At 75.6% G+C, this 57671-nt stretch carries 45 protein-coding genes and 3 tRNA genes (1 of these 48 cut by a window edge); 23 read left to right on the forward strand and 25 right to left on the reverse strand.

Going from position 1 to position 57671, the window contains the following annotated elements; translation table 11 throughout:
* Positions 1-210 carry the end of a DUF559 domain-containing protein gene (locus tag ACYVOF_RS08020; protein WP_460865396.1) on the forward strand. The gene continues 636 nt to the left of window position 1, outside the view, so the window shows 210 of its 846 coding nt (coding positions 637-846); its start codon lies beyond the left edge, outside the window; the stop codon is at positions 208-210.
* Between the two features lie 100 nt (positions 211-310).
* On the opposite strand, the gene ACYVOF_RS08025 is transcribed toward ACYVOF_RS08020, so the two are convergent.
* A complete protein-coding gene (locus tag ACYVOF_RS08025) occupies positions 311-1888 on the reverse strand; it encodes a Rieske 2Fe-2S domain-containing protein (protein ID WP_460865397.1) in 1578 nt (525 codons plus the stop codon).
* A 99-nt stretch (positions 1889-1987) separates the two neighbouring features.
* Here ACYVOF_RS08025 and ACYVOF_RS08030 point away from each other — a divergent pair, with 99 nt between their 5' ends.
* The gene (locus ACYVOF_RS08030) at positions 1988-2770 is read left to right on the forward strand and encodes a lysophospholipid acyltransferase family protein (RefSeq protein WP_460865399.1); all 783 of its coding nucleotides are present in this window, start codon (positions 1988-1990) and stop codon (positions 2768-2770) included.
* Here the strand turns inward: ACYVOF_RS08030 and ACYVOF_RS08035 are convergent.
* From ACYVOF_RS08035 to ACYVOF_RS08060, 6 genes are all read right to left on the reverse strand, one after another.
* Positions 2767-3879 carry a fatty acid desaturase family protein gene (locus ACYVOF_RS08035; protein ID WP_460865401.1) on the reverse strand — a complete coding sequence of 371 codons (1113 nt, stop codon included), beginning with the start codon at positions 3877-3879 and terminating at the stop codon, positions 2767-2769. The genes ACYVOF_RS08030 and ACYVOF_RS08035 overlap by 4 nt on opposite strands.
* Before the next feature lie 211 nt (positions 3880-4090).
* The gene (locus ACYVOF_RS08040; protein ID WP_460865402.1) at positions 4091-4273 is read right to left on the reverse strand and encodes a hypothetical protein; all 183 of its coding nucleotides are present in this window, start codon (positions 4271-4273) and stop codon (positions 4091-4093) included.
* A gap of 62 nt (positions 4274-4335) precedes the next feature.
* Complete coding sequence (locus tag ACYVOF_RS08045) at positions 4336-5202, reverse strand: LLM class flavin-dependent oxidoreductase (protein WP_460865404.1); 867 nt, start codon at positions 5200-5202, stop codon at positions 4336-4338.
* A gap of 53 nt (positions 5203-5255) precedes the next feature.
* Positions 5256-5690 carry a PRC-barrel domain-containing protein gene (locus ACYVOF_RS08050; RefSeq protein WP_460865405.1) on the reverse strand — a complete coding sequence of 145 codons (435 nt, stop codon included), beginning with the start codon at positions 5688-5690 and terminating at the stop codon, positions 5256-5258.
* Entirely contained in the window at positions 5690-6277 is a 588-nt protein-coding gene (locus ACYVOF_RS08055) for a PRC-barrel domain-containing protein (RefSeq protein WP_460865407.1), read from the reverse strand. The genes ACYVOF_RS08050 and ACYVOF_RS08055 overlap by 1 nt, the downstream gene beginning before the upstream one ends.
* Complete coding sequence (locus tag ACYVOF_RS08060; RefSeq protein ID WP_460865409.1) at positions 6274-6423, reverse strand: hypothetical protein; 150 nt, start codon at positions 6421-6423, stop codon at positions 6274-6276. Before ACYVOF_RS08060 ends, ACYVOF_RS08055 begins: the two co-directional genes overlap by 4 nt.
* 156 nt (positions 6424-6579) lie before the next feature.
* On the opposite strand from ACYVOF_RS08060, the gene ACYVOF_RS08065 reads away from it, so the two are divergent.
* From ACYVOF_RS08065 to ACYVOF_RS08105, 9 genes are all read left to right on the forward strand, one after another.
* The gene (locus tag ACYVOF_RS08065) at positions 6580-7404 is read left to right on the forward strand and encodes an HAD family hydrolase (RefSeq protein ID WP_460865411.1); all 825 of its coding nucleotides are present in this window, start codon (positions 6580-6582) and stop codon (positions 7402-7404) included.
* Positions 7405-7440: 36 nt separating this feature from the next.
* Entirely contained in the window at positions 7441-8661 is a 1221-nt protein-coding gene (gene glf, locus ACYVOF_RS08070; RefSeq protein ID WP_460865412.1) for a UDP-galactopyranose mutase, read from the forward strand.
* A gap of 12 nt (positions 8662-8673) precedes the next feature.
* Positions 8674-10593, forward strand: a complete 1920-nt coding sequence (locus ACYVOF_RS08075; RefSeq protein ID WP_460865414.1) for a glycosyltransferase — start codon at positions 8674-8676, stop codon at positions 10591-10593.
* Positions 10594-10652: 59 nt separating this feature from the next.
* Positions 10653-11243, forward strand: a complete 591-nt coding sequence (locus tag ACYVOF_RS08080; RefSeq protein ID WP_460865417.1) for a phosphatase PAP2 family protein — start codon at positions 10653-10655, stop codon at positions 11241-11243.
* Positions 11240-12163, forward strand: coding sequence for a decaprenyl-phosphate phosphoribosyltransferase (locus ACYVOF_RS08085; protein WP_460865418.1), 924 nt, complete (start codon positions 11240-11242; stop codon positions 12161-12163). Before ACYVOF_RS08080 ends, ACYVOF_RS08085 begins: the two co-directional genes overlap by 4 nt.
* A 172-nt stretch (positions 12164-12335) precedes the next feature.
* A complete protein-coding gene (locus tag ACYVOF_RS08090) occupies positions 12336-13229 on the forward strand; it encodes a cutinase family protein (protein WP_460865420.1) in 894 nt (297 codons plus the stop codon).
* 222 nt (positions 13230-13451) lie between these two features.
* Positions 13452-15296, forward strand: a complete 1845-nt coding sequence (locus ACYVOF_RS08095) for an AMP-binding protein (protein ID WP_460865422.1) — start codon at positions 13452-13454, stop codon at positions 15294-15296.
* Complete coding sequence (locus ACYVOF_RS08100; RefSeq protein WP_460865423.1) at positions 15293-20086, forward strand: beta-ketoacyl synthase N-terminal-like domain-containing protein; 4794 nt, start codon at positions 15293-15295, stop codon at positions 20084-20086. Before ACYVOF_RS08095 ends, ACYVOF_RS08100 begins: the two co-directional genes overlap by 4 nt.
* A gap of 327 nt (positions 20087-20413) precedes the next feature.
* Positions 20414-22240: an alpha/beta hydrolase-fold protein gene (locus ACYVOF_RS08105; RefSeq protein ID WP_460865425.1), complete on the forward strand. Its 1827-nt coding sequence runs from the start codon at positions 20414-20416 to the stop codon at positions 22238-22240.
* A gap of 215 nt (positions 22241-22455) precedes the next feature.
* Here ACYVOF_RS08105 and ACYVOF_RS08110 read toward each other — a convergent pair whose 3' ends face one another.
* The 7 genes from ACYVOF_RS08110 to ACYVOF_RS08140 form a co-directional block, all read right to left on the reverse strand.
* Positions 22456-25629, reverse strand: a complete 3174-nt coding sequence (locus tag ACYVOF_RS08110) for an arabinosyltransferase domain-containing protein (protein WP_460865427.1) — start codon at positions 25627-25629, stop codon at positions 22456-22458.
* Positions 25630-25663: 34 nt separating this feature from the next.
* On the reverse strand, positions 25664-26944 hold the full coding sequence (locus ACYVOF_RS08115; protein WP_460865429.1) for a glycosyltransferase family 87 protein: 1281 nt from the start codon (positions 26942-26944) through the stop codon (positions 25664-25666).
* 68 nt (positions 26945-27012) lie between these two features.
* Positions 27013-30318 carry an arabinosyltransferase domain-containing protein gene (locus tag ACYVOF_RS08120; RefSeq protein ID WP_460865431.1) on the reverse strand — a complete coding sequence of 1102 codons (3306 nt, stop codon included), beginning with the start codon at positions 30316-30318 and terminating at the stop codon, positions 27013-27015.
* A gap of 54 nt (positions 30319-30372) precedes the next feature.
* Complete coding sequence (locus ACYVOF_RS08125) at positions 30373-32307, reverse strand: arabinofuranosyltransferase (protein ID WP_460865432.1); 1935 nt, start codon at positions 32305-32307, stop codon at positions 30373-30375.
* Entirely contained in the window at positions 32304-33059 is a 756-nt protein-coding gene (locus ACYVOF_RS08130; RefSeq protein ID WP_460865434.1) for a decaprenylphospho-beta-D-erythro-pentofuranosid-2-ulose 2-reductase, read from the reverse strand. The genes ACYVOF_RS08125 and ACYVOF_RS08130 overlap by 4 nt, the downstream gene beginning before the upstream one ends.
* Positions 33056-34525, reverse strand: a complete 1470-nt coding sequence (locus ACYVOF_RS08135; protein WP_460865436.1) for an FAD-binding protein — start codon at positions 34523-34525, stop codon at positions 33056-33058. Before ACYVOF_RS08135 ends, ACYVOF_RS08130 begins: the two co-directional genes overlap by 4 nt.
* Positions 34526-34627: 102 nt before the next feature.
* The gene (locus ACYVOF_RS08140) at positions 34628-37297 is read right to left on the reverse strand and encodes an arabinosyltransferase domain-containing protein (RefSeq protein WP_460865438.1); all 2670 of its coding nucleotides are present in this window, start codon (positions 37295-37297) and stop codon (positions 34628-34630) included.
* Positions 37298-37380: 83 nt separating this feature from the next.
* Here ACYVOF_RS08140 and ACYVOF_RS08145 point away from each other — a divergent pair, with 83 nt between their 5' ends.
* On the forward strand, positions 37381-37818 hold the full coding sequence (locus ACYVOF_RS08145; RefSeq protein ID WP_460865441.1) for a GtrA family protein: 438 nt from the start codon (positions 37381-37383) through the stop codon (positions 37816-37818).
* A gap of 4 nt (positions 37819-37822) precedes the next feature.
* Here ACYVOF_RS08145 and glfT1 read toward each other — a convergent pair whose 3' ends face one another.
* Positions 37823-38707, reverse strand: a complete 885-nt coding sequence (glfT1, locus tag ACYVOF_RS08150) for a galactofuranosyltransferase GlfT1 (protein ID WP_460865525.1) — start codon at positions 38705-38707, stop codon at positions 37823-37825.
* Between the two features lie 62 nt (positions 38708-38769).
* Between glfT1 and ACYVOF_RS08155 the strand changes: the two genes are divergently transcribed.
* Positions 38770-40044, forward strand: a complete 1275-nt coding sequence (locus tag ACYVOF_RS08155) for a glycosyltransferase family 87 protein (RefSeq protein ID WP_460865442.1) — start codon at positions 38770-38772, stop codon at positions 40042-40044.
* Here ACYVOF_RS08155 and wzt read toward each other — a convergent pair.
* Both wzt and wzm read right to left on the reverse strand, forming a co-directional pair.
* Positions 39954-40778, reverse strand: coding sequence for a galactan export ABC transporter ATP-binding subunit Wzt/RfbE (wzt, locus tag ACYVOF_RS08160; protein ID WP_460865444.1), 825 nt, complete (start codon positions 40776-40778; stop codon positions 39954-39956). The genes ACYVOF_RS08155 and wzt overlap by 91 nt on opposite strands.
* Positions 40779-40785: 7 nt before the next feature.
* The gene (wzm, locus tag ACYVOF_RS08165; RefSeq protein WP_460865446.1) at positions 40786-41652 is read right to left on the reverse strand and encodes a galactan export ABC transporter permease subunit Wzm/RfbD; all 867 of its coding nucleotides are present in this window, start codon (positions 41650-41652) and stop codon (positions 40786-40788) included.
* A gap of 176 nt (positions 41653-41828) precedes the next feature.
* Here wzm and ACYVOF_RS08170 point away from each other — a divergent pair, with 176 nt between their 5' ends.
* Genes ACYVOF_RS08170 through ACYVOF_RS08180 form a run of 3 tightly spaced genes read left to right on the forward strand, consistent with a single transcriptional unit; the run spans position 41829 to position 43676 of the window.
* On the forward strand, positions 41829-42413 hold the full coding sequence (locus ACYVOF_RS08170) for a DUF732 domain-containing protein (RefSeq protein ID WP_460865448.1): 585 nt from the start codon (positions 41829-41831) through the stop codon (positions 42411-42413).
* A 25-nt stretch (positions 42414-42438) separates the two neighbouring features.
* Positions 42439-43206, forward strand: a complete 768-nt coding sequence (locus ACYVOF_RS08175; protein WP_460865450.1) for a glycosyltransferase family 2 protein — start codon at positions 42439-42441, stop codon at positions 43204-43206.
* A gap of 2 nt (positions 43207-43208) precedes the next feature.
* On the forward strand, positions 43209-43676 hold the full coding sequence (locus ACYVOF_RS08180) for a DUF2304 domain-containing protein (protein ID WP_460865451.1): 468 nt from the start codon (positions 43209-43211) through the stop codon (positions 43674-43676).
* Here the strand turns inward: ACYVOF_RS08180 and ACYVOF_RS08185 are convergent.
* The 4 genes from ACYVOF_RS08185 to ACYVOF_RS08200 all read right to left on the reverse strand — a co-directional run bounded on the left by ACYVOF_RS08185 (position 43596) and on the right by ACYVOF_RS08200 (position 48504).
* Positions 43596-44657 carry a glycosyltransferase family 2 protein gene (locus ACYVOF_RS08185; protein WP_460865453.1) on the reverse strand — a complete coding sequence of 354 codons (1062 nt, stop codon included), beginning with the start codon at positions 44655-44657 and terminating at the stop codon, positions 43596-43598. The genes ACYVOF_RS08180 and ACYVOF_RS08185 overlap by 81 nt on opposite strands.
* Complete coding sequence (locus tag ACYVOF_RS08190; protein WP_460865455.1) at positions 44654-45913, reverse strand: hypothetical protein; 1260 nt, start codon at positions 45911-45913, stop codon at positions 44654-44656. The genes ACYVOF_RS08185 and ACYVOF_RS08190 overlap by 4 nt, the downstream gene beginning before the upstream one ends.
* Complete coding sequence (locus tag ACYVOF_RS08195; protein ID WP_460865457.1) at positions 45910-47880, reverse strand: DUF6541 family protein; 1971 nt, start codon at positions 47878-47880, stop codon at positions 45910-45912. The genes ACYVOF_RS08190 and ACYVOF_RS08195 overlap by 4 nt, the downstream gene beginning before the upstream one ends.
* Before the next feature lie 84 nt (positions 47881-47964).
* Positions 47965-48504: a bacterial proteasome activator family protein gene (locus ACYVOF_RS08200; protein ID WP_460865459.1), complete on the reverse strand. Its 540-nt coding sequence runs from the start codon at positions 48502-48504 to the stop codon at positions 47965-47967.
* 81 nt (positions 48505-48585) lie between these two features.
* On the opposite strand from ACYVOF_RS08200, the gene ACYVOF_RS08205 reads away from it, so the two are divergent.
* Entirely contained in the window at positions 48586-49785 is a 1200-nt protein-coding gene (locus ACYVOF_RS08205; protein ID WP_460865461.1) for a cysteine desulfurase-like protein, read from the forward strand.
* 22 nt (positions 49786-49807) lie between these two features.
* Here ACYVOF_RS08205 and ACYVOF_RS08210 read toward each other — a convergent pair whose 3' ends face one another.
* Positions 49808-50797, reverse strand: a complete 990-nt coding sequence (locus ACYVOF_RS08210; RefSeq protein ID WP_460865463.1) for an NAD(P)H-quinone oxidoreductase — start codon at positions 50795-50797, stop codon at positions 49808-49810.
* A complete protein-coding gene (locus ACYVOF_RS08215; protein ID WP_460865464.1) occupies positions 50712-51380 on the reverse strand; it encodes a helix-turn-helix domain-containing protein in 669 nt (222 codons plus the stop codon). Before ACYVOF_RS08215 ends, ACYVOF_RS08210 begins: the two co-directional genes overlap by 86 nt.
* A 397-nt stretch (positions 51381-51777) precedes the next feature.
* Here ACYVOF_RS08215 and ACYVOF_RS08220 point away from each other — a divergent pair, with 397 nt between their 5' ends.
* From ACYVOF_RS08220 to ACYVOF_RS08230, 3 genes are all read left to right on the forward strand, one after another.
* Positions 51778-52956 carry an alpha-hydroxy-acid oxidizing protein gene (locus ACYVOF_RS08220; protein ID WP_460865466.1) on the forward strand — a complete coding sequence of 393 codons (1179 nt, stop codon included), beginning with the start codon at positions 51778-51780 and terminating at the stop codon, positions 52954-52956.
* Positions 52957-53012: 56 nt separating this feature from the next.
* Positions 53013-53504, forward strand: a complete 492-nt coding sequence (locus ACYVOF_RS08225; RefSeq protein WP_460865467.1) for a MarR family winged helix-turn-helix transcriptional regulator — start codon at positions 53013-53015, stop codon at positions 53502-53504.
* A 22-nt stretch (positions 53505-53526) separates the two neighbouring features.
* A tRNA-Ser gene (locus ACYVOF_RS08230) sits at positions 53527-53611 on the forward strand.
* Between the two features lie 79 nt (positions 53612-53690).
* On the opposite strand, the gene ACYVOF_RS08235 is transcribed toward ACYVOF_RS08230, so the two are convergent.
* A complete protein-coding gene (locus tag ACYVOF_RS08235; protein WP_460865469.1) occupies positions 53691-55427 on the reverse strand; it encodes a bifunctional metallophosphatase/5'-nucleotidase in 1737 nt (578 codons plus the stop codon).
* A 69-nt stretch (positions 55428-55496) separates the two neighbouring features.
* Complete coding sequence (locus ACYVOF_RS08240) at positions 55497-56567, reverse strand: histidinol-phosphate transaminase (RefSeq protein ID WP_460865471.1); 1071 nt, start codon at positions 56565-56567, stop codon at positions 55497-55499.
* 67 nt (positions 56568-56634) lie between these two features.
* On the opposite strand from ACYVOF_RS08240, the gene ACYVOF_RS08245 reads away from it, so the two are divergent.
* The 3 genes from ACYVOF_RS08245 (at position 56635) to ACYVOF_RS08255 (ending at position 57667) form a co-directional block, all read left to right on the forward strand.
* On the forward strand, positions 56635-57363 hold the full coding sequence (locus tag ACYVOF_RS08245; RefSeq protein ID WP_460865472.1) for a dienelactone hydrolase family protein: 729 nt from the start codon (positions 56635-56637) through the stop codon (positions 57361-57363).
* Between the two features lie 110 nt (positions 57364-57473).
* Positions 57474-57564, forward strand: a tRNA-Ser gene (locus ACYVOF_RS08250).
* Between the two features lie 30 nt (positions 57565-57594).
* A tRNA-Arg gene (locus ACYVOF_RS08255) sits at positions 57595-57667 on the forward strand.
* Positions 57668-57671 lie beyond the last annotated feature (4 nt).

Genomic DNA, 57671 nt, shown 5'->3' on the forward strand with positions numbered 1-57671 from the left:
CTCGACCCGGCGAGCCGCACGGTGGTCGAGGTCGACGGCCGTGCGTTCCACAGCGCGCCGGCGGTGTTCGCCGCGGACCGGCGGCGGCAGAACGCGCTGCTGCTGACCGGTCACCTGGTGCTGCGCTGGGCGGCGAGCGACGTCCTGGCCGACGTGGACGCGGTCGCCGACGAGGTGGCGCGCGTCGTGCGGCTGCGGCGCGGGGCCTGAGCGGGACGTCCGCGCCCACTCGATCCGCGCCCGGGGCCGCCTGCCCGGTCCAGGGGCGGAGGAGTGGGCCGGGACGTCCCGACGGCCGCGCCCCGGGGGCTCAGCCGGCGGGGGTGGCGGCGGCGGTGCGCAGCTCGTGGCCCTTCGAGGTGAGGCAGCGGCCGCTGCGCAGGTCCCAGGACCAGCCGTGCAGGTCGCAGGTCATGGTCGCGCCCTCGACGACCCCGAACTTGGACAGGTCGGCCTTGAGGTGCGGGCAGCGGCGCTGGATCTCGTAGGCCTGGCCGTCGTCGTCGCGCACGGTGATCGAGGCGGAGTCGTCGTGCGCCTCGGCGAACCAGCCGTCCGCGTAGGCCATCCGCTCGTCGGTCAGGCACTTGAAGAACGTGTAGACGTACTCGTTGTACCCACCGATGCGCCACGCCCGGAACCGGGTCGACAGGAAGATCGAGTTCACCCAGTCCGGCTCGCCGTCGCGCAGCACGGTGCGCACCAGGCCGGGGGCGATGGCGAAGCCGTAGCGGGGCTTGTCGTCCGCGGCGAGCGGCCGCACCACCCGGTTGGGGAAGTCGACGACGAGCTGCTCCTCGCCCAGGTCGAGCTGCAGCGGCCCGCCGATCCCCGCGCAGATCTGGTCGGCCACGGCCAGCACGGGCTCGAACAGGGCCTTGAGCGCAGGCAGCAGCGGCTCGCCCTCGTCGGGCGCCCAGGACGCCTTGGCCGCGGCCAGCACGGGGCGCTGCCGCTGGGCGAACGCCTCCAGGTAGGCGGCCTTGTCGGTGAACATGGCCTCGACCTGCGCCTCGGGCACCGGGTGGGTCAGCCTCGGCTGCTGCGCCCCGTGGAACTCGGCCTCGGTGCCCGGCACCATCAGCAGCCCGTTCTCGGCCCCGTTGCGGCGCAGCTGGTCGAGGAACACCCACTGGTCCGGGAAGATGTTCGCCGGGTCGCCGTGGTCGTCGTTCAGCGAGCGCAGCGCGTCGTCGAGGAACGCCGGCGGGCCCGCGCTGGGCACCACCCAGGAGGCGCCGACCTGCTCGACGTAGCGCCGGGCCCGGTCCATCTGCCGCTGCCGCTTCTGGGTGCCGAACGCGACCTTCGCCCGCTCGGGCATGTCGTAGACCATCGGGTACCAGATGGCCCCGGAGTACTGCAGCAGGTGCACGTCGACCCGGCCGAAGGCGTCGAACACCGGGTCGAGGTCCACCGGGCGGGAGTCGTTCATGTTGAACAGCACGGTCTCGCCGTCGTCGACGACCAGCCCGGAGTCCCCGATCGGGCCGTCGGCGGGCGCCCGCAGCGCGACGATCATCACGTCGATGCTCGCGCCGTCGCGGCCGGTGACGGTCTGCTTCACCGAGGTCTGCGTCTCGACGAAGTCGTGGAAGCCCAAGGCCTCCAGCTCGCGGCGCAGGTCCTCCACCGGGTAGTCCGGCAGCAGCACCCGGGCGTCCTTGCTGACGTGCTTCGCGAGCAGCTCGGGGTCGAAGTGGTCCTTGTGCAGGTGGGAGACGTAGAGGAAGTCGCACGCCCCCAGGGCGTCCCAGTCCAGGGCGGTGTTGTCGGGGAACGGGAACCACGAGGCGAAGTACGCCGGGTTCACCCACGGGTCGCAGAGGATCGTCCCGGCCGCGGTCTCGATGTGGAACCCCGCGTGACCGACCGCTGTGACCTGCACCCTGTGAGCTCCCTGCCGTGACGCCGCTGCTGGACCCTCCCAGGGTAGAGCGGCGACGCGGACCCGACCGCGCGGGCAGGGCGACTAGCGTCACCTCCCGTGGAGCCTGTCTACCGCTCGGTCATCGGTACCGCCCAGGTGCTGTTCGCGTTCCAGGGGCTGCGGTTCACCGTCACCGGGAGCGAGAACATCCCGCTCACGGGCGGGGCCGTGGTGGCGATGAACCACGTCGGGTACTTCGACTTCACCTACGCCGGCCTGGCGGCGCTGCCCCGCAAGCGGCTGGTGCGGTTCATGGCCAAGGCGGAGGTGTTCGACCACCCCGTCGCGGGCCCGCTGATGCGCGGCATGCACCACATCCCCGTCGACCGCAGCGCCGGGGCCGCGTCGTTCCGCGCCGCGGTGGAGGACCTGCGCGCCGGCGAGATCGTCGGGGTGTTCCCCGAGGCCACGATCAGCCGCAGCTTCGAGCTCAAGGAGTTCAAGACCGGTGCGGCGCGCATGGCGCTCGACGCCGACGTGCCCGTGCTGCCGATGATCATCTGGGGCTCGCAGCGGGTGTGGACCAAGGACCACCCCAAGCGGCTCGGCCGCACCCGCACCCCCATCCACGTCTCCGTCGGAGCCCCGGTCGCCCCCGAGGGCACGCCCGACGAGCTCATGGCGGTGGTGCGCGGACGCATGCAGAGCCAGCTCGAGGCGGTGCAGCAGGCCTACCCCGACGCCCCGGCCGGGGCGCACTGGCTGCCGGCCCGCCTGGGCGGCGGCGCGCCCACCCCCGAGCAGGCCGTCGTGCTCGAGCGGGAGGAGACCAAGGCCCGGGTGGCCCGGCGCCGGGAGAAGGTGGCCGAGCTCAAGCGCAAGGGCAAGCTGCCCGGCTAGCCCCGGGTGGCCTGGCGCAGCGGGCAGACGAACGGGTCCCGCTCGGAGAGGCCCACGCGGTTGAGGTAGGCCACCACCACGCCGTAGGACTGCCACAGCCCCATCTCCAGGTACGGCACACCGCGCTCGGCGCAGTGCGCCCGCACCAGCGGCTGCAGCGCCCGCAGGTTGGGCCGCGGCATCGACGGGAACAGGTGGTGCTCGACCTGGTAGTTCAGCCCGCCGAGGGCGAAGTCGGTGACGGCCCCGCCGCGCACGTTGCGGCTGGTGAGCACCTGGCGGCGCAGGAAGTCGATCCGGGCGTCGGGCGGGACGATGGGCATGCCCTTGTGGTTGGGCGCGAAGGAGCCGCCAAGCAGCACCCCGAACACGGCCAGCTGCAGCACGGTGAACGCGACGGCCTTGCCCGGGGGCAGCAGCCAGAACAGCACCCCGAGCCCACCCAGAAGCCGCACCGTGATCGCGCCCAGCTCGAGGCGCCACCACGTCCCGCGGGTGCGCAGCAGGCTGTCGATGCTGGCGTGGTGCAGGGCCAGGCCCTCCAGGGTGAGCAGCGGGAAGAAGAACCAGCCCTGCCGCAGCACCAGCCAGCGCGGCAGCCCGGTGCGGGCGCGGGCGTCGTCGGGGGTGAAGGCCAGCACGCCGTTCGCGATGTCCGGGTCCTTGCCCACCTGGTTGGGGGCGTTGTGGTGCTTGTTGTGCTTGCCCATCCACCAGCTGTAGCTCAGCCCGGCGAGGCCGCAGGACAGGGCCCGGGCGGTCCAGGCGTTGGCCCGCGGGGAGGTGAACATCTGCCGGTGGGCGCCGTCGTGGCCGAGGAAGCCGAGCTGGGAGCTGACCAGGGCGAGGACCGCGGCGGACACCAACACCCACCAGGTGTCGCCGAGCACGGCCACCGACGCCCACACCGCGACGAACGCGGCGACGGTGGCGGCGATGCGGCCGAGGTACCAGCCGCGGCGGCGCTCGAGCAGGCCGGAGGCGCGGACCAGCTTCGACAGGTCGGCGTAGTCGCTGACGTGGCGGTCCCGCACCCGGCCGGGGGCGGTCGGCGCGGCGGCCGGAGCAGCGGTCGGCGGGGAGGTCGGCACGGAGGTCGCAGAGGACATCGGGTGGGGCTCCCGTCGGAGGGCGGCGAGCACAGCACCGGGTTTCTGGCGACGCTGGGGTCTGGGTGGGTGGGGTGCCCAGTGTGCACGGTGGGCGACGACGGCGCGGGACGGCGGACGCTCCCAGCGTCGTCACAGGTCCGGCGGGCACAGTGGGGAGCAGAGCCGTCGGAGACCAGGAGGAGGTGGCCGTGCACCCGGTCCAGGGACGTCAGCGCGCCCGGTGGGTGACGCGCGCGCTGGTGGCCGCGTCGGTGGTCGGCGCGGGCGTCGCGTCGGTGGCGGCGTGGACGGGCACCGCGCCCACGGTCGCGGGGAACGCAGCCACGTCGGGGGCGGGCCAGGACGAGCAGACGCCGGGCACCCAGACGCCGAGCACCCAGGCACCCGGCACGCAGCTCTCCCCCGGCGGCGGGGGCCGCTCGCACTCCCACTCGTCGGGCTCCTGAGCGGGCCTCAGCGGGGCTCGGCCGCCACGGCCTCCAGCACGTCGACGGTGCCGGTGAACACCCCGTCGTCCCCGCCGCGGGGGTGGTGGACGACGACGTCGGTGAACCCGAGGTCACCCGCCCGGCCCACGGCGTCGCGGTAGGCCTCCAGCGAGCTCAGCGAGTACCGCGGCGCGGAGTCGAGGTTCAGGTGGCGGTCCAGCGCCCGGCCCCCGGCGAGGTCGTCGAACCGGGCCGCCAGCTCACCCACCCCGCGCCACCAGCCGTCGAGGTCGTCCGCCGCGGCGGGCCCGGTGGTGGCCCAGCCGGCGCCGTGCTCCAGCGCCACCCGCATGGCGCGGGGGCCGTTGGCGGCCAGAACGAACGGCACGCGGGGGGTCTGCACGCAGCCGGGGACCATCCGCGCGTCCACCGCGCTGAAGCGCTCGCCGCGACGGGTCGTCACCGGCTCGCGGAGCAGCTCGTCGAGCAGGTCGGTGAACTCGGCCAGCCGGTCCACCCGCTCCCGGGCGGGCAGCATCTCCCCGCCGAGCACCTCCGCGTCGAAGCCGGTGCCGCCCGCGCCGAGCCCGAGCGTCAGCCGGCCCCCGCTGAGGTCGTCGAGGGTCATGACCTCCTTGGCGAAGGTCACCGGGTGGCGGAAGTTCGGCGAGGCCACCCAGGTGCCGAGGCGTACCCGGGAGGTGACCAGTGCGGCGGCGGCCAGCACCGGGACGGTGCCGAACCACGGCTGCGCCGCGAGCGAGCGCCACGACAGGTGGTCGTAGGTCCAGGCGTGGTCGAAGCCCAGGTCCTCCACGCGGCGCCACTGCTGCGCCGCACCGCCCTCGCCGTGCCAGCGCGACTGCGGCAGGACGACGACCCCGACCCTCACCCGGCCTGCTGTGGACGGGACCTCGCGCCCTGGCGGCAGTGGTCACGCACGGTCTACTCCGCCCGGACGACCACCGCGTACGAGCCCACGCCGAGCAGCCGCGCACCGCCGATGCTCTGGTCGTCGAGCACGAGGTTCTCGATGGCGCCGGACTCGTGGTCGAACTCGACGTCCTTGACCTTGCCGAGGTCGGCGCCGCGGCTGGTGAGCACGCGCTTGCCGAGGACGTGGTGGTCCTTGCCGGTGAGCGCCCCCACCGTCTCGTCCGGGCTGCCGATCACGCCGGCGTTGGCGACGGTCACGGCGTCGTCACCGAAGGCGGTGATGTCCGACCAGCGCAGCGTGTCGCCGTCCTCGGTCTTCTTGCACAGCACGGCGACGACGGACCGCGAGGACGGGTCGACGACGAACTCGCTGATCTTGCCGACCGTGTCCGCGGTCGACGTGCTGACGACCTTGCGGCCCTTGGCGTCGGAGAACAGGGTCATCACTTGCCTCCCAGCTGCGCGCGGAACGCCTCGACCGAGGCGCCGAAGCCGGCGAGGTCGTGGCCGACGAAGTCCTTCGCGCTGGTGGGCACCATGAGGTGCTCCTTCGACGCGGAGAGGGTGTCCGGCAGCGGGATGAGCACCTTGGCGCCCTTGTTGCCCAGCGCCTCGGACGACTCGATCTCGTAGCCGACGACGTCGGCCCGCCCGCCGGGGGAGTCGGGCACCTCGACGATGACGTCGACGACCGTGCCCAGGTCCTGGCCGGAGTCGGTGAGCACCTGCGAGCCCAGCACGTCGCCCCCCGACCCGCCCGAGGACGCGGAGCGGTCGAACAGCTCCTGGTTGGCCACCAGGGCCTCCTCGGACTCGATCATCACCGCGTCGCCCCCGAGGCCGGCCACGTTCTGCCACGGCAGCGAGGACTTCAGCGGTCCGGCGAACAGGCCGCGGCCGGCGAGGGTGAACCCGCCGAGCTCGCCGCCGCCGGCGGAGTAGACGAGGTCCTTGACCTGGGCCACGTCCTCGCCCGCGAAGGTGACGACGGGACGCTTGGTGATCTCCGAGGAGCGCAGCAGGTAGCTCACGCGCCCGACCCCGTCCCGGGCTTCCCGCCACCGGACGGGTCGATGATGACCCCGCCGGAGCGCCGCTTGGCCTGCACGGCGAGGACGGCGCCGACGAGCACCGCGATCACCACCAGGACGACGATGAGCCAACCCCACCACTGCATCTGCGGACCCTCTCGGACGGCTCGGGACTGACGAGCGGGAGTCGGCAGCCGGAACCGTGACCCGCGGGGCCGAACCTACCGGCCCCGGGCCCCCCGGGGCACGGGGAGGACGGGCCGCGGACCTGGCCCGGACGCCGCGCGGGCGGGGCGGGCAGGATGACCGGCGTGGAGACCCCCGCCCTCGTGGCCAGCGACGTCGACGGCACCCTGCTCGACGCCCACGAGGCGGTGACGCCCCGCACCCGGGCGGCCGTGCACGCCGTGGTCGCGGCGGGGGTGCCGTTCGTGCTGGTCACGGGCCGCCCGCCGCGCTGGGTGCCGCCGGTGACCAGCCAGCTGGGCCTGTCCCCGTTGGCGGTGTGCGCGAACGGGGCGGTGCTCTACGACTCCGCGGCCGACGAGGTGCTGCACGCCGAGACCGTGGGGGTGGCGCTGCTGGCCGAGGTCGCCGCCGTCGCGCTGCGCGTGCTGCCCGGCGCCGGGCTCGCCGCGGAGCGCGTCGGGCGCAGCGCGCACGACTCCGCCACCCCGCAGTTCGTCTCGGCCCCCGGCTACGCCCACGCCTGGTTGAACCCCGACCACGTCGAGGTCGGGGCGGGCGAGCTGCTCGACGCGCCCGCCGTGAAGCTGCTGGTGCGGCTGCCGGGCACCACGTCGAGCGAGATGGCCGCACGGCTGGTTCCCGAGCTGGGCGGGGTGGTCGACCTGACCTACTCGACGGAGAACGGCCTGGTCGAGCTGGCCGCGCCCGGGGTGACCAAGGCCAGCGGGCTGGCCCGCGTCGCCGCCCGGCTCGGCGCGGCGCAGGCGGGCGTCATCGCGTTCGGCGACATGCCCAACGACGTGCCGATGCTGGGCTGGGCCGGGCACGGGGTGGCCATGGGCAACGCCCACCCGCGGGCCCTGGAGGTGGCCGACGAGGTCGCCCCGCCGCACACCGAGGACGGTGTCGCGACCGTCCTGGAGCGCTTCTGGGCCTGACGGCGCCGCAGGTCGGGTCCGTTACCCTCGGGCGTCGTGAGCTCCCCCCACGCCGACCCGTCCGCCAGCCCGAGCGTCGACCTCGTCGTCGTGGGCTCCGGGTTCTTCGGGCTCACCATCGCCGAGCGGGCCGCGGCCGAGGCGGGCAAGCGGGTGCTGGTGCTCGACCGCCGGCCCCACATCGGCGGCAACGCCTACTCCGAGCCGGAGCCCGAGACCGGCATCGAGATCCACAAGTACGGCGCGCACCTCTTCCACACCTCCAACGAGCGGGTGTGGGAGTACGTCAACCGGTTCACCGACTTCACCGGCTACACCCACCGGGTGTTCACGATCTTCGACGACCAGACGTACTCGATGCCGGTGAACCTGGCCACGATGTGCTCCTACTTCGGCCGGTCGCTGAGCCCGCAGGCCGCCCGCGAGCTCGTCGCGGAGCAGGCCGCCGAGGTCGACGGCGCCACGGCCGCGAACTTCGAGGAGAAGGCCGTCTCGCTCGTCGGCCGGCCGCTCTACGAGGCGTTCTTCAAGGGCTACACGGCCAAGCAGTGGCAGACCGACCCCACCGAGCTGCCCGCGGCCATCGTCACCCGGCTCCCGGTGCGCTACACGTTCGACAACCGCTACTTCAACGACACCCACGAGGGCCTGCCCGTCGACGGCTACACCGCGTGGCTGGAGAACATGGCCGCCCACGAGAACATCGAGGTGCGCCTGGGCACCGACTGGTTCGACGTGCGCGACGAGGTGCTCGCGGCGAACCCGGGCGTGCCCGTCGTCTACACCGGCCCGCTGGACGCCTACTTCGGCAACGTCGAGGGCGAGCTGGGCTGGCGCACCCTGGACTTCGAGCAGGAGGTGCTGCCCGTCGGGGACTACCAGGGCACGCCGGTGATGAACTACGCCGACACCGAGGTGCCGTTCACCCGCATCCACGAGTTCCGCCACTTCCACCCCGAGCGGGACTACCCGACGGACAAGACGGTGATCATGCGGGAGTACAGCCGCTTCGCCGAGTCGGGCGACGAGCCGTACTACCCCATCAACACCGCCGAGGACCGCGCCAAGGTGACCGTCTACCGGGCCCTGGCCAAGCGCGAGACCGCCGAGAAGGGCGTGCTCTTCGGCGGCCGCCTGGGCACCTACCAGTACCTGGACATGCACATGGCCATCGCCAGCGCGCTGTCGATGTGGGACAACACCCTCGCGCCGCACCTGACCACCGGGGCGCCGCTCGTCGGCGCCACCGACGACTGAAGGACCGACGCGATGACCGCCACCGCCCCCGCCCCCCTCGACGCCACCGACGCGACCGACGACGCCGCCCTGCTGCAGCGGGTGATCCTGCCCCGCGCCGGTGACCCGCTCGACCTGCGCTCGCTCTACCTCGACGAGGACACGACGAACCGGCGCCGCACCCGCGCCCGCAGCCGCACCACCCTGGAGCTGCCCGCGGAGTCCGAGGTCTCCTTCGCCACCTACTTCAACGCGTTCCCGGCCAGCTACTGGCGGCGCTGGTCGGTGCTCGACCACGTGGTGCTGCGGGTCGAGGTCGAGGGCCGCTGCCGCATCGACCTGTACCGCTCCAAGGCCGACGCCACCCAGATCCACGTGGCCGGCGAGGTCGTCGAGACCGACGAGCGCACCACGCGGGAGTACTCGGTCGACCTGGCCCCCTTCGAGGACGGCGGGTGGATCTGGTTCGACGTCACCACCGAGGACGCGCCCGTGGTGCTGCACGCCGCCGGCTGGCACGCCACGGCGCAGCCCGCGGGTCGCGCCGCCGTGGCCGTCGGCATCACCACCTTCAACCGGCCCGACGACTGCGCCGCCGCGCTCGCCGCGCTCGGGGAGGACCCGCTCGTCCGCGACGCTCTGACCGCCGTCATCGTCGCCGACCAGGGCAACCGCAAGGTCGCCGACGCCGCGGGCTTCGCCGAGGCCGCCGATTCGCTGGGCGACCGGCTGCGCATCCACGACCAGCCCAACCTGGGCGGCTCGGGCGGGTTCGCCCGCGGCATGCACGAGGCGCTGACCAGCACCGACTGCGAGCAGGTGCTGCTCATGGACGACGACATCGTCATCGAGCCGGACTCGGTGCTGCGGGCGGTGGCCTTCTCTCGGTACGCGGAGCGGCCGATGCTCGTCGGCGGGCAGATGCTCAACCTGCAGGCCCGCTCGCACCTGCACTCCATGGGCGAGGTCGTCGACCGGGACAAGTTCATGTGGCGCGCGGCGCCCAACGTCACCTACGACCACGACTTCGCCGAGGAGTCCCTGCGCGAGACCTCCTGGCTGCACCGGCGCATCGACGTGGACTACAACGGCTGGTGGATGTGCCTGATCCCCCGGGCGGTCGCCGAGGAGCTGGGCCTGCCGCTGCCGCTGTTCATCAAGTGGGACGACGCGGAGTACGGCCTGCGGGCCGGGCGCGCCGGCTTCCCCACCGCCACGCTGCCCGGGGTCGCGATCTGGCACATGCCGTGGTCGGACAAGGACGACGCGACGGACTGGCAGGCCTACTTCCACCTGCGCAACCGGCTCGTCGCGGCCGCGCTGCACAGCCCGCACCGCCGCGGCGGCGCGATGATCTCCCACAGCCTGAAAAGCACGCTCAAGCACCTGCTGTCGCTGGAGTACTCGACCGTGGCGCTGCAGACCCGGGCGGTGGCGGACTTCCTGGCCGGGCCGGACGCGCTGTTCGGCCAGCTGCCCACCGCCCTGGCCGAGGTGCGCGCCCGCCGCGGCGAGTTCGACGACGGCACCGTCCTCGCCTCGTCGCGCACGCTGCCGCTGCCGTCGATGGACGCGGTCAAGGCCGAGCGGTTCCTCAAGCCGCCCACCAACCCCGTCACCATCGGGGCCACCCTGGCCGCCGGTCTCGTGCACAACGTCATGCCGCCCAAGGACGAGCACCACGAGCGCCCGCAGCTCAACATCGCCGCGCAGGACGCCCGCTGGTTCCTGCTGTCGCGCCTCGACGGCGCCACCGTGGCCACGGCCGACGGGCGCGGCGTCGCCTTCCGCAAGCGCAACCCGAAGACGTTCTGGTCGCTGCTGCAGGCCTCCGTGCGGGCCCACGGCGAGCTCCGCCGCGAGTTCCCGCGGATGCGCAAGGAGTACCGCGCCGGGCTGCCCGCGCTGACCTCGGCGCAGGGGTGGCGCCGGGTCTTCGGCCTCGACGGCTGACCCGTCCCGGCCCGTCGGCGGGGTCGGCGGGGGTGGTGCGGGCGGTAGGCTGCGAGCCGATGTCCACCTCCCCGCCGCACGTCGTGACCCCCCGACCCGACCCGCTCGGCCCCGCCGCGCCCGGCCGCGAGCTGCGCGTCCTGGCCGCGGTCAGCGACCTCACGGCCGGCCGTCCCGGCGTCGTCCGCGGCGCCCGCGGGCTCTCCCACCTCGGGGAGCACGCGCTGGGCTGGATCGCCGCGGGCACCCTCGGCGCGGCCCTGGACGCCCGCCGCCGGCCGCTGTGGGGCCAGGCCGTGCTCGGGGCCGTCGGCGCGCACGGCGTGTCGATCGCGGTCAAGCGCGTGGTGCGCCGCCGCCGGCCCGACCACCCCGCGGTGGCCGTCCGGGTCGGCACCCCCAGCCGGCTGAGCTTCCCGTCCTCGCACGCCACGTCCACCACCGCGGCCGCGGCGCTGCTGGGCGACGCCCTCGGTGCGCCCCCCGGGCTGCTGCCCGCCGTGCTCGTGCCCCCGATGCTGGCCTCCCGGCTGGTGCTGGGCGTGCACTACCCGACCGACGTCCTCGCGGGCGCCGGCCTCGGCTGGGGCGCCGCCACCGCCGTGCGCGCGGCCCGCCGCCGCGGGCTGCTCGGAGGTGACCCGCGATGAGCATCCCCACCCCGGACGCCGTGTCGGAGGACCTCGACCCCGCGCGCGTGCCCCGCTCGCTGCCCGCCGGCCTGCTCAAGGCGGTCCGGCCCCGGCAGTGGGTCAAGAACGTCCTCGTCCTCGCCGCGCCCGTCGCGGCCGGCCAGGTGGGCGACGTCGACGTCCTGCTGGCCTCCCTGGTCGCGTTCGTCGTCTTCTCCATGGCGGCCTCGGGCATCTACCTGGTCAACGACGCGCTGGACGTCGAGGCCGACCGCGCCCACCCGGTGAAGCGCTACCGCCCCATCGCGGCGGGCGTGGTGCCCCGGGGCATGGCCTTCGGGCTGTCGGTCGTGCTGCTCGTCGCGGCCCTGGCGCTGTCGCTGCTGGCCAGCTGGCAGCTGCTCGTCGTCATCGCGGTCTATGAGGCGGTGCAGCTCGCCTACTGCTTCGGCCTCAAGCACCAGGCGGTCCTCGACATCTGCGTGGTGTCCTCGGGGTTCCTGCTGCGCGGCATGGCGGGCGGCGTGGCGGCCGGGATCGTGCTGTCGCAGTGGTTCCTGCTCGTCGCCGCCTTCGGCAGCCTGTTCATGGTCTCCGGCAAGCGCTACGCCGAGCTGCGGGTGGCCGAGGAGACCGGGGCCAAGATCCGCAAGTCCCTGGAGAACTACACGTCGACCTACCTGCGCTTCGTCTGGACGCTCTCGGCCACGACACTGGTGACCAGCTACGGGCTGTGGGCGTTCGAGCTCAACGCGGTCAGCGGCTCGGTGTGGTCGGTGATCTCCATCGTCCCGTTCGTCATCGCCGTGCTGCGCTACGCGGTCGACGTCGACGGCGGGGTGGCGGGCGAGCCGGAGGACATCGCGCTGGGGGACCGGGTGCTGCAGGTGCTGGCGCTCGCGTGGGTGCTGTCGATCGGCATCTCCGTCTACCTGTGAGCCGGGCCCGGCCCGGCGGCGGGGGCGGCACGCGCCGGCCCCGCTACGATCGTTTGGTTTGCGCACCGCAGGCAGATGATCACTCACGATCACTTCTGGCGACCACGGGTGGTCCGAGAGGTGGACCCCGGGTGACCGGGGTGCACCCAACCGAGGAACGGAGCTGGTCGGCGTGAGCAGTCCCGCACGGCGCACGGGCCGGTCGCGCACCTGGTTGTGGGTCGTCCTCGGGGTGCTGGTCCTCGTCGTGCTCGCGGCCGTGCTGCTGCGCCCGGGCACCTCGACCCCGCCCTCGGGCGCGCCCGGCACCAGCACGACCACCGGCGCCCCCGCGCCGACCACCACCACGCCCACCCAGCCGGCCGACTGCCCGGCCGTCGAGGTCCTGCTGGTGCCCGGCACCTACGAGACGTCCGCCACGGCCGACCCGGCGGTGCCCGTCGGCCTGCTCGCCGAGGTGGGCAACGGCCTCGCGGCGCGCTTCCCGGCCGCCCAGGTCACCGAGTACTACGTCCCCTACCCGGCGCAGTTCGGCAACCCCATGCCCTACGAGCAGAGCCGCGCGGCCGGGGTGACCGCGACCCGCACCGAGCTCGAGGCGACCGGGAACCGCTGCCCGCTGACCAAGTTCGCCCTCACCGGGTTCTCCCAGGGCGCCGCGGTCGCCGGCGACGTGGCCACCACCATCGGCAACGGCGGCGGACCCGTCGCGGCCGACCGCGTCGTCGGCGTGGGCCTGGTCGCCGACCCGTACCGCCAGCCCGGTCAGGTCGAGATGCCCGGCCCCGCCCTCGACGGCGTCGGCATCGGCGGGCCGCGGGCGCAGGGCTTCGGCGCGCTCACCGACCGCACGGCCACCCTGTGCGCCCCGGGCGACCTGGTGTGCGACACGCCGCGCGATGCGCTGGCCCCGCAGAACCTGGGTGCCACGCTGGCGCAGCTGGGGGCCTACCTCCGCACCGGCGTGCACTCGAGCTACGGCCGCTTCGACGTCGGCGGGGGCACCACCGGCACGCAGTGGCTGGTGGGCAGGCTCGGTGACGAGGTCGCCGGGGCGGTGTCGTGAGCAGGACCGCGGGACGCGGCGGTGGGCCGTGCTGAGGACAGGAGCGACGACGAGGAATCGGGGCCCCCGGGGGGCCGGTTGTAGCATCCCGCGAGGCCCGCACGCAGTCGTGCGGGGGGCGGGAGGTCCGGACGGGCAGGTCGGGGCGGACCGCCGCGCGCGACGGGGCGCAGCACGGACCGGGGACCACCCGGCCCGACCCACGCGGACACAGGAGGAACGATGACCGGGTTCGAGCAGGCGGACGCCGCAGCCGCCGCCATCGCCGTCGGCACGGTCGTCGACCAGATCGAGCGCACCACCAGCACCTGCGGGGACAAGCCCGCCTATGTGGCCCACGACTACTCCCGCGAGACGGCCGGCGAGACCACGACCGTCACCTTCGCCGAGTTGGGCACCCGGGTGCGCGCGGTCGCCGCGCGGCTGCAGCAGGTGACCACCCCCGGTGACCGGGTCGCGATCCTCGCCCCGCAGGGCGCGGAGTACATCATCGGCTTCTTCGCCGCCATCCACGCCGGCCTCGTCGCCGTCCCGCTGTTCGACCCGTCCGAGCCCGGCCACACCGACCGGCTCACCGCCGTGCTCGCCGACTGCACGCCCGCCGTGGTGCTGACCACCGCCTCGGCCTCACCCGGGGTGCGGGAGTTCTTCAAGGGCCGCCCCGCGGCGCAGCGCCCGCGCAGCATCGCCATCGAGGGCGTGCCGGACTCGCTGGCCGCCTCGTGGTCCGCGCCGGACGTCGCGCCCGACGACGTCGCCTACCTGCAGTACACCTCCGGCTCCACCCGAGTCCCGGCCGGCGTCGAGATCACCCACCGCGCCGTGCTCACCAACGTCGTGCAGATGATCACCTCCTACCGGATCCCGGTCGGCGAGGGGCGCGGCGTCAGCTGGCTGCCGCTGTTCCACGACATGGGCCTGCTCGTGGTCGTCATCGCCGGGGTCGGCGGCATGACCTGCCAGGTGCTCAGCCCGCGCGCCTTCGTGCAACGACCGCTCCGGTGGATCACGCTGCTCGGCGAGGGCAGCGGCGTGGTCGCCGCCGCGCCCGACTTCGGCTTCGACCACGCGGCCAAGCGGGGCCTGCCCAAGGAGGGGGACGACGTCGACCTCTCCGGGGTGCTCGCGCTGATCAACGGCAGCGAGCCCGTGCGCGCGGGCACGCTGGAGCGCTTCCACGCCGCCTTCGCGCCGTACGGCCTGCCCGAGTCCGCGGTGCGGCCGTCCTACGGGATGGCCGAGGCCACCCTGTTCGTCGCGGCCAGCCGGGCGGGCGAGCGCCCGACGGTGCGCACGTTCGACCGCGACGAGATGGCCGCCGGCCGCGTGGTGGCGCTGCCCGCCGACGACCCGCGCGCCACCACCCAGGTGGCCGTCGGGGACGTCTCGCTGGCCCAGCAGGTGCGGATCGTGCACACCGACGAGGCCACCGGGGCGCCGACCGTGCTGGGCGAGGACGCCGTCGGCGAGATCTGGATCGCCGGGGACAACCTGGGCCGCGGCTACTGGGGCCGGCCCGAGGAGACCGAGGAGACGTTCGGCGGGGTGCTGCCCGACGAGCCGGGCACCCGCTGGCTGCGGACCGGTGACCTCGGGGCCGTCGTCGAGGGCCAGCTCTACGTCACCGGCCGGGTCAAGGACCTCATCATCGTCGGCGGGCGCAACCACTACCCGCAGGACGTCGAGTTCTCCGCCGAGCAGGCCAGCGACGTGCTCCGCCCCGGTTTCGTGGCCGCCTTCTCGGTGCCGCCCGAGGCCATGCCCGCCGGGGACGGCGAGGGCGGTCCCGCCGACGACCCGGCCGAGCAGCTCGTCCTGGTGGCCGAGCGGGCCATGGGCAAGGGCAAGGCCGACCCCGAGCCCGTCGTCGCCGCCGTGCGCGCCGCCATCGCCTCCCGCCACGGCATCACCGCCCGCGAGGTCCTCCTCGTCCCGGGCGGGTCCATCCCGCGCACGTCGAGCGGCAAGATCGCCCGCCGCGCGTGCCGGCAGCGCTACCTCGACGGCACCCTCCGGGGCGCCGCGGGGCCGGTGCTGACGCCCCGAGAGCTGGGAGTCCCCACGTGAGCGAGCCGAGCACGTCCGCCGGGCGGTCACCGTCCCTGCCCGAGCCCGTGACCACCGAGGCGCTGTCGACCTGGCTCGGGGACTGGGTCGCGCGGGCCACCGGGGTGCCCCGCGGCGAGGTGACCCGCGACCGCCCGCTCGAGGAGTTCGGGCTGTCCTCCCGCGACACCGTCGGCCTCGCCGGCGAGCTCGAGGAGATGCTGGGGGTCACCCTCTCGGTCACCCTGCTCTGGGAGCACCCGACCATAGCCTCGCTCGCCCGCCGCCTCGTCGAGGGCGAGCCCGAGGTGCCCGCCGAGCGCGAGGCCGACGACGCCCGCGCCGTCGCGGCCCACGACCCCGGCGCCGAGATCGCGGTCGTCGGCGTCGGCACCCGGCTGCCCGGCGGCGTGAGCACCCCCGACGAGCTGTGGCAGCTGCTGGTCACGGGCACCGACGCCGTGGGGCCGATGCCCGAGGGCCGCTGGCAGGCCTTCACCGACGACCACGCCACCGCGGCGCTCGTCGGCCGGACCAACCAGCTCGGCGGGTTCCTCGACGAGGTGGCGGAGTTCGACGCCGAGTTCTTCGGCATCTCCCCGCGCGAGGCCGCCTCGATGGACCCGCAGCAGCGCCTCGTCATGGAGGTCACCTGGGAGGCCATGGAGCACGCCGGGGTCTCCCCGGAGTCGCTGCGCGGCTCGGCCACCGGCGTCTTCGTCGGCGTCTCGACCCACGACTACGGCCTGCTCACCTCCTCGGACCTGGAGAGCGCCGAGGCCTACACCACCACCGGGTCGGCGGGCAGCATCGTCGCCAACCGGCTCTCCTACACCTTCGACCTGCGCGGCCCGTCGATGGCGCTCGACGCGGCCTGCTCGTCGTCGCTGGTCGCCGTGCACCAGGCCATCCGCTCGCTGCGCGCGGGGGAGTGCGACGCCGCCCTCGCCGGCGGGGTGAACCTCATGCTCGCCCCCGCGGTGACGGTCAGCTTCGACCAGGCGGGCGCGCTGTCCACCGACGGGCGCTGCAAGGCCTTCGACGCCGCCGCCGACGGCATCAGCCGCGGCGAGGGCGCGGGCATGGTGGTGCTCAAGCGCCTGGCCGACGCCCAGCGCGACGGTGACCGGGTGCTCGCCGTGCTGGCCGGCTCCGCGGTCAACTCCGACGGGCGCTCCAACGGGCTCACCGCCCCCAACCCCGCCGCCCAGACCGACCTGCTGCGCGCCGCCTACCGCGACGCCGGGGTCCGGCCGTCCGAGGTGGACTACGTCGAGGCCCACGGCACCGGCACCCTGCTGGGCGACCCCATCGAGGCCCGCGCGCTGGGCGCCGTGCTCGGGGCCGGCCGTGAGGTCGACGCCCCGCTGCTGCTGGGCTCGGCCAAGACCAACTTCGGCCACCTCGAGGCCGCGGCGGGCATCGTCGCGCTGATCAAGGTGGTCCTGGCCATGGGCCACGACGCGCTGCCCCCGTCGCTGCACTTCCGCACGCCCAACCCGCACATCCCGTTCGAGGCCGCGCGGCTCGCCGTCGTCACGGAGCCGACCGCCTGGCCCCGGCGCAGCGGCGCCGCGACGGCCGGTGTCTCCGGCTTCGGCTTCGGCGGCACCAACGCCCACCTGGTGGTGCGCGAGGCCCCGCCGGTGCCCGCCGCCGCCGAGCCGGTCCCGCTGGCCGAGCGCGTGCCTGCTGTCGGCGACCCCGTCGGCCCCGTGGTGCTGGTGGTCTCCGGGCAGACCAAGGAGCGGCTGCGCGCCGCCGCGGCCGACCTGGCGGAGTGGCTGACCCGCGAGGGCAAGTCCGAGCCGCTGCCCGCCGTCGGCCGGGCGCTGGCGCGGCGCAGCCAGGGCCGCCACCGCGCGGCGCTGGTCGTCCGCGGCCACGACGACGCCGTGCAGGGCGCGCTCGCCGTCGCCGAGGGCCGCCCCGCCCCGGGCGTCGTCGTGGGCGCGCAGGACACCGGCGCCGGACCGGTGTGGGTGTTCTCCGGCTACGGCTCGCAGTGGCACGGCATGGCCCGGGACCTGCTGGCCGAGGAGCCCGCGTTCGCCGAGGCCTGGCGCGAGCTCGAGGACCTCGTCGTCGACGAGTCCGGCTTCTCGCTGCACGAGCTCGTGCACGGCGACGAGCCCGTCCGCGGCGTCGACACCGTGCAGGTGGTGCTCTACGCCGTGCAGGTCGGCCTGGCCGCGGTGCTGCGCAGCTACGGCGCGGAGCCCACCGCGGTGCTCGGCCACTCCATGGGCGAGGTCGCCGCGGCCGTGGTCTCCGGCGGGCTCTCGCTCGAGGACGGCACACGGGTCATCTGCACCCGCTCCCGGCTGCTGGCCGAGCTGGACTCCCTGGGCCTGGGCGCGATGGGCCTGGTCGGCCTGTCCTCGGCCGAGCTGGCCGAGCAGGCGCACCGCTGGCCCGACGTCTCGGCCGCGGTGCACGCCGCGCCGCAGCAGACCACCGTCGCCGGCGAGCGCGAGCAGGTGCGCGAGCTGGTGGCGTGGGCCGAGTCGCTGGGCCGCACGGCCCGGCTGCTCGACGTCAGCGGCGCCGGGCACACCGAGGCCGTCGACCCGGTGCTCGGCGAGCTGACGGCCGAGCTGGCCGGCCTCGACGTCGCCCCGGCGCGGGTGCCCGTCTTCTCCTCGGTCACCGGGGACGCGGGCAGCGCCGCCGACGAGGGCTGGCAGCACGACGTCGCCTACTGGACCCGCGGCATGCGCCAGCCGGTGCTGTTCGCCGAGACGGTCGGGGAGGCCGTCCGCGCCGGGCACACCACGTTCCTCGAGCTCTCCCCGCACCCGGTGGCCCTGCCCTCGGTCGGTGCCACCGCGGCCGCCGAGGGCGTGGCCGACCCGCTGCTGGTCCCCGCGCAGCGGCGCAACGCCGACGGCAGCGCCCTGGTCCGGGAGGCCCTGGCCCAGCTGTGGGTGCACGGCCACGACGTCGACGTCCGCGCGCTCAACGGCGAGGGCGCCCCCGGCGAGCTGGTCGAGGTCCCGCGCACGCGCTGGCACCGCCGCCACCACTGGACCACCGCCCGGCCGCTCAGCTCGGCCATCCCCACCGTCGGCGTGCACGTCGCGCTGCCCGACGGCCGCCACGTGTGGGAGTCCACCGGCACCACCGACGTCGCCGTGCCCGTGCACGCCGCCGCCGCGCACGTCCTGGGCGCCGACGCCGAGGTGAGCACCCTGGTGCGCCACCAGCCGGCGCCGGGAGCGGGGGTGCCGGTGACGACCGTGCTCACCCCGCACCCCGGCGGCGGGTCCATCCAGGTCCACGCCCACGCCGACGAGGCCACCTGGGTGCTGCTGGCCGAGGCCGTCGTCACCGGGGTGGCCCTCGACCGCGCGTCGGGCGCCGTCACGGTGCGTCCGCACGTCACCAGCACGGGTGCGCCGCAGCCGGTGCCCACGACGAGCGAGGCGGCCGAGCCTGAGGCCGACGCCGAGGCCGACGTGCGGGAGCGGCTGCGCACGATCGTCGCGGAGGTGCTGGGCTACGCCCCCAACCAGCTGCCTGACGACGTGGCGCTCGTCGAGCTCGGCCTCGACTCGATGATGGCCGTGCGGATCAAGAACCGCGTGGAGCACGAGCTGGGCACCCCGCCGATCGTGCTGGAGATGCTGCGCGGCGCCGGGCTGGCCGACCTGCAGCGCCACCTCGTCTCGCTGCTCGCCGGGGACGAGGTCGGCGCGGCCTCGGCCGGCGAGGCGTCCGGGGTGCCGCCGCGCGACGCCGCCGAGCGCTGGGTGGCCGCCCAGTGGTCCGCCGTCGTGGGCTCCCCCGTCGCCGGGGTGACCAGCCCGCTGCCCACGCTGTCGGAGGCCAAGCGGGTCGAGCTCGCCCACGCCCTCGGCGGGCGCTGGGAGGGCTGGGTCGAGCCGTCCGCGCTGGTCGCCGCGACCACGCTGTCCGCGCTGGCCGACGAGGTCCGCCCCTTGATGGAGACCTCGACCGGAGAGCTGGTGCGGGTGCTGCAGGCCCCCGTGGTGGCCCCCGGGGAGCGTGCCGCGGCCCCGCTGTTCGTGGTGCACCCCGCGGGCGGCTCCTGCTCGGTCTACGACCCGCTGATCAAGCTGCTCCCCGCCGACCAGCCCGTGTTCGGCATCGAGCGGCTCGAGGGCCCGCTGGCCGAGCGGGTGGCGGCGTACCTGCCGCTCGTCGTCGAGCACGGCGGCCCGGGGCCGTTCCGGCTCGCCGGGTGGTCCTTCGGCGGGGCGCTGGCCTACGAGCTCGGCCGCCAGCTGACCGCGGCCGGTCACGAGGTCGAGCTGGTCGCCATGCTCGACACCGTGCGCCCGGTGGAGGCGATCCCCGACACCCCGCAGGAGACCCTCGCGCGGTGGAAGCGTTTCGCCGCCTACGTCGAGCGCACCTACGGCCGGGCCGTGCCGCTGCCGGAGGCCGAGCTGCTGGCGGCCGACCCCGACGAGCAGCTGCGGATCATCCTGGGCCTGCTGCAGCAGGCGGCGGGCGGCATCGGCACCGGCATCAGCGCCGGCGTGCTCGAGCACCAGCGCACCTCCTGGGTGGACAACCGCGCCCTGGAGCAGCTGCAGCCCCTGCCCTACGACGGCGAGGTGGTGCTCTACCGCGCCGACGGGATGCACGAGGGGGCGGTGGAGATCGAGCCGCGCTACGCCGAGATCGCGCCGGACGGCGGCTGGTCGGGGGTGTGCCCAGGCCTGGAGGTGGTCCACGTCGGCGGTGACCACCTGCAGGTCATCGACGAGCCCATCATCTCCCGCGTGGCCGCGGACCTGCGCTCCCGGCTGGCCCGCACCCGGGAGGCCGTGCACCTGGGCTGAGCGGGGCGTGTCGTCGCGGCGACCTGCGGCGACACGCCCGGCGGAGGCGGACCCTCGACGACGGATCGAGGGTTACGCTCCGCGGGTCCACCCCGGTCGGCGGCAGGTGGTCCGGGACCGCCCGTGACCCATCCGCTGCTGACTCGTTATCGACACGGCACTACCATGCTGCGAGCGGCGCGCCCGGTGACGCGCCGCACGCCACCACGAGTTCACCGACCGGCAGCGGAGCCGCCCCCCGGGTGGCACCGCACCGCTCCGTCCACCCGGACCGGAGCACCACGACACCGCGCCGGGGAGCGGTGCCGACGAAGGGGAGAACGACACATGCTCGAGGCAGGCCGGGGAACACCCGCCACGCTGTCCGCCCGACTGCGCCGGAAGGTGGTCGGCGTCGCCGCTGCCGCCGTCGTGCTCCCGACGGCCCTGGCGCTGGCCCTGCCCGCCTCGGCCGCCGCCGCACCGGCGCCCGCACCCGCGCAGGTCTCGGCCGACGCCGCCATTCCGTACTCGGTCAGCTGGGTCACGGACCGCCAGCTCGCGCTGACCATCCAGTCGCCGGTGATGCGCGTGCCGATCACGGTCGGCATCCTGCTCCCGCGCACCTGGAACTCGGAGCCGGGCAAGACCTACCCCGCGTTCATGCTGCTCGACGGCTTCCGCGTGCCGGACACCAGCTCGGACTGGTTCAACATGACCGACATCGAGCAGTTCTTCCGCGACAAGGACACGCTCGTCGTCACCGCCTACGGCGGCGAGGGCTCCTTCTACTCCAACTGGGAGACCCCCGACCCCAACGCGGCCGGCACCCAGGGCCAGATGCAGTGGGACACCTTCTGGAACACCGAGCTGCCCCAGGTGCTCAGCCAGAACTTCCGGTTCAACGGCAGCAAGGCCATCGGCGGGCTCTCCATGGGTGGCACGGCGGCCTTCAACTACGCCACGCTGCACCCGGGCACCTACAAGGCCGCGGCGTCGTACTCCGGCTACCTGTCGACCACGTCGCCGTTCTTCCCGCAGCTCATCCAGTACTCGATCTCCTCGAACACGGACCTGAACCCCAACAACCTGTGGGGTGACCCGGCCACCGACCCGGCGTGGCCGCTGCACGACCCGACGGTCCAGGTCACCAACAACACGGCCGCCCGGACCGGGCTGCAGGGCATGTCGCTCTACGTGTCCGCCGGCAACGGTGCCCCCGGCCCCTACGACGGCCCCTCGTTCCTCGGCCTGAGCCCCAACTACGTGGGCCAGCTGCTCGAGATCGCCGCCAACTACTCCAGCCAGCAGTTCACCGGCGCGGCCCAGGCGGCGGGTGTCACCACCGTCAAGACCGACTACTACAACGGCGGCACCCACTCCTGGCCGTACTGGCAGCGCCAGCTGGAGCAGTCATGGCCGCAGATCGGTGCTGCGCTCGGGCTCGACGCGGGCGCCATCCAGGGCACGGGTGGCTGCGCCCAGACGCAGTTCGCGTCGATCGCGCTGGCCCAGGGCCTCGGTAACTGCACCACCCCGCAGTACAACGTCCCCGGCGGGGTGGCGCAGGACTTCTTCAACGGCCGTGCGTTCCTGGCCACGGGTCAGCCGATCACCAGCGCCGGCGCGCTGAAGGGCCGAATCGGGGCGAAGTTCCAGGACCTGGGCGGCACCGGCGGCACCCGCACCAACCCGCTCACCACCGGCCCCGCCAACGTCAACGGCGTGCCGCTGGGCCTGCCCATCACGGGTGAGACGGCCGTCCCGGGTGGCGCCTACAACGACTTCTCGTCGGCCAACACGCACATCTACTGGTCGCCGGCCACGGACGCCCACGAGATCGGGGGTCTCATCTACGACAAGTGGACGTCGCTGGGCCGCCAGGGCGGCGAGCTGGGGTTCCCCGTCACGGACGAATCGGTGCCGAACGGCAGGCCGAACGCCCGCTGGAACGGGTTCCAGGGCGTCGGGGGCGGTCAGATCCTGTTCAGCAACTTCGGCACCTACGAGGTCAAGGGCGCGATCCTGGCCACGTGGCTCGGCACGGGAGGGACCGCTGGCCCCAACGGCCTGCCCACCTCCGATGAGACCCCGGTTGCCAACGGCCTCCGGCAGACCTTCGAGCAGGGTGCGTACACCTTCGTCCTGCCGAACGGCCCGGTCGTCCCCAGCTGACGACCGGCTGACCAGCAGCACCCAGCACGTCCCGGCGGGGGCGGCACCGGACTCCCGGTGCCGCCCCCGCCGGCGTGTGACGGCGCCCCCACCCCGGCGGGCCGCCGGGTCCTCCCGTCCGCGCACCGGGTCGCGACCCCGCATGCAGGGGGACGGCACCGGTGGGCACGGAAGCGGTCAGGGGACAGACGTCGTTCGGCTGCGGGGTGTCGGGCTCAGTCGCGTTGGTAGAGCGGGGGCAGCCACTGGGAGGGCTGGCGCTCCAGGCCGCCCACCACGCGCTCCCCGGTCTCGAGCTGCGCCGGCACGGCGTCGGGCCGGAACGGCCGGTAGACGATGACCGTCCCCCACTCCCGGCCCAGGTCGTCGGACAGGTAGCTGGTCAGCGCCCGCCCCTCGCCCAGCAGCCGCGTCCAGCCCAGCGGGCCACCGCCGGGCGCGGTCTCCCACACCACGTCGGTGGGTCGACCGGTCTCGCCCGGCGTCAGCCGCGCCACGGGCACCTCGGCCACGCCGTCGGCGACGGTGAACGGCCGCACGCACGGGAAGCTCGCCCCCACCAGCCAGTCGGGAAGCACCGGGTCCTGCGGGCCCAGGACGCTGGAGAGGGTCGCGACGGGGGGCAGCCGCGGCGCGGTGACGGCGACGAACTTGTCCGGCGAGGTGTCGGCGTCCTCCAGGACGAGCCGCACCCAGGTGGTGCCGGCGGGGATCTCGCTCACCGGGACCCGCAGGGTCCGCCAGGCGGGGCCCCCGGTGGGGTCCTGGAACGGCCGGGTGCCGGTCGCGGTGACCGACCCGGCGGGCCCGGTGCCCAGCTCGAGGTCGAGGCGACCCCCGGGCTGGGCCTGCCCGGTGGGGGTGATGGCGGCGACGGACCCGGCCGCGGTCACGGCGACGACGGGGGTGTCGGGCCCGGGTGTGGGCAGGGCGACCCAGCCGGTGGTGGCCGAGGACGGGCGCTGCTCGCCCTCGGTCCAGCTGCCCAGCACCGTGGTCGTGGCCGGGTCGAGACCGGCCGGGAGCGGGGCCGACACGCTGCTGCCGCCGGCCGCGGTGCTGCCACCCCGGGACGTGGCGTCGGTGCTCCCCCCGGCCCCGGTCTGCGCCGAGCCGGGCTCGAGCAGGGCGGGCGGCACGCCGTCCCGGGTGAAGCCGGTGTCGGCGGGCACGTCGAGCGGGTCGGTGCCGGGGTCCTCCGGGGTCAGCGCCCCGCCGAACGCCGGCTGCTCCACCCGCACGGCGTCGGCCAGCCCGCAGCTGCCGCCCGCCACGCTGCGCAGGTCCTGCTGGCCGATCGTGTACGCGGGCCAGCGCGCCGCGGTGCTGAGCACGAACGACCCGACGAGCCCGGCGACCACGAGCATCGTGACCGCGGTGACGGGGGCGCCGAGCACGCCGCCGACGCGGGCGGGCAGCCGGGGCCGGCGCCGATCGGGCGCGGGCCGCACCCGCAGGTGCTCGCGCAGGGCCACGAGCGCGGCCACCCCGGCGGCGGCCAGCGCGACCGACGACAGGGCCACCCCGGCCACCGCGGGCGGCCGCTGCGCGAACGGGACCCCCCAGGACGACGCGTACCACCAGGCGTTGGGCCCGGTGAGGGCGAACGCGAGCACCACCAGCACGGCGGCCGTGGCGACGGCCCGGTGGCGCACCGAGCGCAGCACGGCCGCGCCCACCGCCACCGTGGCCAGCGCCCCCAGCCCGGCGGCGAGCCCGGCGAAGACCCCGAAGTGGTGGGTCCACTTCGTCGGCGTCAGCGTCAGCGACGCCAGCCCCAGCGCCGTCGAGGCCACCAGCCGCAGCCCCGGCCCGTGCGCCGCGCCCGGCACGGTGCCGCGCCGCAGCACCACCGCGGCGACGAGGACGACCAGCAGCAGCAGGAGCAGCACCGGGTAGCGGCGAGCCAGGCCGCCGTCCGCCCCGCCGGTGAGCAGCGCGGTGTACCGGTAGGGCTCGGCGAACCACGGCAGCGACGGCCCCAGCTCGGTGCGCACCCGGGTCGCCTCGCGCACGGTGGCCAGCGTCTGGTCGCCGAACACCACCACGAGCACGGCCGTGCCCGCGGCCAGCATCGGGGCCAGCACGGCCAGCGCGCCGGACTCGCGCACCCGCTCGGCCAGCATCCGGCTCAGCGGCCGCACCGCCACCAGCAGCACGGCCACCGCGGCCAGCCCCGTGGGCCCGGCGGCGAGCGAGAAGGCCGCCGTCAGCAGCGCCGCGGCGAGCGGCAGCAGGCGGCGCCCCGCCACCGCGTGCTCGACGAGGACCCAGGTCAGCACGACGCCGAGGGCGATGGGCGCCTCGGGGCGCAGCCCGTTGCCGAACGGCAGCCAGAAGGCCAGCAGCACGGCCGCCGCGGCCCACCGCGCGGGCCCCAGGTGCACCGCCGCCCCCAGCCGGGGCAGCACGGCCCGGGTGACCACCAGCCACGTGGCCAGCCCCAGGAGCAGCGCGGGCACGCGCAGCCACAGCGTGGCCGTGCCCAGCCCGACCATGCGGGCGTAGAGCTCGTAGTACCAGCCGAACGGCGCCTCGGGGCTGTTGAACCACCGGTAGTAGTTGCCGATGTACCCGGCCCGTCCCGCGGCCCGGGCCATGGTGGTGAGGTAGCCGTCGTCCGAGGTGGTCGACCCGACGAGCCACCACGCGCCGAGCACCGCCACCACGAGGCCGTCGCTCCAGCCGGGCCGGGGCCGCGGGCGCCGCCGGGGCGCGGTGTGCGCACCGGCGCGGTCCAGCCGGCGCAGCAGCAGCAGCCCGGCCCCCAGGCCGAGCACCGCCAGCCCGGTGGCCAGCAGCTTGAGCGGGGTGGGGGAGCTGTCGTAGCGGTCGTCGACCTCGGCGCGCAGCGACACCCCGGGCCCGGCCGCTCCCCGCAGGTCGGTGAACACCCCCACGAGCTGGGGCCGCACGTCGCCGTCCAGCGTCACCTGCTGCCCGGCCGCGGAGAGCGTCGTCGAGCCCGGCAGGGACGTCACGGCCACCCCGCAGCCCCCGCCGGTGAGGTCGGCGGCGGGCACCCGGAGGGCGGGGATGCCGCGCAGGCTGACCAGCAGGTCGCCGGCCTCGCGGCGGGCGAGCAGGGCGGTGCCCCCGGAGTCCGGCGCCTCGGGGGGCGCGGTCCCCAGCACCAGGCCGTCGTCCCCGACGGCGCGCACCGCGTCGCAGGACACCTCGGCCCGCAGCTCGACGGGCGTGTAGGCCACCAGCGGCGCGGTCACCTCGGCGTAGCTGCCCTGCTGCGGCCACGCCAGGGCGGTGGTGTGCTGGCGGACGGGGAGCAGCGGCACGGCCACGGCCAGCACCGCCCCCAGCAGGGCCAGCAGCGCGGCGGCGAGCGCGAGGGGGGTGCCGCGGGCGCGCGGTCCCCGTTCCCCCTCCTCCACGGGGCCAGACCCTAGTCGTGCACGACGCCGCAGGTCAGCGCGTCGCGCCGACCGACGCGGTCCGGGTGGACGGGGAGTCGCCGGTGCCGGTGCTCCCGTCGGGCCGGGGCCGGTGACGCAGCGTCCAGACCGTGATCACGACGAGCAGCAGCGTCCACGCGATCGCGGTGCGGGAGAACGCGAGGTCCTGCGAGCGGTTCGGCGCCTGCGGGACGGTCCACAGGTCGTAGGCGAAGAAGCCGTAGACGGCGAACCAGGCCAGCGGGTTGCGCAGCGGGGAGTCCGCCCGCCGGGCCACGAGCAGCAGCGCGGGCAGGAACGTCATCGAGTAGTACGTCTCGCTCAGCGACGAGGCCAGGTACATCGCGGTGAGCAGGGTCAGGTACTGGGTGCCGGTGCGGACCACCGGGTCGACCACGTGGCGCAGCCGCCACACCACCAGCAGGGCGACGACGAGGACGACCCCGCGCACCGCGGTCAGCGCCAGCTCGGGCACCCCGAACCGGGTCCCGACGGCCCACAGCGAGCTGTTGATGTCCGGCCGGGCCGTGAGCAGGTTGGGCACGGTGACGTCGAGGAAGTCCTGCCGGGCCGGCACCAAGAGGAACCCGACCACGTTGGCCACCGCGGGGATGGCCACCGCCCACGCGATGGTCGACCAGCCGCGGCGCAGCAGCGGGATGAGCAGCAGCAGCACGAACAGCGGCTTGATGGCCAGGGCGATGCCCAGCAGCACCCCGGCGAGCACCCACCGGCGCCGCGTCTCGGCGAGCAGGAAGCCGGCGCCGAGCGCGAGCAGCAGGGTGTTGTTCAGGTTGCCGAACAGCAGCGTCAGGGTCAGCGACTCGGTCAGGGCGAACCCGAGCACCACCGCGGCGGTGAGCGGGCCCAGCAGCCGGCCGCCGACGAGCTTGACCGACAGCGCGACCCCGACCAGCGCGGCCAGGACGGACAGCGTGTTCCAGACGAGGAAGCCCGGGTCGTGGCTGAGCAGGCCGAAGGGGGCCACGACGAGCAGCCCGCTCGGGGTGAGCAGGAAGTACGGGTCGGCGTAGACCGAGACCCCGTCGACGAAGCGCAGCGCCCCGTCGTGCAGCGCCCGGAAGTCGACGTCGTTGCGCACCTCGAGGTAGGAGCGGAACACCAGGTTGCTCATCACCATGACCGCCAGCGGCCACAGCACGGCCGAGAGCGCCTTCGACGTCGCGGGGCTGACGTCGAGCAACGTCCCGCGGCGGGAGGCCCCCGATGAGCGGGGGGCGGCGTCGTCCGACGTCGCGGGGCGGCCGGCGTCCACGTCCTGGGCTGCGGTCACGCCGACCGACGATAGCAACCCCGGCGCCGCCGTCGGGCCAGGTCGGGCGGCCCCGGGGGGCGGTCCCGCTACTGCACCGCCACCCGGTCGCGCGGGTCGGGCAGCCACATCGGCCCGGTGGAGGAGAGCCCGCCCGTGGTCTCGGTGCCCCGCTCGACCTGCGCGGGCACCGCCGACGGGACGATGGGCACCAGCTGCTGCAGGGTGCCCCAGTCGCGGTTCCAGTCGTCGCGCAGGTAGGTGGGCACGGTCTGCGGCTTGGCCAGCAGGTCGGTCCAGCCGAGCGGGCCCCCGCCGTAGCTGCCCTCCCACGCCTCGACGGCGCCCTCGAGCTCCCGGTTGGGGGTGATGCGCAGCGCGGGCACCTCGGCCACCCCGTCCTGCGCGCGGAACGGGCGCTGGCAGGGGAACGCCAGGCCCACGGCCCAGTCCAGCAGCACCGGCTGCTCGGAGCCGACCACCTGCTGCAGGGTCTGCAGCTGCGGCACCCGGGGCCCGGTCAGCGCGATCCAGGAGTCGGGGCTGAGGTCGTCGTCGACCACCTTCAGCCGCACCCAGGTGGCGTCCGGCGGGGCCTGGTCCAGCGGCAGCCGCAGGTTGCGCCACGACGTCGTCGGGCCGGGGTCGAGCAGCATGGTCGAGGTGGTCGCACCGATCGACCCGACGGCCCCGGTGCCGAACTCGACGGTGAGCCGGGGCCCGGGGGTGACGTTGCCGTCGGCGTCGACGGAGCGCACCGAGCCCGCCGCGGTCACCACCAGCAGCGGGCGCTCGGCGTCGCGCGGCGGCAGCGCGTACCAGGCCGACGTCAGCGTCGACGTCTGCTGGATGCCGGAGACGTAGCTGCCCAGCACCGGGGTGACGCTGGGGTCGAGGCCGAACGGCAACGACAGCGACGCCGAGCTCGACGCCGAGCCGGACCCCGCGGTGCCGCGCTGCGAGGCGTCGGTGGACCCGGAGCCGTCGCTGGTGCTCGTCGTGCCGCCGTCGAGGGTGGGCGAGACGGCGTTGGGGGTGAAGCCGGTGGACTGCACCCGCCCCAGCGGGTCCGGCCCGCCGACGTCGGGGCTCAGCAGCCCGGAGAGCGGGTCGGTCTCGACGAGCACGGAGTCGGCCAGGGCGCACGGGTTGCCGGCCAGCGCGGCCACGTTGCCCGAGCCGACGGTGTAGGCGGGGTAGCGGTCGACGGCCGCCTTCGCGAACGCGAGCACCTCGGCCACCACCATGAGCCCGGCGACCACCGTCAGCGGCGCGGAGGCCAGCCGCAGGGCGCGCCGGCCCGCCCGCGGCCCCCGCAGCCGGGTGCCGAGCCGGGCCGTCCGGGCCCGGCCCCCGTCCGCCCGCGCGGGGGCGGCCCCGCGCAGGTGCTCGCGCGCGGCGAGCAGGACCAGCACGGCCACCACGGCCAGCAGCGCGGTGCTGAGCAGGAAGCCCTTGACCGACGGCGGCTTGTCGAACCACGGGATGCCGAGCCCGGAGACGTACCACCACGCGTTCCAGCCGGTGGCCGACAGGGCCAGCACGAACACCAGCGCGGCGGCGAAGACCAGCCGGTTGCGCCGCGACCGCAGCGCCGCCGCGCCCACCGCCAGCGCGGTCAGCGCCGCGAGCGAGCCGCCGATGCCGGCGAACGCCCCGAAGTGGTGGGTCCACTTCGTCGGGGTGAGGGCGAGGGCGAGGAAGGAGCCGGCCATCAGCGCCACCAGCCGCTGCGACGGGCCGCGGGCCGCGCCGGGGATGCCGCCGCGGCGCAGGCTCACCGCCGCGCAGGCGGCCAGGGAGAGCAGGACGACCAGGACGGGGAAGCGGCGGGCCAGCGAGCCGTCGGCCGAGTCGTTGAACAGCGCGGTGTAGCGGCTGAGCTCCTGGTACCAGGCCAGGCTGGGGCCCTGCTCGTCGCGCACCCGGGTGGCCTCGAGCACCGCGGCCAGGGTCTGGTCGCCGAAGACGACGAGCAGCACGCCGAGCCCGGCGGCGAGCAGCGGGGCCAGGGTGGTCCACCGGCCCAGCTCCCGGGCCTTGAGGCTGATCAGCCGCACCAGCGGGCGCAGCCCCACCAGCAGCGCCACCAGGCAGATCAGCCCGGTAGGCCCGGCGGCCAGCGAGAACGCGGCCACCAGCAGCGCGACGGCCAGCGGCAGCAGCTTGCGGGTGGCCACGGCGCGCTCCACCGAGCACCAGGTCAGCAGAACCCCGAGCGCGATGGGCGCCTCGGGCCGCAGCCCGTTGTCGTAGGGCAGCCAGAAGGCGAGGAAGACCGCGGCGGCCGCCCAGCGCGCCGCCCCGCTGCGGCCCACGGCGCGGCCCAGCCGGGGCAGCACCTCCCGGCTGATGACCAGCCACGTGGCGACGGCGATGACCAGGGCGGGCAGCCGCACCCACACGCTGGCCGTGCTCACCCGGGCCATCCAGGCCAGCACCTCGTAGTACCAGCCGAACGGGGCCTCGGGGGAGCCGAACCAGCGGAAGTAGTTGCCCATGTACCCGCTGCTGCGCGCCGCCCGCGCCATGGTGAGCAGGTAGCCGTCGTCGGAGGTGTTGGCCCCGATGACGTGCCAGACGCCGAGGACGGCCACCACCGTCAGGTCCCGCGGCCCCAGCCGCCACCAGCCGCGCGGCAGCACCTTGAGCCGGCGGGTGCGGCTGTCGGACTCCAGCACCGCCAGCGCGGCCAGGGAGCCGAGCACGGCGAGGCCCCCGACGACGAGCGCGGCCAGCTTGAGGCCCGTGGGCGCGGTGGCGTAACGGGTGTCGACCTGGGCGTCGAGCGCGAGGCCGTCGGGCACGGCGCCGGTGAGGTCGGTGAACACCCCGACGACCTGGGGCCGGTTGTCCCCGTCCCGGCTGCCGGTGACGGGGCCGGTGGTGGTCCCCACCGTCGCGGTGGTCCCGTCCCGGGTGGCCTCGACGACGAGGGTGCAGCCCGGGGCGAGCCCGGCGACGGGGGTGGTGAGCAGGGCGTCGTCGCGCTGCACGACGGTGAGCGACCCGCTGACGACCGAGATGATCATGCCCTGGGTGGTGGCGCCCGGGGCGGTGGGCGGCACGGTGGAGACCGCGACGCCGTTGCTGGTGGCGAACGGCGTGATGGCGGCGCAGGGCACGGTGACGCGGAGGTCGACCGGGGCGTAGCCCACCAGCGGCGCCGTGACCGGGGTCAGCGAGCCCGCCTGCGGCCAGCTCAGCCGCGCGGTGGTCTGGGTGACGGGCAGCAGCGGGGCGGCCAGCGCGAGCACGGCCCCCAGCAGCCCCAGCACGGTGGCCAGCAGGGCCGCGCGGGAGCGGGCTCGGCGGCCCCGCAGGGTCGGCTCCTCGCCCGGGGCCGGGCCGTCGTCGGCCGGGCCGCGGGTCGGCTGCCCGACGCTCAGCGCCACGGGACGGTCACCACCACGAGGCCCCAGGCTAGCCAGGCGGGGGTGGGCCCGGCGTCAGCCACGGCGGGTCACCACGACGAACGGGCCCACCGCGGTGCTGGTGAACGCCGGGTCGGAGAACAGCGAGCGGGGGAAGGCGACGGTGTCGAACACGACGTTGGGGCTGTCGGGGAAGGTGTCGCGCGCGAGGTCGAGGGTGAGGCGGTCCCCGTCGGCGCGGAGCACGAAGGCCGTCGGCGGCGGCCACGGGCTCGCGTCGATCTCGGCGAGCAGCTCGGCGGGGGAGCTCGCCCCCGCCCACCGCTGCACCGCCTCGCGGCGGGCGACGTAGTCGGCGTGCGGGTTGGCGTAGTGGGGGGTGACCTGCTGGAACCCGCGGTACGGGTAGTAGGCGAGGAAGCCGTAGGCCCCGGTCAGCACCACCGTGTCCCGGCGGGGCCCGAGCGCGGCGAGGAGCGCGTCGATGCGCGGGTAGGTGGCGGCGTCCGCGTCGACGCCGCCCGCGGCGCGCACGCCGTCGGCCCCCGGGTCGGTGTAGGCCAGGGCGACGTCGCTGCGCAGCGCGCCCGGCACCGCCTGGGCGACCCCGACGGCGAGCAGGACGCCCAGCACCGCGAGGGCGGGGCGCACCCGGGCGGGCAGGCCGGGGGACTGCCGTCGGGCGAGCGCGAGACCGAGCCGGCCGGCCTCGAGCAGGCCCAGCCCGCCTGCCGCCGCCAGCAGCGACTCCAGCGGGACCAGCAGCCGGAACCCCAGCAGGGTGGAGTCGAACAGCAGCCAGGCCAGCGAGAGCACCGTCCAGGCGTAGAGCACGACGACGGTCAGCCCCAGGGCCGCGGCCACGTCGGAGGAGCGGGCCCGCAGCACCAGCCACACCGTGCCGACCAGGCAGAGCAGCCCGACCAGGGTGGGCTGGGCCATCGGCAGCGGCAGCGTGGTGCCCTCGGCGGGCAGGAACCGCTGCGCCACCCCGTTGGCGGGCTCGCCGGACAGCACGGCGAGCACGTAGGGCGCCCACACGGTGAGCGCGACCAGCGCGGCGGGGACCCCGACGACGACGAGCCGGCCGAGCACGGGCAGCGCGGCCCGGGCCCCACCGGCCCGGACCCCGGGCACAGCGACGACCACGGCCATGACGACGACGGCGAGGGTGAGGACGCCGAAGTACAGGGTGTACGACGTCGCGGCCAGGCCCAGGAAGACCCCGGCGGCGAGCAGCGCGCCGCGCCCGCCCCGCCGGGCCCGCAGCCCGCGCCAGGCGAGCACGAGGGCGGGGCCGGCCAGCAGGGAGACGACCGCGCCGTAGGGCTCCTGCGCGCCCCCGCCGCCGAGCAGCACCACCGCCGACGCGGTGGCCGCGACGAGGGCGCGCCGGGGCCCGAGCACCGCGGACCAGGCCACCAGGGCGGCGACGGCGGCGACGGCCAGCGAGCCGATCGCCCACGGCTTGTAGGCCTCCCAGCCCGGTAGGCCGGCGAGCGCGGCCAGCCGGCCCCCGACCCAGAACCACCCCGACGGGTAGAACGGGGCGAGGCCGGCGTAGTTCATGTCCGACAGGGCGGGGGAGTCGGTCAGCCGGGTCAGCAGCTGGGTGCGGAACTGCTGGTCGACGCTTACCCCGCCGAGATACAGCCGGGTGCTGCCCAGCGGCACGGCCAGCACCACGGTGACCAGGGCGGACAACGACACCCAGGTCCCCACCGCGCCCACCCGGCGGTGGCGCCCCAGCAGCCACGCCGAGGCGCCGAGCGCGGCGAGCACGCCCACCACGGCCAGCGTGGTCAGCGCGGTGTTCGCGGTCGAGGCGGTGGGCAGCGGGACGGGCAGCACCGCGACGACGGCCTGCACGGCCACCGTGGTCACCCCGGCGACGAGCACGGCCAGCACCCCGGTGCCGACCGTGCGGGCGCCGGACCGCCCGTCCGCGCCTCGGTCCGCGACCCGCTCCCCGGCCGCGGCCCCTGCGGGGGCCTCGGCCGCGCGGCTCACAGCGGCAGGCGCCGGAAGACCGGCCGGGGCACGTGGCGGAGCACGGACATCACGGCGCGCATGGGCGCGGGCGCCCACACCAGCGCGGTGCCGCTGCGGGCGGCGTCGACGGCCACCTCGGCGACCTGCTCGGGGGTCTGCGCCAGCGGGGCGGCGTCCATCCCCTCGGTCATCTTCGACGCCACGAATCCGGGGCGGACCACGGTCACCGAGACGCCGTGCTCGGCCAGCGCCTCGCCCAGGCCCAGGTAGAAGCCGTCGACCCCGGCCTTGGAGGAGCCGTAGACGAAGTTGGACCGGCGCACCCGCTCCCCGGCCACGCTGGACAGGGCGATGATCGTGCCGTGGCCCTGGTGGCGCATCCGCTCGCCGAGCAGCACGCCGACCGAGACCGGGGCGGTGTAGTTCACGGTGGCGAGCTCGACGGCCAGGGCCTGGTCCTGCCACAGCGCCTCGGCGTCGCCCAGCAGGCCGAACGCGACCACGGCCACGTCGACGTCCCCGGCCGCGAAGGCGGCGTCGAGGGTGGCCGGGTGGCTCGCGGTGTCGGCGGCCTCGAAGTCCAGCGGCACCACGGTCGCGCCGGCCGACTCGAGCCGGGTGACGGCGGCGTCGCGGCGCTCCGACGGCCGGGCGGCGAGGACGACGCGCAGCGGGGCGGTCGCGAGGTAGCGCTCGGCGATGGCCAGCGCGATGTCGGACGTGCCGCCGAGCAGCAGCAGGGAGCGGGGGTTGCCCACGGCGTCGATCACGAGAGCTCGAGCCTCCTCGACAGGTCGGAGGCGAAGACGCCTCGGGGGTCGACGGCCCGGCGGACGCGGAGCCACTCGTCGATGCGGGGGTACATGCGGTGGAACGTCTCGGCCGTGGTGCGGGAGTCCTTGGCCGTGTACAGCCGGCCGCCGAACTCCAGCACCCGGGCGTCGAGCTCGGCCACCAGCCGGTGCAGGCCGGGCTTGATGGGGAAGTCGACGCAGATGTTCCAGCCCGGGATGGGGAAGCTCAGCGGCGCCCGGTTGCCGGGGCCGAACAGCTTGAACACGTTGAGGAACGAGACGTGCCCGCTGGCGGCGATGTCGGCCAGGATGCGGCGGAACTCGGCCTCGGCCTCCAGCGGGACCACGAACTGGTACTGCAGGAAGCCCTTCGAGCCGTAGGCCCGGTTCCACTCCCCGAACAGGTCGAGCGGGTGGTAGAAGGCCGTGAGGTTCTGCACCTTGCCGCGGTAGGTCCCCGCCTTGCGGAACCACGCCTCGCCGAGCGCGGAGAAGGTCAGCTTGTTGGCCAGGCCGTTGGGGAAGACGTCGGGCAGCGTCAGCAGCGTGGGCGCGTCGAACTTCAGCGGGTCCTTGGCCAGCTTGTCCGGCAGCTGGTCGAGCCGGGCCAGCGAGCCGCGGCTGACGGCGGCGCGGCCCAGCTTGGGCCCGGTGGAGATCGCGTCGAACCACGCGGACGAGTAGTCGTAGTGCTGCTCGGAGCCGTCGGTGTGCAGGGCGATGGTCTCGTCGAGGGTCTGCGTGCGGTCGCCGTCGGCGATGAAGTACGCCGTCTCGGTCTTCGTCATCGCGATGGTGGCCCGCAGGATCACCCCGGTCAGGCCGTTGCCGCCGACGGTGGCCCAGAACAGGTCCGCGACGCCGACCCCGTAGGTCGGCAGCACCGTGTCGTCGTCCGGGGTGAGGGTGTGCACCGCCCCGTCGGCGCAGAGCAGGTCGAGGCTGCGCACGTGGTTGCCGAAGCTGCCCGCGGAGTGGTGGTTCTTGCCGTGGATGTCCGAGCCGATGGCCCCGCCGACGGTCACCTGCCGGGTGCCGGGCAGCACGGGCACCCACAGCCCGAACGGCAGCGCCGCGCGCATCAGGGTGTCGAGGCTGACCCCGGCGTCGACGTCGACCAGGCCCGACTCGGCGTCGATGGAGTGCAGCGTGTCCAGCGCGGTCATGTCGAGGACCAGGCCGCCGGCGTTCTGGGCCGGGTCGCCGTAGGAGCGGCCCAGGCCGCGGGCGATCACGCCGCGGTCGTCCGCCTGCTCCACGGCACGGACGAGCTCGGCGACGTCGGGGGAGTGCAGCACGCTCGCCCGGGTGGGGGCGGTGCGCGCCCAGCCCGTCAGCCGTCGGCTCTCGACCCGCGGCGGCGTCGGCGGGGCCGACGGCGGCGCGGTGACCCCGGTCGTGGACGCGAGGGTGGGCTGGGGGTGCGAGCTGGTGGTCGACATCGCGCCCGAGGCTACCGCCCGGCCGGTCGCGGACCGGTCACGACGGCCCGGTGACCTGGGCGGGGACGGCCGCGACGTGGCGGGTCCCACCGTGGCGGCGGCTCAGCCGACGTCGGCGCGTCCGGCGTACCCGCGGTAGGCCAGGGTCGGCAGCCGGTCGAGCGCCCCGCGCTCGGTGCGCGTGACCGTGAGGTCGACCAGGCCCGGCGGGTGCCGGTAGACGACCCGCTCGACGTGTCCCCACGCCAGCGTCGGCTGCCCACCGGGGTTCAGCGACGAGGGCAGCTCGACGAAGGACGCGGTGCGCGCGACCCCGGCGAAGGTGCCGCCGCCGAACGGGGTGAACGCGTTGTCGGTGATGGCCCCCTCCAGGCCGTCGCCGGCGCGGACCCGGAACTCCGGGGCGGTGACCACGCCGTCGCGCACCGCGGCCAGGCGCGCGCAGGGCCACAGGGCGGCCGAGACCTGGTCGACGAAGACCGGGGCGTCGCCGAGCACCTGCTGGGCCTGGACGGGCCCGTCGCCCGCGTCGACCCGGACCCGGTCGGCGAGGCCGCAGTCCGGCGCCGCCCCGGTGAGCCGGGCGACCGCGGTGGCGGCGTTCGTCGCCGCCAGCGACGGCCCGGGGTGCTGGCGCAGCGGGGCGGCGACGGAGACGACGAGCGCCAGCACCACCCCGGTCAGCGCGGCCGCGGTCAGCACCGCGCGGTCCGCCCCGGGCCCCGAGGCCCGGCCGCGGCGCCGCCGGCGGGCCGACACCAGCACCGCGGCGAGCGCGACGACCAGCCACGGCACCGGGCTGGACAGCGGCACCCCGGCGACGGCGGGGGCCAGCGCCCGGACGTCGACGACCTCGCTGACCCGGGTGTGGTCGCCGAAGAGCTGGCCCCAGTCGGCGAACGGCCGCCAGTCGTTGGGCCCGAGCAGCGCGACGGTCGTCGCCACCACCACCACGCCGGCCGCGACGAGCCCGGCCCCGGCCCGGGCGCGGCGGGGCAGCGGCGGGCGCAGCAGGGCCAGGGCGAGCAGCAGCACCCCGGGGGCGGCCACCGCGCCGAAGTGGTTGACCCACTTGCTCGGGGTGGGGGCCAGCAGGAGCAGCGCGACCAGCAGGGTCAGCGCCGCGCCCCGGGTCGCCGCGGCCGTCCGGCCGCCCCCGCCCCGGGTGGCCACGGCCGCCGCCCCGGCCAGCAGCAGCACGGCCAGGGTCAGCAGCACCGGCAGCCGGGGCAGCCAGGGCCCGCCGAGCAGGGTCTCGTAGTGCACGTACTCCTGCTGCCAGGTGTAGCGCAGGTAGTACCAGGTGCGCACCGAGGTGGCCTCGAGCACGTCGGCCGGGGTGGCGTCGGCCAGGCCCACCGGCACGACGACCGTGGCGGCGGCGACGGCCACCGCCAGCACCGCGGCGGCCGGGCCGCGCCCGCGCGACCGCAGGGTCCGGCCGAGCCACGGCAGCGCCACCACCAGCGGTGCCGCCGCCACCAGCCCGGTGGGGGAGACGGTCAGCGCGAGCACGGCCAGCGCGACGGCCACCGCCAGCGCGACGGGGGAGTCGTCCCGGCGGGCCGCCCGGGTGGCCACCAGGACCCCCGCGGCCAGCAGCACGATGAGCGGCTCGGGGCGCAGGGTGATCCCGTAGGGCAGCCACCACACCCCGAACGCCAGGGCCAGCGCGGCCGCCTGCCGGGTGCGCACCCCCGCCCGGCCCAGCAGGTCAGCCAGCAGCACCCGCAGCAGCAGGTAGGTGCCCAGCCCGTACGCCAGTGGCAGCAGCCGCAGCCACCACAGGCTCCAGCCGCCCAGCGACCCCCAGGCCACGGCCAGGTACTGGCTCAGCACGAAGGGGTTCTCCGCGCTGTCGAACATGTTGACGTAGTTGCCGACGAACCCGCCCGCCCCGGTCGTCCGGGCCATGAGCGCGTACCAGGAGTCGTCGATGTTGACCGGCCCCAGCACGGTCCACGCCCCGGCGAGCAGGACCACCACGGCGTCGACCGGGGAGGGCCGCACCCGCCACCGCCGCCGCGCGGGGGCCCGCCAGGTGCGCCGGGCCACGACGAGGGTGGCCAGCAGCGCAATGGCGTGGGCGAGCAGCAGCACGACCTTGAGCGGGGTGGGGCTGGACTGGTAGCGCGCGTCGACGTGCAGCGTCGCGGCCAGGCCGGTCGCGCCCGCGTCGCCGTCCAGGCCGGTCTCGAGCTCGGTGACCTGGGGGACCGCGAGCCCCGGCGCCGCACCGAGCAGCACGCCGTCGCGGGTCACCCTGGCCCCGTCGGCGTCGGCCGTGACCAGCAGCGGCCCGGACCCGGTCCCCGCCCGGGGGACGGTGGCCACCGTGGTGCCCGACGCCGCCACCTGCACGGTGCCGGACCCGTCGACGGTGACGAGCAGCCCCTGGTCGGCCTGCTCGGTGCTGTTGTCCGGGCCGTTGCTGGTCGGGGGCACGTCCGCGGGCAGGGTGCGCAGCGCCTCGCCGCCTCCCCGGGCGGCGAGCGCGGCCACGGCGGTGGCGGGCAGGACGACCTCGAGCTGCAGGGGCCGGTAGGCGGCCAGCGGCACGACGGTGGAGGTGGGGGCGGTGCCCGCCCGGGGCCAGGTCAGCACCGGGTCGTCGGCGCGCACCGGGCTCAGGGCGGCGCCGGCCCCGAGGAGCACGGTGGCCAGCGCGAGCAGGGCGACGAGCAGCACGGACCCGCGCCGGGGGTTCGGCGGCCCGTCGGCCGGGGGCGGGGCGGGCACGGCGGGGCGCGCCCGTTCCGTCGCCACGCTCACCGGGCCGACGCTAGCAAGGCGGGGGCTGCTCTACCCTCGTCCGCGGTGCCCGTGACCTGCGGGCGACGGCAGGAGGAGCGCGGGTGGCGGGGACGCAGGACACGCAGCCGGGCCCGGCGCTGTCGCTGCGCGACCAGGTGCTGCGCTTCGTCGTCACGGGCGGGCTGGCCGCCGTGGTCGACTTCGGGCTGTACCAGCTCCTGCTCGCCACCGGCCTGCAGCTCAGCGTGGCCAAGTCGATCAGCTTCGTCGCCGGCACCACCACCGCGTACCTCATCAACCGGCGCTGGACGTTCCGGTCGTCGGGCGGCACCCGGGCGTTCGTCGCCGTCGTGGGCCTCTACGCCACCACCTTCGCGGTGCAGGTCGGCCTGAACGCGGTGCTGGTGCGCGTGCTGCCCGAGGCGTGGTGGCGCATCACCCTGGCGTTCGTCATCGCCCAGGGCACGGCCACGGTCATCAACTTCGTGGTCCAGCGCCTGCTCATCTTCCGCACCCCGGACCCGGCGCTCGTCCCCTGAGCGCTCAGGGCCGGTCGAACTGCTCGCGCCGGCCCAGCGAGCGCAGCCGCGCCCACTCCCGGAACCCCGCCGGGTCGCGCCGGGTGACGAGGAAGTACCAGCCGAAGCGCGCCCACTCCTGCGGCACCAGCCGGCGCATGCCCCGCTGCGCGGTCAGGTAGCCGCGGTTGCGGTAGGTGAAGTAGCGCTTGGTCGCGTCCGCCGGGTGCTGGGTGTGCATCCGCCCGCCCAGGATGGGCTTGAACTCGTCGGCGCCGTCGGGGTGCAGGTAGGCGGTGGTCAGGCAGGTGCCGAACGGGATGCCGGAGTTGACCAGCCGCCGGTGCACGTCCACCTCGTCGCCGCGGACGAACAGGCGCAGGTCGGGCACGCCCACCCGCTCCAGCGTGGCCGCGGCGAACAGCGCCCCGTTGAACAGCGAGGCGATGCCGGCCAGCAGGTCGTCGCCGGGGTCGACGGAGAGCTCGCTGCGGTAGCGGCGCCACACCACGCCGCGGCGCAGCGGGAACGCGAGCCGGTCGGGCTCGGCGATGTCGCAGACCACGGGGGAGACCTCGCCGAGGCCGTGGCGGGTGGCGCAGTCGAGCAGCGTGGCCAGCACGGCGCCGTCGGCGGGCATCCCGTCGTCGTCGGCGCACCACACCCAGTCCGCCCCGAGGCTCAGCGCGTGCAGCATGCCGAGCGCGAACCCGCCCGCGCCGCCGAGGTTGCGGCGCGAGGGCAGGTACGTGCTCGGGACGGGCGTGGCGGCGACCAGGTCGCCCACGAGCGGGTCGTCCCCGTTGTCGACGACGACCAGGTGGTCCACCGGGCGGGTCTGCCCGGCCAGCACGCCCAGCGAGCGGGCCAGCAGCTCCCGGCGGCCCATCGTCACGACGACGGCGACCATCCGCGCGCTGTCGTCCACGCGGCGCGACGCTACCGGTCGGCGGTGCGGGCTAGCGTCGCGGCGTGGTGCGGGAGTGGGGCGGGCGGCTGCTGCTCGGCGGGCTGGGGGCCGGCGCGGCCGCCTGCGTGGTCGTCCTCGTCGGACACCTCGTCCACGGCGACGCGGCTGTGGCCGACCTGGTGTCCGACCGGCCGACGGGTGCGCAGGACTTCACGGCGTTCCGGGACTCCGCGGTGGCCCTGCTGCGCGGGGGCGACGTCTACGCCCTGCCCACCCCGGCGTCCCTGCCCTCCCTGGGCCCGCCCCTGCTGCCCGTCCTGCTCGCCCCGCTGGGGCTGCTGACCCCGCTGGCGGGCTACCGCCTGCTCGCCGTGGTGACGCTGCTGTGCGTCGTGGGCAGCGCGGCCGTGGTGGCGCGCTCGCTGCGGGTGCGCCCCGCCGCGGCGGTGGCCGTGCTGGCCGGGGTGCTGAGCAGCACGGCCGTGCTGTCGACGCTGCGGTTCGGGCAGGTGTACGGCCTGCTGGCGGCGCTGCTCACGGCGGCGTGGTGGGCGGGCCGGCGCGACCTGCCCGTGGTGGAGGGCGCCCTGCTCGCGGTGCTGGTGGTGCTCAAGCCGTCGCTGGCCCCGGTGCTGCTGCTGCTCGTGGTGCGCCGCCGCGGCCGGGCGCTGGTCTCGGCCGCCGTCGTCGGGGCCGTGGCGGTGCTGGCGCCGCTGCTGCTCACCGGTCCGGGTGCGCTGGCGACCTGGCTGCGGCTGCTCACCACCCGGCTCGACCCGATGCTGACCTACCCCGCCAACGTGTCGCTGCCCGGCACGCTGGCCCGGCTGACCACCGAGAACCCGTGGGCGCCGCCGGTGCTCGTCGTGCCGGGCGGGGCGTGGGTGGGCACGGCGCTGGGGCTGGCGGCGGTGGTGGCCTCCGCCCTGGCCGCGCGGGAGCGGCGCGCCGGGGACCCGGCGCTGCTGGCGCTTGCCGCCGCGGGGCTGCTCGCCTCCCCGGTGACGTGGTCGACCTACCTGGTGGTGCTGGTGCCGGGCGTGGTGGTGCTGGCGGCCCGCACCGGGCCCGCGGTGGTGGCGGTGCTGGGCCCCGCGGTGCTGCTCAGCAGCCTCGACCCCACGTCGGCGTCACCGTGGGTGCGGCTGGTGCTCGTCGCGCCGCTGCTGCTGACCTGGGCGGGCCTGCAGCTGCTGGCGGCCACCGACGTGGTGTGGCGCCCGGCCGCGCCCCGGGCCGGACCGTCTCAGACCCCCGCGGTGCCGGCCCGCTCGTCGTCGGCGCGCAGCTCGGCCTCCATGCGGTCGACCGCCTCGCCCGCCTCGGGGCCCTTGTAGTGCACCAGGACGTCGCGGATGGAGCCGTGCTCGCGCACCGTGCCGTGGTCGATCCACATCGCGGAGTCGCAGAGCTGGACCAGGAACTCGTCGGAGTGGCTGGCGAAGACGAGGATCCCGGAGCGGGCGACGAGGTCCTGCAGCCGGGTGCGGGCCTTCTTCATGAACTCCGCGTCGACGGCGCCGATGCCCTCGTCGAGCAGCAGGATCTCGGGCTCGATGCTGGTGACCACGCCGAGCGCGACCCGCACCCGCATGCCGGTGGAGTAGGTGCGCATCGGCATCTGCAGGTAGTCGCCGAGCTCGGTGAACTCGGCGATCTCGTCCATCTTGGACAGCATGTACTTGCGCGTCATGCCCAGGAACAGCCCGCGGATGATGATGTTCTCGTAGCCGGAGATCTCCGGGTCCATGCCCACGCCGAGGTCGAACACCGGGGCCACCCGGCCGGTGATCCGGGCGCTGCCGCGGGTCGGCTCGTAGATGCCGGAGAGCAGCCGCAGCAGGGTCGACTTCCCGGCCCCGTTGTGCCCCACCAGCCCGACGCGGTCGCCCTCGGACAGCGACAGGGTGATGTCCTTGAGCGCCTCGACGACGACGACGTTGCTCTCGTTGCGCCCGATCGCGCCGCCGGCCTTGCCGAGGAAGGCCTTCTTCAGGGAGCGGGACTTGGCGTCGAAGATGGGGAAGTCGACGTAGGCGTTCTGCGTCCGGACGCTGACGGGCTGGTTCACGGTCCTCCTAGACCCAGTACGAGACGCGGGAGCGGAAGCGCCGCAGCAGCACCAGCGCCAGCGCGAGGCCGGCCACGGTGATGCCCAGCACGATGTACCAGTGGTAGGCCTTCTGGTCCCCGCCGAGCATGGGGGTCCGGACGATGTCCAGGAAGTGGTAGAGCGGGTTGATCTGGGCGAGCCGCGCCCGGTCGGCGACCTGGCCGCCCTGGGCCAGCAGCGCCTGGTCGTTCCACACGATCGGCGTCATGAAGAACAGCAGCTGCACCAGGCTGAACAGGATGGGGCTGATGTCGCGGAACCGGGTGGAGAGGATCCCGAAGACGAACGACACCCACACCGCGTTGACGGCCAGCAGCGCGAGGGCGGGGATCGCGGCCAGGTCGGTCCACGTCAGCGGCTTGGGGAACACGACGAGCAGCACCACGTAGATGATGAGGTTGTGGCCCAGCAGCAGCAGCTGGCGCCACACCAGCCGGTAGACGTGCACGCTCAGCGGCGCGGGCAGCTGCTTGATCAGCCCCTCGTTGCTGATGAAGACGTCGGAGCCCTCGAGGATGGCGCCGCTGATGAGGTTCCAGATGATGAGCCCGACGGTGATGTGGGGCAGCAGCTCGGCGATCGGCTGCTGGAACAGCACCGAGTAGAGCAGGCCCATGGCGACGGCCGTGACCCCGGTCGCGATGGTGATCCAGATCGGCCCCAGCACCGAGCGGCGGTAGCGCTGCTTGATGTCCTGCCACCCCAGGTGCAGCCACAGCTCGCGCTGGCCGAAGCCCTCGGTGAGGTCGCTGACGGCGCGTCGCAGGGTCCGCGAGTCCGGCCGCGGCGCCGCCGGGAGCGGCGGTGCGTCGCTGGTCGTCGAGGTGGGCACGAGCGTCGAGGGTACCCGTGCGGCTCCCCGGTCCGGCGGGTCCTCGGTGTTACCGTGGCGGCTCGTCCGGGCAGGCACGCCGCCCGCCCGCCGGACCCCTGCGACACCGTGCCGCGCACCGCTCGGCCCGTCGGCGGGTCGAGGTCAGCCGCACCACCCGGGGGAGCACCGCGCACGTGAGCACCGCACACCGCACCGCACGACCGACCCGGCTCGCGGCCGCCGCGCTGCTCGGTGCGGCCGTGCTCGGCGTCGCCGGGTGCGGCTCGAGCAGCGCCACCGCCACCTCGGACCCGGCCACGTCGACGACCACTGTCGCGCCGGCCGTCCCGAGCCCGAGCGCCACCACCAGCACGGCGCCCCCGACGACGGCCGCGCCGGCACCGACCAGCACGGCCCCGACGACGAGCGTGGACCCCTCGTCGCTGCCCACCACGCCGGTGGCGACCACATCGCCGACGGCCGTGCCCGCGCCGGGTGCACCCGGGGCGCCGCCTGCGGTGCAGACCCAGGCCGAGGCGAACTTCGCGGCCACCCTGCAGCAGAACGGGGTGCAGGTCACGCAGGACGGCGGCACCCAGGTCAACCTGGGCCAGGCCGTGTGCCAGGAGCTCGCCCGGGGCGGGGACAAGCAGTCGATCCTGGTGTCGCTGCTCGCCATCGGCCAGCTCGCGCAGGCCAACGGGTCGACCTCGCTCGACCCGCAGCAGTACGCGCAGCTGGTGCTGACCGCGGCCGGCAACCCGGCCAACTGCAACTGACGGCCGAGGACACCGAGGAGGCCCCGTGGTGGCGCTGCCCACCCACCGGCGCGGGACGACCCCCGTGCTGGTCGTGCTCCCGGCGCTGAACGAGCAGGCCAGCGTGGCCGCGGTCGTCGCCGAGGTCAGCCACGCCTGGCCCAGCGCCGAGGTGCTCGTCGTCGACGACGGGTCGACCGACGCCACGGCGGCCGTGGCCGCGGCCGCCGGCGCGCGGGTGCTCTCGCTGCCGTTCAACCTGGGCGTGGGCGGGGCCATGCGCGCCGCCTTCCGCTACGCGGTGCGGGAGGGCTTCGACACCGTCGTGCAGGTCGACGCCGACGGCCAGCACGACCCGGCCGAGATCGGGGCCCTGCTCGAGGCGGCCGAGGCGGGGGCCGACGTCGTGGTGGGGGCACGCTTCGCCGGCAAGGGCGTCTACGCGGCGCGCGGCCCGCGACGCTGGGCGATGCGGCTGCTGGCCGCGGTGCTCTCCCGCATGTCGGGCACCCGGCTCACCGACCCGACGTCGGGGTTCCGGCTGACCGGCCCGCGCGCGCTGCCGGTGTTCGCCGAGCACTACCCCGAGGAGTACCTCGGCGACACCGTCGAGTCGCTCGTCATCGCCCACCGGGTGGGCCTGCGCATCGCCCAGGTGCCGGTCGCGATGCGCCCGCGGGCCGGGGGCGTGGCCAGCCAGTCGCCGTACCGCGCCGCGGTGTTCCTCTGCCGGGTGGTGGCCGCCGTCGCGCTGGCCACCGTGCGCGAGCGCCCCCGGGTGAGCGGTGGCGTGCCCGTCGGGACGGTGGGCTGAGCGTGCGGCTCCTCGCGGTCTCCCTGGTCCTCGTCCTCGTCCTGCTCGGGCTCGTCCTGGAGCTGATGCGGCGGCGCCGGCTGCGGGAGAAGTACGCCGCCATCTGGCTCGTCGTCGCCGCCGGCGCCGTCGTGCTCACCGTCGTCCCGTCCCTGCTCGACGGGCTGGCCGGCCTGGTGGGCATCCAGACCCCGTCGAACCTGCTGTTCCTGCTGGCCCTGCTCGTGCTGCTGGCGATCTCGCTGCAGCTCTCCGGGGAGGTCGGCCAGCTCGAGGAGCAGACCCGCGTGCTCGCCGAGGAGGTGGGCATGGCGCGCCTGGAGCGCGACCGCGCCCGCACCGCCCACACCGAGCTGGCCGCCCGGGTCGCCGAGCTGGAGCAGCGGGCGTCAGCGCGCGCCGAGCAGCCGCGCGGTGCCGCGCCAGGCGAGGCCGACCGCGACGTCCACGGCACGCGTCGCGCCGGCTGAGCCGATCACCCGCGGGTCCAGCCGCGGCGTCAGGGCCCGGGTCCACTCCGCGTCCGGAACCTGCTGCTCGGCCGCCAGCTGCGCCCGCCTGGCCCGGACGTGGTCGCGGGTGCGCCACAGCCACAGCCAGCTGCGCACCTTGCCGCGGCCCCAGCCCTGCGCCACCGCCTGCGCCAGCACGCCCAGCTCGAGGCCCAGCAGCAGCGGGGCCAGCGCGAGCAGGGCGCGGCGCGGCCACAGCGTGGCCAGCAGCACCAGCCGGTTGCGCTCGAGCAGGTACATCTTGGCCGGGTTGCGGGAGAACTCGTAGTGGTGCCGCGCCACGGCGGTGGGCACGCAGCGCGGCTGCCTGCCCAGCCGCAGGCACCGCAGGCTGAGCTCGGTGTCCTCGAGGTAGGCGAAGTAGGCGGCGTCGAACCCGCCGAGCCGGCGCCACAGGTCGGCCCGGAGCAGCAGCGCGGCCCCGCTGGCCCCGGTCACGTCGAACGGGGCGGTGCGCGTCTCCGGCTCGTCGAGCCCCCCGGCCCAGGACACCCCGAGCACGTGGACGGGGTTGCCCCCGCTGTTGAGCAGGGCCGGGTCGGCCGCCAGCCGCACGCTGGCCATCACCGGGCCGGTGCCCGGGCGGTCGGCCTCGGCGAGAAGCTGGGCGAGCGCGTCGGGGTCGAGCTCGCAGTCGGAGTTGAGCAGCAGCAGGTGGGTCGGCGCCGGGGCGTCGTCCGGGTGGTCCTCGAGCAGCACGTCCGCCGCCGCGTTGCAGCCGCCCGCGAAGCCGAGGTTGGCCGCCGACCGGACCAGCCTTACCCGGGGGTCGTCCGCCAGCGCGGGCAGGTCCGCCCGGGTGCAGCCGTTGTCCCACAGCACCACGCGCACGTCCACGTCCTCGCTGGCCAGCACCGAGGCGAGGCACTGCGGCAGGGTCGGCTCGGCCTGCCAGGCCAGCACCACCACGGCGACGACGGGTCGGCCGGGGGCGGTCACGCCGGGACCCCCGGGACGGCGCCGCCGACGCCGCGCCCGGACCGCCCGGCCCGCACCAGCAGCCCCGCGAAGCCGGCGACGGCCACCACCACGCCGGCCACGAGCCCCGCCGTCGCCCAGCCGGGGGTGGCCGGGCCCAGGGTGCAGACGACGAGCAGGACGGCGATCGCGGTCAGCCACACCGCGGCCGTGGCGACCTGGCGGCGGCGGGCCACCAGCGCGGTCTGCACCCCCTGCGCGGCCCCGCCGACGACGGTGGCCACGGCCAGCGCGGCGAGCACCCCGACACCGGGCACCGGCTGCTCGCCGAACGCGATCCGCACGACCACCGGGGTGAGCACCACGGCCCCGACCACCCAGACCACGACCAGCGCGGCCACCGCCCCCACCACCCGGGCGGGCGGGCGGGGCAGTGCACCGGGGCGGGCGGCCATGGCGGGCAGCAGCATCGCCTGCAGGCCGGGGAAGAGCATCACCGGGGCGCGCAGCACGATGGCCACGGCGGCGAACCCGGCGGCCACGGCCACGTCCGGCGAGTCCGCGGTGAGCAGCACGGGCGGCACGTTCCACACCGCCTGGGCGCAGCCCAGCACGGCGACCGAGGCGGCGAGGTCGACCAGCCGGCCGTGGGCGGCCGTGCTGCCGCGCAGCAGGGAGCGGGCACTGCCGCGCTGCGGCACCAGCACCGCCAGCGTGCCGGCGACGGGCCCCAGGGCCATGCCCAGCACCCAGACGCGCACGTCGGCGACACCGGAGACGGTGCACGCCACCGCGGCGAGCAGGATGACCGCCGCCTCGACGAAGAACGAGCGTGCGTAGGCGGCGTAGCGCAGCGACCCGGCCAGCGGGCCCCGCAGCACGTACGACGCGGCCATCCCGGGCATGGCCGCGGCGAGGATGACCAGGACGGCGACGTCCCCGTCCACCGCCCGCAGCAGCACCGGGCTCGCCGCCGCGACGCCGAGCACGGCCAGCGCGGTGAGCACCAGGCTGTGGCGCAGCCCGCCGCGGGTGGCGGCCGCCGCAGCCGCCCGGTCGTCGCCCGCCGCGGCCACCGCCCGGGTCAGCTCGAGCTCGGAGGCCGAGAGCAGGCCGCGGCCGAGCACGTTGAGGACGAGGTAGAAGGTGCTGAACGCGGCGAAGGACGCGGCGTCGAGGGCGCGCCCGCCCAGGGCGAGGGCGAGGTAGCTGGTGCCGGCCACCCCCACCTGGCTGGCGCTGACGCGGACGGCCGAGGTCCAGCGGGCGGTGCTCACGTCGGCGGGGCGGTGGCCCGCACGGCGTAGATGCGGGCCTCCCCGTTGTCGTAGACCTTGCTCAGGCCGGGCGCGGCGTCGAGGTCGGCGAACCCCGGGGGCGGGGCCTGCCGCGGGTCGTAGAGCGGGGTGGAGACGATGACGTAGCGGACGTCGAGCGCGCGCAGGGCGTCGTCGACGGCCCGGTCCTCCCCCGCGCGGTCGACCGCGTCGAGCAGGACCCGCTGCTCCGGGCCGTAGGTCGGCTCGTAGTAGTGCCGGATCTGGGTGCGCACCCCGGTGATGGCGTAGGCCCAGCCCAGGCCGTCGTAGGGCTGGTTGAGCACGGTGCCGTCCTGCGCGCCGGGCAGGCCGGCGAGCACGGTGAACATGGCCTGGTCGGCGGGGGAGATGAGGCGGCCGTCGCGGGCCCGGTCGGCCATCTCGGCGTTGCGGGGCGCGTAGCCCGCGGCCAGGCCGACGGCGAGCACGAGCCCGGCCAGCACCCCGGCGGCGACGAGCCCGCGTCGCAGCGTCGTGCCGTCGGCGCGCCCGGGCGCGCGGCGGACGGCCCAGCCGGCGGCCCGGGCGACGACGAGCACGGCGGCCACCACCGCCAGCCCGGCCATGACGGGCAGCAGCAGGGTGATGACGGAGGTGATGCGGCGCGGGTCGTTGTAGAACACCCCGGTCAGCGGCAGCAGGGCACCGCGGAAGGGCGCGGGGTGGATCGCCGAGACGCACAGCACGACGAAGCCGACCCAGGCCAGCACGAACCACCAGGCCCGCAGGGCCAGCGCCACCAGCAGGCCCACGGCGGCCAGGCCCAGCAGCGGCCACTGCGGGCCGAGCTCGAGCAGGTGGCGGGTGCGCTGCAGCACGGCGTCGCCCATCGCCTGGGTGAGGGTGGTCTGCTCGGGGAAGGTCTGGACGGTGATGTCGGCCTGCTGGCTGAGCACGCCGCCGACCTGGGGCAGCAGCGCGAGCACGGTGAGCACGGCGACGGAGGCGAGCGCGGCGAGGTCGCGCAGCCGGCCCCGGACCGGGCGCCACAGCTGGCCCGCCGCCCAGCGCGCGCCGACCAGTGCCGCGGCCACGAACGCGCCGCTGGGGTGCAGCGAGAACAGCCCGACCAGGGCCAGCACGGCCACCGGGACCCGGCTCGGCCGCGCCGGGCACGAGGAGACCAGCAGCGCGGTGGGCACGGCGAGCGCGGTGGCCAGCAGGCTCGGCATGGCCTGCACCCACACCTCGAGGTAGGGCACCGCGGTGAACGACGCGCTCAGCGCCGCGGCGGCGGCGGCGACCCAGGCGGCCTCGCGGGCGGGGCGACGGCCGCGCACCACCCACCAGGCGAGCGCGGCCGCGCTGACCGGGAGCAGCAGCGCCGGCAGCACCACGATGAGCGTGTTGTAGACGGCGACCGTGTCGTAGCCGGACAGCGGCTCGAGGAACGCGGCCAGGGCGTGCACGGCGTCGGGGTAGAACAGCGGCGCCCGGCTCTCCTGGTTGCGCAGCAGGCCCAGGTCCAGGGGTGACGCCGTGCCCGTCTCCGCGATGAACCGGATCGTGTTCGCGTGCCACTGGGCGTCCCACTGCTGGGGCACGTCGTGCAGCGAGAGCCGGCGGAGCATGGTGATCAGGGCGGCGGCCGCGCCGAGCGCGATCCCCGCCGCGGGCACGCCGACCTCGACGGCCCCGCGGGGCCCGCCCCCGGCGGCACGGTCCGGGCCCCAGCGGCGGGTGAGCGGGACGGCCAGGGCGGCGGCGAGCGCCACGGTCACCGCGAGGACGGCCAGCGCGGACCACCACGCCCAGCGCACCCCGAGCACCCCCAGGGTGACGGTGCCGATCCCGACCGGGCCGAGGGTGAGGGCGGGTGAGCAGACGAGCGCGACGGTGACGGGGAGCCGCGCGGCCAGCCCGACGATGACGCCCGGGACGACCAGCAGGGCGGTCGCGGCGAGACCCAGGACGACCAGGCTCACCTCGAGCCACCCCCTGCCCCGCCGCGGTCGGCCGTCACCGGACGGGGTGGCGGCGCGGCGCCGCAGAGCCGCGGCGTCGCGGCGTCAAAGGTACTGACCGGTGCCCGTCGCGCTGGGAGGCTGGGGTGCCGCGCCCGCGGGCAGCGCGCCCTGGCGCATCTGCTCGAGCTGGGCGCGGGCGGCCATCTGCTGGGCGAACAGCGCGGTCTGGATGCCGTGGAAGAGCCCCTCCAGCCAGCCCACCAGCTGCGCCTGGGCCACCCGCAGCTCGGCGTCGGACGGGACCTCGTCGCTCTCGAACGGCAGCGCCAGCCGGTTCAGCTCCTCGCGCAGCTCGGGGGCCAGGCCCTGCTCGAGCTCGCGCACCGAGGTGGAGTGGATCTCGCGCAGCCGGGTGCGGCTGGCCTCGTCGAGCGGCGCGGCGCGGACCTCCTCGAGGAGCTGCTTGATCATCGTGCCGATCCGCATGACCTTGGCGGGCTGCTCGACCATGTCGGACACCCCGGAGGCGCCGCCGGCCGGCCCAGCGGGCGTGCTCCCGGCCGGGGCGGAGCCCACGGACATGGTCATCGGCTCGCCGTCGGGACCCACCACGACGACCTGGTCACCTGCTGGACTCGTCATGGCCCCATCCTCGCCGGTGGGCCCCGGGCGCCGCACCCCGACGGTGGGGGGCACCCCGCGAGCCCCCTTATCCTGGGCCGCGTGTCCTTCGACGTGGCCCGGGTCCGGGGCCTGTTCCCGGCCCTGGGGGACGGGTGGGTCCACCTCGACGCGCAGGCCGGGATGCAGGTCCCGGAGACGGTCGCGACCACCGTGTCCACGGCGATGCGGGCGCCGGTGTCGGGGCCCGGCGGGGCGTTCCCCTCCTCGCAGCGCGGCGAGGCCGTCGTCGAGGCGGCGCGCGGGGCGGTGGCCGACCTCGTGGGTGGCCACCCGCGCGGCGTCGTGCTCGGGGCGGACCGCGCGCAGCTGCTGGCCCGGCTCGCGGAGTCGGTGAGCGGGCACCTCGTCGAGGGGACCCAGGTGGTGGTGTCCCGGCTCGACGCGGCCGCCAACGTCGCCCCGTGGCTGCGGGTCGCCGAGCGCGGCGGTGCCGAGGTGCGGTGGGCCGAGGTCGACATCGAGACCTGCGAGCTGCCCGAGTGGCAGTACGGCGAGCTGTTGGCCGACGCCCCCGCCCTGGTCGCGGTGACCGCGGCGTCGGGGACCGTCGGCACCCGGCCCGTGGTGCCGGCGATCGTCGAGCAGGCGCGGGCGGCGGGGGCGTTCACCGTGGTCGACGCCGGGTCCGCGGCACCGTTCCTGCCGCTGGACATCCACGCGATGGGCGCGGACGTGGTCGCCGTGAGCGGGTCGGCGTGGGGCGGGCCGCCCTCGGGTGCGCTGGTCTTCCGCGAGCCCGACGTGCTGGAGGAGCTCGCGTCGCTGTCCCTCGACCCGGACGCACGCGGGCCGGAGCGCCTCGAGCTGGGCCAGCAGCCGTTCGCGCTGCTCGCCGGGCTGTTCGCCTCGGTGGAGTACCTGGCGGGGCTGGACGACGCGGCCGTCGGCACGCGCCGGCAGCGGTTGCTGACGTCGATGGGCTCGGCCAAGGCATACGAGGCGGGGCTGCTCTCCCACCTGCTCGGGTCGCTGCGGGCGATGCCGCAGGTCATGGTCATCGGCGACCCGATGCGCCGCATCCCGGTGATCAGCTTCAGCGTCGCCGGGGTGTCGGCGAAGGACGTCGTGCACCGGCTGGCCGACAACGGCATCTGCGCGTTCTCCGGCGACCGGGGCACCCCGGTGCTCGACGCGCTGGGGGTCGACGAGGTCGGCGGCGCGGTGCAGGTGGGGCTCGCGCACTACACGACCGCCGGTGAGGTCGACCAGCTCGTGCGGGCCGTCGCCTCGCTGGGCTGAGTCGCCTCGCCGGGCTGAGCGGCTACCGGACCCGCAGGACCAGCTTGCCGACCACGTCGGGGCCGTCGAGCAGCTCGTGGGCGCGGCCGGCCTCGGCGACGGGCAGCTCGGCGTGCACCACCGGGCGCACCCGGCCATCGGCGACCATGGGCCACAGCTCCTCGCGCACCGCGGTGATGACCTCGGTCTTGCTGCTGGGTCCGGTGACGGGACGGCCGCGCAGCCCGGCGGCGTGCACGGTGCCCCGCTTGGCCAGCAGCGCGCCCAGGTCGAGCTCGCCGGTGCGCCCGCCCTGCATGCCGATGACCGCCAGGCGGCCGTCCTTGGCGAGCACGTCGACGTTGCGGGGCAGGTACTTCGCGCCCATGTTGTCGAGCACCACGTCGGCGCCGCGGCCCTCGCTGGCCGAGCGGACCTCCTCGACGAAGTCCTGCTCGCGGTAGTTGATGAGCACCTCGGCCCCGAGGGCCTGGCAGCGGTCGAGCTTGTCCTGGCTGCCGGCCGTCACCGCGACCCGGGCGCCCAGCGCGGTGGCCACCTGGATGGCGTGGGTGCCGATGCCGCTGCCGCCGCCGTGGACGAGCAGCAGCTCACCCTCGGCGAGGTGCGCCCACTGCACGACGTTGGACCACACCGTGCACGCCACCTCGGGCAGCGCGGCCGCGGCGTAGAGGTCGAGGCCCGCGGGGACGGGCAGCAGCTGGGCGGCGGGGACCGCCACCAGCTCGGCGTAGCCGCCGCCGGCGAGCAGGGCACACACCTCGTCGCCGACCTGCCAGCCGGTGACGTCCTCGCCGAGCTCGCGGATGGTCCCGGAGCACTCCAGGCCGAGGACCTCGCTCGCCCCGGGCGGGGGTGGGTAGTTGCCCTGGCGCTGCTGCACGTCGGCGCGGTTGACCGCGGCCGCGGTGACCTCGAGGAGGACCTCACCCGACCCCGCGGTCGGGTCGGGCTGCTCGGTCCACCGCAGGACCTCGGGTCCGCCGGGCTGGGTGATCTCGATCGCGTGCACGGGGCCCGACGCTAGTCGCGGGGGTGGCGGGACGCCGCCTCGACCTGCGGTACGGGACCACCCCGGTGGGGTGGCGGGCCGCGCGCTGGTCGATGAGGCGCTGGGCGCGTTCGCGCTCCTCGGCCACGCGGGTGCGCCAGTCGACGGGCTCACCGTGGGCGAGCACGCCACGCAGGCGGTGGAACACCTCCCGGTGGGCGAGCCGGGCGGCGGGGTCGCGGTGGAACGTCTCGGGTGGGCGCACGAGGCCGAAGCAGTCGCCCCACCACTCGCCCGGCGCCGGGTCGAGGACGAGCTCGAGGTGGGCGGGGAAGCGGCGGTCGGCGAGGTCCCGGGTCGCGGGGGGCTCGCGCAGCGGGTGCACGCGGCGGTTCTCGGCGTCGACGACGACCAGCCGCAGCCCCGTGGCCCGCAGCACCCGGGTGAACGTGGCGAGGTCGAGCCTGCTGCGGCGGGCCTCGGCCCGGCTGATCGTCGAGGCGGCGATGCCCAGCGCGGCCGCGAGCTCGCGCTGGTTCATGCCCAGCCGGCGGCGCACCAGGCGCACGTAGCCGGACTGGTCGAGCTCGGGTGGTGGTCTCACCCGTCCGACCCTGCCGCGTCGCCCGATCGGTGCGCGGGTGCGCGGCGCGACTGGGGACAGCTGGTGCGCCGGCCGCGCAACCGGCCTCGCCGCGGCCGTCCGGTGGCAGACCTGTCGGGCCCCTGTGCTCCGCCCGGCCGACACCGCGGCCACAACGCTTTTCTCTGCACGCGTCGGCGCACCGCAGGGCCGGCGGGTCGATGCGTCGATGCGTCGGCGCGGGCAGAGCACAGCGCCGCGCGGGCAGCCGCTGGTGCGTCGGCGCATGCAGAGAACAGCGGCGAGCGGGCGGGCACCCTGGTGCGTCCGCGCGTGCAGAGAAAAGCGACGGTGCCGCGGTGTAGCCACGGGCGGTGTCACGCCCGGTGACGGCCCCGACCGGGCTAGCGTCGGCGGGGTGAGCACCTTCGCCGACCTGCAGAACCAGATCTACCTCCGCGGCCTGGCGGGGGAGCGGCCCCCGCTGCCGATGAGTGCGCAGGGCCTCGAGGACGCCGCCCGGGAGAAGCTCTCCCCGGAGGCGTTCGCCTACGTCGCCGGCGCGGCCGCCACCGAGCGCACCGCCCGGGCCAACGTCGACGCCTTCGCCGTGCACCGCCTCGTCCCCCGCATGCTCCGCGGGACCGCCGCCCCCGACGCCCGCGACCTGCGCACCACCGTGCTCGGCACCCCGCTAGCCGCGCCCGTGCTCACCGCGCCGGTCGGGGTCCTCGAGCTCGTCCACCCCGACGCCGAGCCCGCCGTCGCCGCCGCCGCGTCGGGGCTCGGCCTGGCCTCGATCCTGTCCACGGCCTCGTCGACGGCCATGGAGACCGTCGCCGAGTCCGCCGAGCACTGGTGGTACCAGCTGTACTGGCCCGCGGACGAGGAAGTCGCCGAGTCGCTGGTCCGCCGCGCGGAGGCCGCGGGCGCTCGCGCGATCGTGGTCACCGCCGACACCCCGGGCATGGGCTGGCGGCCGCGGGACCTCGAGCTGGGGCACCTGCCGTTCCTCCAGGCCAAGGGCATCGCGAACTACCTCTCCGACCCGGTGTTCCGGTCCCGGCTGCAGACCCCGCCGGAGGAGAGCGCCGAGGCGATGCAGCTGGCCGTCCTGACCTGGGTGGGCATGTTCGGCAACCACACCGTCCGCCCCGCCGACATCGCGCGGCTCCGGGGCTGGACCGACCTGCCGGTGCTGGTCAAGGGGGTGCTGCACCCCGACGACGCCCGGGCGGTGGTCGACGCGGGCGCCGCGGGCGTCGTCGTCAGCAACCACGGTGGGCGGCAGGTCGACGGGTCCGTCGCGGCGCTCGACGCCCTGCCCGACGTGCGCGCCGCGCTGGGTGACGAGCACACGGTGCTGCTCGACTCCGGCGTGCGCGGCGGCGCCGACGTGCTCGTCGCGCTCGCCCTCGGCGCGGACGCCGTCTGCCACGGCCGTCCCTGGGTCTACGGCCTGGGCCTGGCCGGGCAGGAGGGCGTCACCCACGCGCTGGCCATCCTGCTCGCCGACCTCGACATCACCATGGGCATGGCCGGGCTGGCCGACGTCGCCCAGGTGCGCGCCGAGGGCCGCTCCCTGCTCCGCGGCTGAGACGCACCACCCCCGGGCGAAGTGGTTGAGGACTTGACCAGGTCTACCCTCGGTCCATGACCAGCAGCGCGAGCAGCCCCGGACCGCGGTGGCTCGACGACGACGAGCAGCGCGCCTGGCGCGCCTACATCGGGGGCAGCCAGCGCCTGCTCGAGGTGCTCAACCGCGAGCTGGTCTCGTCGCACGGCCTGTCCTTCGCCGACTACCGGATCCTCGTCCTGCTCACCGAGGCCCCCGGCGGCTCGTTGCGGATGAGCGAGCTCGCCGAGGGCCTGGTCTCCTCGCGCAGCCGGCTCACCCACCAGATCCGGCGCATGGAGGCCGACGGCCTGGTGCGCCGCGAGAACTGCGAGTCCGACGGCCGCGGGGTGCTCGCCGTGCTGACCGACGCCGGGCACGCGCGGCTCGCCGAGATCGCGCCCACCCACGTCGCCGGGGTGCGCACGCACCTCGTCGACCTGCTCGACGACGCCGACCGCGCCGCCCTCGAGCGCATCTTCTCCCGGGTCGACGCGGGCCTCGTCGGGCAGACCCGCACCCGCTACTAGCGCCCTAGACTCCCGGCCGCAGGGAAGCGTGGCAGAGCGGCCGAATGCACTCGCCTTGAAAGCGAGAGACCCGCGAGGGTCCGGGGGTTCAAATCCCTCCGCTTCCGCCCCCGCACGACGACGCCGCCGGGACCGTGCGCGGAGCACGGCCCCGGCGGCGCCGGGTGGAGCAGGTGGGTCAGGCCGTCACGGCACGGTGGTGACCACCGCGGGGACCGGCGGCGCCAGCCCGGGGTTGGCCGTGAGGTAGGCGGTGAACGCGTCGAGGTCGATCGGCCCGCCCGTCAGGTCCGTCCCGACGGTGAGGCCCGGGAAGCCGTCCCCGCCGCCGGCGAGGAAGTTGTTGATCGTCACCCGGACGGTGTCGGTCGGCGCCACCGGCACCCCGTCCAGCGCGATCCCCGACACCTTGGCGCCGACCGCGGCGGAGGTGCTCACCGTGTAGGTCAGCCCGGTGGAGGGCTGCAGCACGGTCGACGTCCCGTCGGCGTGGAACTGCTGCTCCAGCACCGTGTCGAGCTGCGCGCCCGTCAGGGTGACCGTCTGCAGGATGTTGGCGAAGGGCTGGGTGGTGAACGCCTCGCCGTAGGTGACGACGCCGTCGCCCTCCCCGGCCGGGCTCGACGTGTAGGTCAGGTCGGCCCGCACACCGCCCGGGTTGGTCAGCGCCAGCTGGGCCCCGTTGACGGTGGTGGCGGCGAGCTGCGCGTCGGCGACGACCGTGCCCAGCGGGGAGACACCGCCGGCACCGCCCGCGCGGGTGATGTCCGCGGTGATGGTGCCGACCTGCCGGTTCGCGATGGGCGCCGACTTGCTGACGGCCTCGTCGACCAGCGCCTGCGCGGCCGGGTCGGCGACGTCGCGGGTGACGACCTCGTTGCGGGCCTGGGTGGCGGTGCGGATGACGTCGCGGGTGCGCGGGTCGATCTGCAGGTCGAGCACCGTGACCAGCCGGCCGAAGGACAGGCCCTGGACGAACGGGCGGGGGTTGCCGGCCGGGTCGGTGACCGAGCAGATGTACTGCTGGTGGGTGTGCGCGGTCATCACGGCGTCGACCTTGGGCGTGACGGCCGTGGCGATGTCCGTGCCGTGCCCGCCCCGGGCGTTGCAGTCGCTGGGTCCGCCGGGGGCGACGGTGGAGTCACCCTCGTGAACCAGGGCGACGATGGTCTTGACCCCGAAGCGGTCGAGCAGGTCGGCCGTGCGGTCGATGGCCGCGACCTCGTCGCCGAACTGCAGGTTGCGGATGGCGTCCTTGGTGACGACGTCCGGCGTGCCCTCGAGCGGGGTGCCGATGTAGCCCACGGGCACGCCCTGGACGAACGTGATCCCGAAGGGCAGCGCGGCCGGGAAGCCGCGGAACAGCGGCGTGCCGCCGACCCCGGAGAAGGTGACGTTGGCCCCGGCGTAGACGAAGTCCGCCCCCGGGAAGGTGTCGCGGAACTGGCAGCCGTCGACGGGGTGGCAACCGCCGCGCTGCAGGCGCAGCAGCTCGGCGTAGCCCTCGTCGAACTCGTGGTTGCCGATGGCGGAGACCTTGGCCCCCATGAGGTTGAACAGGTCGATGGTCGGCTCGTCGTGGAACAGCGCGGACGCCAGCGGGGACGCCCCGACGTTGTCGCCGACCCCGACGAGCACCGCGTTGCCGCCCGGGGCGCTCGCCCGCAGGTCCTTGACGTGCTGGGACAGGTAGGCAGCACCCCCGGCGGTGGCGGTGGTGCCGTCGGAGAGCGTGACGCGGCCCGAGGAGCCGGACGGGGGCTGCAGGTTGCCGTGGAAGTCGTTGATCCCCATGACCCGCAGCGGGATCGGGGCGGGCGCGGCCGGCGCCGCGGTGGCGGGGCCGGCCAGGAAGGTCGTGGTGGCAGCAGCGGCGAGGCCGGCGAGCGCGAGCGCCGCCAGCCGCCGTGGACGTGAGGTCATGGGCAGGCAGCATCCCTGAGGATGGGTAAAGACCGCACCCCGCCCGGTTAACAGGAGGTCAACAGATGATCACGAGTCGGACGGCGGTCCCGGCCGGAACGACCCCGCCGCGGCCAGCAGCGCCGCGTCCTGCTCCGGGGTGCCGACGCTGACCCGCACCCCGTCCCCGGCGAAGGCCCGCACGATCGTGCCGTGGGCGGCGCAGTGCTCGGCGAACGCGAGCGCGTCGTCGCCCAGCGGCAGCCAGACGAAGTTCGTCTGCGTGGCGGGGACGTCGTGCCCCAGCGCCCGCAGCCCGTCGCGCAGCACGGCCCGCGCGGCGACGACCGCGTCGGTGCGGGCGAGCAGCTCGTCGGCCGCCTCGAGGCAGGCCAGCGCGGCCGCCTGGGCCAGCGAGCTGACCGCGAACGGCACGGCGACCTTGCGCAGCGCGGCCGCCACCTCCGGCGAGCTCAGCGACCACCCCACCCGGATCCCGGCCAGGCCGTAGGCCTTGGAGAACGTCCGCAGCAGCACCACGTTGGGGTGGGCCAGGGCCAGCGCCACCCCGTCCACCACCCGGTCGTCGCGGACGTACTCCACGTACGCCTCGTCGAGCACCACGACCACGTCGTCGGGCACCGCGTCGAGGAACGCGTGCAGCCGCGCCGGGTCCACCGCGGTCCCGGTGGGGTTGTTCGGGTTGCAGACGAACACCACCCGGGTGCGCGGGCCGACCGCGGCGAGCATGGCGTCGAGGTCGTGCTCGCCGTCGGGCAGGTTGGGCACGGGCACGGGCACCGCCCCCGCGACCCGCACCACGATCGGGTAGGCCTCGAACGACCGCCACGCGAAGACGACCTCGTCGCCCGCGGCGCACGCCACCTGCACCACCTGCTGGCACAGCGCGACCGAGCCGCACCCGACCGCGACACGGTCCGGGGGCACCCCGACCCGCTCGGCCAGCGCCGCGACCAGCGCGGTCGCCGCCGGGTCGGGGTAGCGGTTGCCCCCCGCGGCTGCGGCCGTCACGGCCGCGACCACCGAGGGCAGCGGCGGGTCGGTCACCTCGTTGCTGGCCAGCTTCGCGGCCCCGGGCACGGTGCGGCCGGCGACGTAGGCGGGGACGGCGGCGAGGTCGGCGCGGACGAGGGAGCTCACGGGGGGTGAGGCTAGCGCCGCGCACGGTCCTGGCCCGGCCACCGTGCGGGGTGCAAGAGTGACCGTCATGTCGGGAACCCGGATCGAGACCGTCGCCCTGCCCCCCGGACCGCCCGGGGACGACGACCCGGGGCCGCTGCCGCTCACCGTCGCCGAGCCGGAGACCGAGGCCCGGGGCGGCCTCGTCGTGCTGCACGAGGCGCGCGGGGTGACCGACGACGTCGACGGGGTGCTCACCGCGCTCGCGGCCGAGGGCTGGCTGGCCGTCGCCCCGCACCTCTACCACCGCCACGGCCTGACCGGGGTCGACCCGGACCCCGACGAGCAGGCCGCGTCGCTGACCGGGGCCGGGGTGCTGGCCGACTGCGACGCCGCCTTCGGCTGGCTCGCCGGGCGCGGCACCACCGCCGACCGGATCGGCGTGCTGGGGTTCGACCTCGGCGGGGCGGTGGCGTTCGTCGTCGCCGCCAGCCGACAGGTCGGGGCCGCGGTGAGCGTCTCCCCGACCGGGGTCGGCCACGGGGCCGGCGACCTGCCGTCGCTGCTCGAGGCGGCGCCCTCGCTGTCGTGCCCGTGGCTCGGGCTGTTCGGCGAGTCCGACCCCGCCGCCCCCGCGGAGGACGTCGAGGCGCTGCGGGAGGCGGCCGCGGGCGGTGAGGTGGCCACCAACGTCGTCACCTACGCCGGCGTCGGGCACCGCTTCGACACCGAGTCGCGCGAGGACGACGCCGAGGGCGAGGTCGCCGGGGACGCCATGGCCCGGGTGTTCGACTGGTTCGACAGCCACCTGCGCTGAGCGCGCGACGGGGCGGTCGGCGTTTTGCCCGTGCGGTGGGCGGCTGTGTAGTCTTCCGCCTCGGTCCCCACGGCGGAGCGCGTGCGCCGCGGGCGCCGACGTAGGGCCCGGGAGGCTTCGCCTAGTCTGGTCTATGGCGCCGCACTGCTAATGCGGTTTGGGGCTTCAACCCCATCCCGGGTTCGAATCCCGGAGCCTCCGCGCACGACACGCTCCACAACTGAACACCACGCGCCCGTAGCTCAACGGATAGAGCATCTGACTACGGATCAGAAGGTTAGGGGTTCGAATCCCTTCGGGCGCACGCC

The organism is Rhodococcus aerolatus, assembly GCF_054783215.1.

Coding starts and splice junctions, on each gene's coding strand:
- ACYVOF_RS08035 (WP_460865401.1), bottom strand. CDS start 3,879: ATGTCCTCTGCGACCTCCGTGCCGACCTCCCCGCCGACCGCTGCTCCG.
- ACYVOF_RS08065 (WP_460865411.1), top strand. CDS start 6,580: ATGACCGGCGTGGAGACCCCCGCCCTCGTGGCCAGCGACGTCGACGGC.
- ACYVOF_RS08135 (WP_460865436.1), bottom strand. CDS start 34,525: ATGTCGACCACCAGCTCGCACCCCCAGCCCACCCTCGCGTCCACGACC.
- ACYVOF_RS08075 (WP_460865414.1), top strand. CDS start 8,674: ATGACCGCCACCGCCCCCGCCCCCCTCGACGCCACCGACGCGACCGAC.
- ACYVOF_RS08080 (WP_460865417.1), top strand. CDS start 10,653: ATGTCCACCTCCCCGCCGCACGTCGTGACCCCCCGACCCGACCCGCTC.
- ACYVOF_RS08200 (WP_460865459.1), bottom strand. CDS start 48,504: ATGACGAGTCCAGCAGGTGACCAGGTCGTCGTGGTGGGTCCCGACGGC.
- ACYVOF_RS08235 (WP_460865469.1), bottom strand. CDS start 55,427: ATGACCTCACGTCCACGGCGGCTGGCGGCGCTCGCGCTCGCCGGCCTC.
- ACYVOF_RS08105 (WP_460865425.1), top strand. CDS start 20,414: ATGCTCGAGGCAGGCCGGGGAACACCCGCCACGCTGTCCGCCCGACTG.
- ACYVOF_RS08060 (WP_460865409.1), bottom strand. CDS start 6,423: ATGCAGTGGTGGGGTTGGCTCATCGTCGTCCTGGTGGTGATCGCGGTG.
- ACYVOF_RS08050 (WP_460865405.1), bottom strand. CDS start 5,690: ATGACCCTGTTCTCCGACGCCAAGGGCCGCAAGGTCGTCAGCACGTCG.
- ACYVOF_RS08095 (WP_460865422.1), top strand. CDS start 13,452: ATGACCGGGTTCGAGCAGGCGGACGCCGCAGCCGCCGCCATCGCCGTC.
- glfT1 (WP_460865525.1), bottom strand. CDS start 38,707: ATGGTCGCCGTCGTCGTGACGATGGGCCGCCGGGAGCTGCTGGCCCGC.
- ACYVOF_RS08085 (WP_460865418.1), top strand. CDS start 11,240: ATGAGCATCCCCACCCCGGACGCCGTGTCGGAGGACCTCGACCCCGCG.
- ACYVOF_RS08225 (WP_460865467.1), top strand. CDS start 53,013: ATGACCAGCAGCGCGAGCAGCCCCGGACCGCGGTGGCTCGACGACGAC.
- ACYVOF_RS08245 (WP_460865472.1), top strand. CDS start 56,635: ATGTCGGGAACCCGGATCGAGACCGTCGCCCTGCCCCCCGGACCGCCC.